Raw genomic sequence first — 57,671 nt, forward strand, 5'->3', positions numbered from 1 at the left:
CAGCGATAAACATATCGAAGTTATGATCCGTCAGATGCTGCGCAAAGTAGTTGTTGTAGACGGTGGAGATACAGAGTTAAGCGCTGGTGTCCAGATTTCCCTGATCCGTGCCAACAAGATCAACCGTGAAGCATTGTTGAGCGGTAAATCGCCAGCTAAGATCAAACCGGTATTACTGGGTATCTCTCGTGCTTCTGTTGAAACAGACTCCTTCTTGTCTGCCGCTTCTTTCCAGGAAACAACAAAAGTGTTGACTGATGCAGCAATCAAAGGAAAAGTTGACCATTTGATCGGTTTGAAAGAAAATGTCATCATTGGTAAGCTGATTCCTGCCGGTACAGGCTGTGAAGGCGATCGTCCAACAAACCATATCATTGCCGCAAAAGCAGCTGAGCTGAAAGCAATCCGTGAAGAGCGTAATCATCGTAACGATGATGATGAAGCATTCATGAATTATGCAGGTGAATCAAATGATTCTGCCTACGTACAGCCTTTAAGCAGTGATGCAATCAATGAAGCAGTGGCAGAGGATGATCTGTCTATTACGGAATTACAATAAAGCAAAAAGAGCACATGAAATAAATCATGCGCTCTTTTTTATGGAAGAAATTACAGGCTATTTAAGACATAGCTGGTGTATGTTTTTAATAGTAGTTATGTTATAATTATCATGCGATTATATCGTGTTTTATAAAGGGAAAAAAACAAAGGGAAGGAGACAGCTGTAAATGAAGAAAATAATCATTCTTTGTGTATGTACATTTGCATTAGTAGTAGGCTGCATCTATGGGAATACAATGATGGCAAACGAAGCTTCCTCAGCGGCTGTTGGAGCTACTTTACCAGAAGATCATATATTTACGACAATAGATGAAGATGGACGCTTGGTCGTTATGGATAAAGAAGAAATGGAAGAAGAAACGGCACAAGAACAAGCACATCTAAAGCAAGATGGACTGAGCATTGGCGGAATACAAGATCTAAAATATGGAATCGTTAATTTCCGTACAAAAAGTTCAGCATCACAAAACACGAACTACATAGATGCAAATACCGGAGAGAGCGGTTATACAAATGGCTATTATGCAGCTGATGCTGCTTATCTTGGTTATGAAAACGGGAAAGTAAAATTTATGCTGTCTGGTGTAGTGGGATTGGTCAATCCCAGTGAAGTGGAAATATTAGATGCTACAGAAGACTGGTATGTAAGTTTTTACCGTTGTGAACAAGGAATATTGAAACATTACATCAAAAACAGCATATATGGAAATAGTTATGCAAGTGCAATTACAGTCGGCGAGATCCAGCCGTATATGAAGAATAACGTATATTATTACAGTTATGACGGACATTATTTTTATACAGATTACCTTGATATGTTGGACGATTATCTCAATGATACCAGGAAAAATGCAATTAATGCAGATCAACCATATTATAACTACTATCAATTCGTATCAAACCGCTCAAAAACGAGCTTTACTGCATCGGATATCAATAATTATGTAAAATCATATTTAGGTGACCTTTATACAGCTTCATCTACGAAGATGTATGAAATGGGGAAATATTATATTCAATATCAAAATGAATATGGAGCAAATGCTTTATTAGTGTTTGGCGTTTCTGCAAATGAAAGCGCATTTGGTACAAGCAATATTGCGAAAAGCAAAAATAATTTATTCGGACACAATGCTGTAGATTCCGATCCAGGATTAGCCAATGGTTATAGCTCACCGCAAAACAGTATCATGGATCATACAAAATACTATGTCAATCTATGGTATTCCACACCGAAATATTCTACTTATCATGGTTCATTTTTAGGCGACAAAGGCAGCGGGATGCTCAGCTATGCTTCTGACCCATATTGGGGTGAAAAAGCTGCTCACTGGGCTTGGAATCTAGATATTAATACAAAAAATAAGACGGATGTCGGCAATGAGACATTGGTATTTAAAGATTATGGTGCAGTAAATGTGCGCAAAGAGCCATCCACTACATCTACAGTATTATATACGACACCAACAAATGGCAATATGTCATTCGTACTATTGGAAGAAGTGAAAGGAACGACTGTATCCGGTTCTAATGTATGGTATAAGATTCAACTGGATACGCCATTAAACAGCAGTCGAAGTGCAATTGATTATAGCGGCGATGGCTATGATTTTGAAAAGAGCTATGGTTATATCCATTCATCTTTATTATCTAAAACCATTTACAAGAGTGAATCAGGCGATACAGATACCCCTACAACCTCTTATAAAAAAGGTGATGTGAACAATGATGGTAAAATAAGTTCCATGGATTATGTATTAGTAAAAAATCATATCTTAAATATAAAAAAATTAAATGGTAGTGCAGCTACTGCCGCAGATGTGAATGGTGACAATAAAATTAGCTCTATGGATTATGTGTTAATTAAAAATGATATTTTAGGAATCTCAAAAATAAATTAGAGAGGAGAATACGGTCTTGTTAACTAAAATAAAAAAAGTATTTTTAACTTTTTTGGTCTTCATGATGATGTCGCCGTTTATCATCATGGCCAAAACCATTAAACCTGGCGAATCTTTTACTGTGACTGTTGGATGCGGTGCTATTGAGGGAGAAGTAAAAGCTAATGCAAGTAATGCATCTATTATATCAAGTGATAATTGGTGTGATCGTGGAAGAAGCATTAGTGCAACTGCGGTTGCTAATAATGTGGGTACCGCTTCTATATCCTTTTCTACAGTAGATGCAACTGATACAGATGCTATGGTAGATGCAAGTGGCATTTCATTAGGAGGCGGAAGTGTAACTGTTGCAAATCCTACAGTTACACAGAACGATACTTCCCGTCCACAGAGTACACCTTCTCAAACACAAACAAATACAGGAAATGATGATGCAGAAAAAAATGTTGAATCAACAAAATCAAGTGATGCTTCATTATCAACTTTAACTGTATCTGCAGGAACGTTATCACCAAAGTTTGCAGCGAATACGACAAAATATCAATTGAATCTACCATCAGATACTGAATCAATTAAGGTAGATGCAAAGGCAAATGATTCTGCAGCAAGTGTTTCAGGTACGGGAGAGAAAGAACTAAAACAGGGCGATAATACAATTCGCATTACTGTTACAGCTGAGAATGGGAATACACGTACCTATACGATTGACGCATATGTAGAGGAAAAACCTGAGGTGTATTTATCTTATCATGATCAACAATTAGGTGTAGTAAAAAACACAGATCGTGTTTCAAAGCCAAGTGATGCTTTTGAAGAAACCAAACTGGAAATTGATGGAAAAGAGGTTGTTGGATGGTCAAATAATATCATGAATGTGACAGTTCTCTATATGATAGATGAAGAAAGCGGAGAACAAAATTTTTACATTTATGATACAGAACATCAGAGTATCACAAGTATATTTAAACCAATTGTATTATTGGGAAATCAATTTTATATTGTAGACATAGATGAATCGTTGCAAACACGGGCGGATATGACTTATACAACGGTGACTGTAGATGAGAATGAATTGCCAGGATGGAAGTTTGATCAGTCTGGATTTGATAATTATTGCGTAATTTATGTAATGAATGAAAAAGGCGAGATGCAGTATTATCAGTATGAAGCAACACAGAATACGTTACAGTTGTATTCTAATGCGGCTCCGATCACAACAGAGACGTATCAAAAAAATCAGCAGGTAGAAAAAATAGCAATCATTGCAGCTGGTATTTTTGCGGTTACAACCATTGGTGCATTAATTGGTTGTGTCATGATACGACGTCGCAGCAATTTAAAACTTCGCCAGTGGATGAAGAGAGAAGAGTAAGAAAAAGAGGCTGTAACGAATAAGGAATAGCCAAAAATAAAAAATGCATCTGATCTCAAAAGAGAAAGGATGCATTTTTTTGGTATAATTTAGCTATGAAAAACATCGAAGTGTTAGAGCTAAATCATTCCTATCTGAGCAATAGGAATTATACCGCATTTCAGATGATTTTACCACTGGATTGTGAAAAAAAGATCGATTCTTCTGATCCGGTGTACAGTTTTCTTGAAGTGATGGAAGGAGTCAACTGGAACAAATATCTTAATCACCCTGCTCACAGAGGGCGTGAAGAATATAATCCCTTCAAGATGATCAAAGTCATCCTGTTTGCGTTCATGAATCATATTTATAGTCTAAGAGATATTGAAAAAAGCTGTAGAACAGACATCCGTTTCATGTTCTTGATGCAGGAGGAAACGCCAAGTCACATGGCATTTCATCGTTTCATCCAAAAGTATTTAAAATATGACATCCAATTCATTTTTAGAGATATATTTGAATCAATTGAGATATTAGATCCGTCAATTGATCATGATACGGTTTATATTGATGGAACCAAGCTTGAGGCCAATGCCAACAAGTTTACTTTCATCTGGAAAAAGACCGCAATCAAAACAAGAGATAAAATATTCACTCGATTAAACGAATGGGTCAAGAAACTGGGTGATCGTATTGAAGCATCTCAAAAAGAGGAGTGGACAATAAAAGACATAGAGAATATGGCTAACCAAATTTTTCATATCGTTGAACAAGAGGGAATCACTTTCATTTATGGAAAAGGTAAGCGAAAAAGCCAGATTCAGCGTTATTATGATGAATTGATGAAATACAAAGAAACACTGCAAAACTGTTTGGAAAGAATTGAACTATGCGGACCTGACAGAAACAGCTGTTCGAAAACAGACCACGATGCAACGATGATGCACATGAAAGAGGACCATTACATGAAGACAGGAATCTTCAAGGCAGGATACAATGCACAGATAGCAGTAAGCAGCGAATATATCCAATTGGCTTGTATCTATCAGGATAGAACCGATCAAAAGACATTTATCAAATTTCTTGAAACATTCAGAGCACTTTATAACAGGATGCCTAAAACAGTAGCAGCGGATGCAGGATATGGATCCTATGATAATTATTTCTTCTGTTTAGAAAATGATATGGAAGCCTATATCAAATATATGATGTATTCAAAAGAAAAAGAAACGAGCTACAAGAAAAAAACATTCATCAAATCAAACTGGAACAGAAATGGAAATGGAAGATATATCTGCCCGGCAGGACATGAATTTGGCTGTATCAATGAAACGGTTGATAAGAGAAGCAAATATTATCGAATCAATCAAACGCACAGTTGTGGCAAATGCACGGATTGCCCACTTAAATCTCAATGTACGAAAGCCAAGGGAGATCGAACGATAAGCGTGAATCCGATACTTGAGGAGTTTGAAAGAACAGCGAGAAAAAAACTAAATAGCGAAGAAGGAATCCATCATCGAGTGCAAAGATCCATACAAAGCGAAGGAGCATTTGGAGTGATAAAAGAAGATTATGCTTATGACAGATTACATAGGAGAAGCATCAAAAATGTAGAAATGGAGTTCCTGTTGGTGTGCGTAGGCTTTAATCTGATGAAATATCATAACAAAAAAATAAGAAAAAAAGCACAAGCATAAATAATGTTGATAGGTTTTCCACAATAGGTGTTTTCATAATGCCAAAAAATAGGGATAATTGGGAGAATTGAAACAATTTCAAAGTAAAGAAAAGAAAAAAGAGGTCGTAACCTCAATAGACAGATTCGTTTAATTATAATCTTCTATTTCGTTACGGCCTCTTTTTTTATCCTTTCACATTTTGAATGATTTCCAACATTGCTTCACGCAAATCTTCTCTTGCAAGAGCAAAATCAACTTGTGCCTGTAAAAAGCCTTTTTTATCGCCAACATCATAGCGTTTGCCTTCAAAATCATAAGCATATACATTTTCTGATGCAGTTAATCGATCGATAGCATCGGTTAATTGAATCTCATTTCCTTTACCAGGCGCTTGCGTTTCCAATAGTTCAAAGATCTTAGGAGTCAAAATATAGCGGCCAAGAATAGCAAAGTTGCTTGGCGCCATCTCTTTTTGTGGCTTTTCCACAAAACCTTTAACTAAGCTTAATCGATCATTTACCTTTTCTTTAGGATCTACGATTCCATATTTATGAACAACTTCATCTGCTACGCTTTGCACACCAACAACACTGCTTGCAGTCGTATTGTATATATCTACAAGCTGCTGCGTAGCGGTTTTACCACCCTGATTTACTACGATATCATCGCCTAATAAAATAGCAAAAGGCTCATCGCCGACAAAGGATTTTGCACACAGCACTGCATGTCCCAGACCGCGCGGATGTTTTTGACGAACACTATAAATGTTTGCCATTGTGGCGATATCTTGTACCATCTTTAAATGTTCTTCATCGCCAGATTCTTCTAACTTTTTTTCTAGTTCAAAACTAATATCAAAATGGTTTTCAATGCAGCTTTTATAACAATTGGTGATGATCAATATTTCTTCGATACCGCTTTGTACTGCTTCTTCTACGATATATTGAATGGTAGGTTTATCTACAATAGGCAGCATTTCCTTTGGAACTGCTTTTGTTGCAGGAAGAAAACGTGTACCGAATCCTGCTGCGGGGATGATTGCTTTTCTTATCTTATTCATTCTGTCCTCCATTAAAATCTCCTAAATATCTAAAAGAATTGAATACTGTTCTTATATCATTATACCAGAGAATAGACTGAAAGAAAATAAATAGAGGAAGTGTGTAATTTCTTCCTCTAATTAGTTTGAGTATCTGATGTATTTTCCACATGTTCTGTTTCCCCTTTTAGGGCATGGATCATCTGATCTTGAGATGCTTTAAGGTATTCTTTGCTTTTCTCCATATCTCCTTTATTTTCATATTGCGCAGATAACAAGTATTCTAACATTCCTTTATTAAAATCACTTGCTGTTTTTAGCTGTTCTTCCATTTCTTCGATATAAGAGTACTTTTTTAGTATAAAAATATCATACATCCGATGTGCTTCCTCTTTTTGGGTATCAGCATCCCATGTATCGATTTCCTCCAGCATGGCTTTCGCATGATCTTTGTCCTTTCTTTCGATATAGTAATTAAAAGCTTTTAAGACAAGATCTTTCCGTTGTTTCTTATTCACATGCATGGAAAGCATTTCTTCAAATAATTTTTGTGCTTCTGAGTAGTTTTTTTGAAATAGGTATCCGTTCAATGTCATGTAAAGACGATTGTATTTTGGATACAGATATTTTGTTAGCATGGAATTGATCGTTTTATAATACGCATCAAAATCATTCGTAGCTAAATAGTAACGTAATTTTTTAAAGATCGTTCTTTTTTCAAATTCCAAGAATAAGACGAATATAATAAAAATGACAACTAAAACAATAGTAAATGTTTGTGTATCCATAAGGAACCCCCCCATAAAGAATTGAATGCTCTTATATTATAATATGAAATATGCAATTTTTAAATAATATGTGCATTTATAGGCTTCATACGGCAAAATGAAATAAATTTACAGAAAAAATAACAAATAAAATTTCATTTTCATGAAATAATATTGAAAATTTGTTCTAAATCGTCTATAATACTTCCAAAGCAGTGAAGAGAAGTAGTATAGAATATTTTCTATTTTAGAGAGATGGCGGTAGGTGAAAGCCTGAAAAGAAAAATCTAGAACGTGTCTTGGAGCTTTGATGTCGAAATGAAAATGAGGCAATCAACGTGGTTCGCGTTATGAACGAGGTGTCATCCATAAGGTTGGATGGAAGTAAGGTGGTACCGCGCATGTCGTCCTTAATTGGATGACTTTTTTTTATTTAGGAGGAAAGAAAATGAAGAAAACGTACAAAAAAATCGTATTAGCGTATTCTGGTGGATTGGATACTTCTGTATTGATTCCCTGGCTCAAAGAAAATTATCAATGTGAGGTAATCGCAGTCAGCGGTAATGTGGGACAGGGTACAGAATTAGATGGTTTAGAGGAAAAAGCGTTAAAGACAGGAGCATCTAAGTTATATATTGAAGATCTGACAAAAGAATTTGTAGAAGATTATATCATACCAACGATGCAGGCAGGAGCTGCATATGAACACTATTTGTTAGGAACAAGCTTTGCCCGCCCGTTGATTGCCAAACGAATCGTTGAAATAGCAAAAAAAGAAGGCGCAGATGCAATCTGTCATGGCTGTACTGGCAAGGGGAATGACCAGGTACGTTTTGAATTAGCCATTCAGGCATTTGCTCCGGAAATCGATATCATCGCACCATGGCGTTTTTGGGAGTTAAACTCTCGTGAAAAAGAAATCGCATATGCCAAAGCACATCAGATTCCTTTAAAGATCACTGCTGAAACCAATTATTCGAAGGATAAGAATTTATGGCATTTATCACATGAAGGACTGGATCTAGAAGATCCGGCAAATGAGGCGCCAATTGAAAAAGAAGGATTCTTAGAAATGGGCGTATCTCCTATGCAGGCACCAGACAAACCGACGAATGTATCTATTCATTTTGAAAAAGGAGTACCGACCATGGTCGATGGTGTTGCCATGGACTGTGTGTCTATCATAGAAAAATTGAATGAATTAGGCGGTGCGAATGGATGCGGTTTATTGGATGTGGTTGAAAATCGATTGGTGGGCATGAAATCACGCGGCGTTTATGAAACACCAGGCGGAACGATATTGTATAAAGCACATGAAAAATTAGAGGAAATTACATTAGATAAAGAAACACAGCACTATAAGACACAAGTTGCTTTAAAATTTGGCGAGCTGGTTTATAATGGCCAATGGTATACGCCGTTACGTAAAGCATTAAGTGCTTTTGTTAAGAGCACACAGGAAGCTGTAACAGGTGATGTAACGTTAAAGTTATATAAAGGAAATATCTGGCCGGTATCTGTCACTTCTCCATTCTCTTTGTATTCTGCCGGCATGGCAACGTTTGATGAAGATGATTGCTATGATCAATCCGATTCAGCAGGATTCATCCACTTATATGGATTGCCTTTGAAAGTACGTGCTATAAAAGCGAAGGAAGAACCAGATCTTCCAGATGTGGAGTAGCGTATGGCAAAATTGTGGACCGGGCGGTTTTCTAAAGAGACAGATCAAAGCCTGGATCAATTGAATGCTTCTCTTCCATTTGATCGCCGTTTGTATCATGAAGATATTGCAGGATCGATGGCACATGCGAGAATGTTGGCAAAGCAAGGGATCATTTCTGATCAAGACGGAGAGAAAATTGTAAGTGGACTGCAAACGATATTAGAAGATATTGAAAAGGGTGTTCTCAAAATAGAAGGAGCTGAAGATATTCACAGCTTCGTTGAACAAGTGTTGACCTCGCGTATCGGGGATGCTGGGAAACGCCTGCATACCGCAAGATCCAGAAATGATCAAGTAGCATTGGATCTTCGTATGTATGTAAAAGAAAAAATCGATCAGATATATGAGCTGACGATAGAAATGATGCAGGCATTATGTGAAAGAGCACAACAGCATGTATATACGGTTATGCCGGGATATACACATTTGCAGCGTGCACAGCCTGTTACGTTGGCGCATGTATGGATGGCATATGCCAATATGCTGCGCAGAGACTGTAGACGACTCAAAAATACCAAGATGCTGATGGATGAAATGCCGTTAGGTTCCGGTGCTTTGGCTGCGACAACCTATCCGATCGATCGCCAGTATGTTTGTGATCTGTTAGGTTTTGCAAAGCTGACAGAAAATTCGATGGATGGGGTCTCGGATCGTGATTATTGTATGGAATTTGCAAATGACTGTGCAATATTGATGGTACATTTATCCAGAATGTGTGAGGAAATCATCCTGTGGTGCAGCTGGGAATTTCGGTTTGTTGAGCTGGATGATGCATTCTCTACGGGTTCCAGTATCATGCCGCAGAAAAAAAATCCGGATGTCTGTGAATTGATTCGCGGCAAAAGCGGACGTGTGTTCGGTGATCTGATGACGTTGCTAAGCATGCAAAAAGGATTGAGCCTTGCTTACAATAAAGATATGCAGGAAGACAAGGAAGCGGTTTTTGATGTAGTTGATACTTTGCTTCACAGCTTGCAAGTATTGATTCCGATGTTTCAAACAATGAAGATCCATGAAGAAAATATGAAACAAGCTGCGCTGGGTGGATTTATCAATGCAACGGACTGTGCAGATTATCTAACAAAAAAAGGAGTACCGTTTCGGGATGCCTATAAATGTATTGGCGAACTTGTTGCTTGGTGCATCAAACAGGGTTGTACATTGCAAGATGTAGAGCTGTCTCAGCTCCAACAATTTCATCCGTTATTTGCGGAAGATGTCTATCATGCTATTGATCTGCAGACATGTGTCGAGCAACGAAATGTACCTGGCGGACCTGCACCAGAGGCAGTGAAACAGCAAATTGCATCGATCAAGCAATTCATTCGAAATGAGGGGAAAGCATGAAACCAAAAATTTTCATTGATGGCCAAGCTGGAACAACCGGTTTAGAAATTTATCAGCGTTTAGCTGTTCGTGATGATATTCAGCTGATTACGATCGAGGAAACAAAGCGAAAAGACAAGCAGGCGCGAAAAGAATGTATGAATGCAGCGGATCTGGTATTTCTTTGTTTGCCTGATGCAGCCGCAATCGAAGCAATGTCTTTGATAGAAAACCCGCATACCAAAGTAATTGATGCATCTACAGCGCATCGTTGTGATGATGAGTGGGCGTATGGATTTGCAGAACTGGGAGAAGATTATCAAAAGCGAATAGAAAACAATCGCTGGGTAGCAAATCCCGGTTGCCATGCGACAGGTTTCATATCGATCGTGTATCCATTGCGCAGGCTTGGCCTGCTGAAAAAAACAGATGTTTTGCAATGTTTTTCCCTGACGGGGTATTCCGGCGGTGGAAAACAAATGATTGCACAATATGAAGAACACAAGGATGCATTATTAGAAGCACCGCAGCTGTATTCTTTAAAGTTGATGCATAAGCATCTGCCGGAGATGAAAAAGATATGCGATCTGCAATATGCACCATTATTTTGTCCAATTGTGGATGATTATTATCGCGGAATGGCAACAAGTGTCATGTTGCCGGCTGCTGCGCAAACGATACATGCTGCGTTGTCTTCTTTCTACAAAGAGGGGATGGTCAACGTACAGCCATTTCAAGAGGCAAAAAATATCAGTGCAAAATCAATGGCAGGAAGGGATGATCTGCTGTTGATCGTCAATGGGAACAATGAGCAAAGCATCGTGACTGCCGTATTTGACAATTTAGGAAAAGGAGCATGCGGAGCAGCCATACAGAATATGAATAGGATGCTGGGATTAGATTTGTTTGCAGGATTGATAAAGGGGGGATAAAAGATGAAAATGATTCATGGAGGAGTGTGTGCACCAAAAGGGTTTGTTGCCGGTGCAATTCATAGCGGGATACGCAAGGCAAAAGATAAGGATGATCTGGCATTGATCGTTTCTTCTGTACCTTGTCAATGTGCGGCAGTTTATACGAAAAATCAAGTGAAAGCAGATCCTTTATTGCTTACTAAGGAGCATTTAAAAGATCATTGTGCAAAAGCAATCATCGTAAATTCAGGAAACGCAAATGCCTGTGCGATCAATGGATATCAGAATGCGGTCCGTCAGGCACAAGCCGCTGCGGATCATTTACAAATAAAACCAGAAGAAGTACTGGTTGCTTCTACTGGTGTGATCGGAGTGGAACTGCCTATTGAATGTATTGAGAAGAGTGTTGCTAATATAGAATTGTCACAAGAGAATAACGATCGTTGTGCAAAAGCAATTCTGACGACGGACACGAAAGAGAAGATCGTAACGGTTGCTTTTGAGGTTGATGGAATAGAATGCAAAATGGGCGGAATTGCAAAAGGCTCAGGCATGATTCACCCTAATATGGGAACCATGTTGGCTTTCATTACGACTGATTGTGCGATCGATGGGGAGTTGTTGCAGCAGATCTTACAGCGGCAGACAAAAGTAACATTCAATCGTGTCAGTGTAGATGGAGATACATCAACGAATGATATGTGCATCGTCATGGCGAATGGACAAGCAAATAATGTATGTATCAAACAGGAAGGTAAACAAAGCGAGATTTTTGAAGAAGCATTGCATTATGTGATGGAAGAACTTGCAAAGAAAATTGCAGCAGATGGAGAAGGAGCACAGCATTTGATGACCTGTCAGGTATCCGGGGCAAAAGATGAAACAACGGACGAAACCTTAGCAATGTCCATCTGTTCATCTTCATTAGTGAAAGCGGCCATGTTTGGTGCTGATGCAAACTGGGGAAGAGTTCTTTGTGCCATGGGCTATGCAGGAATATCTTTTGATCCTTCATTGGTAAGTATTGCATTTGCATCAAAAGCAGGAAAGATCACTGTTTGCGAGAAAGGAAAAGGGCTCGTATTTGATGAAGATCTTGCTAAAAACATATTATTGGAATCAGATATCACCATTTTGGCTGATCTTCATCAAGGAAATGCACAAGCAACTTGCTGGGGATGCGATCTGACGTATGATTATGTGAAGATCAATGGAGATTATCGAACATGAAAGAAATGGATGCTAAAGTAAAAGCGCAGATCCTAGTAGAAGCCTTGCCATATATACAACAATATGTCGGAGAAATCATCGTTATCAAATACGGTGGGAATGCGATGATCAATGAACCTTTAAAAGAAGCAGTTATCAAAGATATCGTATTGTTAAATTTAATCGGCATTCGTGTTGTTCTGGTACATGGAGGCGGACCGGAAATCAGTGAGATGCTGGAAAAAGTGGGGAAAGAAAGCGTATTTGTAAATGGATTGCGTTGTACAGATGATGAGACCATGGATATCGTACAGATGGTCTTATGTGGGAAAGTAAACAAAAATCTTGTTTCCATGCTGCAGAAAGCGGGCGGAAAAGGAATCGGACTGGCTGGTGTAGACGGCAATTTGTTTCAGGCAATTCAACGAGATCAAGAACATGGAAATGTCGGGAATATTACACAAGTGGATCCTGCCATTGTGTTGGACGTATTGGAAAAAGGTTATATTCCGGTCGTATCAAGTATTGCAGCAGGGAAAGATCAATTAATGAATTATAATATCAATGCAGATATTGCGGCGGAAAAACTGGCTATTGCCCTGCATGCAAAAAAATTTATTTTATTGACAGATGTGAAGGGATTGATGCGCGATCCTCAAGATGAAAATTCTTTGATACGGGAGATACAAGTTTCGCAAGTGCCTAGACTGATCAAAGAGGGCATGATCTCAGGCGGCATGATCCCAAAAGTACAATGTTGTGTAGAAGCAATCCGGCAAGGAGTAGGAAGCGTAAATATTCAAGACGGCCGTATTCCCCACTCGATCCTGATCGAAATATTAAGTGATGAAGGCATCGGCACTGTCTTTTATTAAGGGAGGAATCAAAAATGCATTTGAAAGAAATCGAAGCATTGGAAAAACAATATGTTTTGCAGACATATGGACGTAATGATATCGCTCTGGTCAGCGGTAAAGGAGCACGTCTCTATGATAGTGAAGGGAAGGAATATATCGATCTAACTTCCGGCATTGGAGTCAATTGTTTAGGATATCAACATCCGCAGTTAACAGATGCCATCTGTGATCAGGTGCAGCATTTGATGCATTGTTCAAATTTATTTTACAGTGAACCAATGACACTTGTTGCAAAAGAATTAGTAGAGTCTACGGGAATGTCACGTGTTTTCTTTTCCAATTCCGGGGCAGAAGCAAATGAAGGAATGATCAAAGCTGCAAGAAAATATTCATTTGATCACTATGGAAAAGACCGTTATAAAATTGTTACATTGCGACAGTCTTTTCATGGCCGAACGATGACAACTTTGATGGCGACAGGACAAGATAAGTTTCATCAGTATTTTTATCCATTTCCAGAAGGCTTTGATTATGGACAGCCAAATGATTTTGATGAATGGAAGACTCATATCGATGAACATGTTTGCGCTGTTATCATGGAAATGATACAGGGAGAAGGCGGTGTCGTTCCACTTGACCCATCTTTTGTTCAACAAGTGAGCGCTTATTGCAAAGAGAGAGATATTCTCGTTTGTGTGGATGAAGTACAAACGGGCATTGGGCGAACCGGTACGTTATTCTGTTATGAGCAGTATGGTATTCAGCCAGATATTGTGAGCATGGCAAAAGGTCTGGGCGGAGGAATTCCAATCGGAGCCATCTTGTTTAGTGAGAAGTGTGCAGATACATTGCAAGTTGGTCAGCACGGTTCTACTTTCGGCGGAAATTTACTGGCATGCCGCAGTGCACAAACCGTTTTGTCTATTGTCAATCAACCGTCCTTTTTAAAGGATGTAAAAGAAAAAGGAGAGTATTTTAGAGAACAGTTGCGCTCTCTTCATTCTTTGGCGATTCATGATGTGCGCGGATTGGGTTTGATGATCGGTGTCGGTGTTGATCCAGATAAACGAAGTGATTATGTCAAGCAGCTGCAGGAAAAAGGGGTGCTGTTATTGACTGCCGGGCAGGATACGCTTCGTATATTACCGCCGCTGATCATAACAAAAGAAGAAATTGATCAAGCAATAGCTTGTATGAAGGAGGTCTTGCAATGAAACATTTGCTGAAAATGTTGGATCTGTCAAAAGAAGAAATTCTGTCCATATTGAATCTGGCTGATCAATTAAAATATGAAAAAAAACACGGGATCGAACATGCCGTTTTAAAAGGAAAATCAATTGGTTTGATCTTTCAAAAATCAAGTACGCGCACAAGGGTCTCATTTGAAACAGGTGCTTATCAATTGGGAATGCAGTCTTTGTTTCTTTCCAGCAGAGATCTGCAAATTGGCAGAGGGGAACCTATCCAGGATACAGCACGAGTCTTGTCTCGTTATTTAGATTGCATCATGATCCGTACCTTTGATCAAAAAGAAGTAGAAGATTTGGCAGCATTTGGTTCGATTCCTGTTATCAACGGCCTGACGGATTTCAGCCACCCTTGTCAGGTGCTTGCAGACCTGATGACAATACGCGAAAAATACAGTGTATTGGAAGGCTTGAAGATGTGCTATATCGGTGATGGGTACAACATGGCAAATTCACTGATTGTTGGCGGTTTAAAAACAGGCATGCAGGTCAGTGTTGCGACACCTCAAGGTTATGAACCGGATCCTCAGGTGATGGATTTTGCAAAACAGCATGATTGCTTTCAGTTTACACATGAGCCATCTGCTGCAATAAAAGATGCAGATGTCGTGATCACGGATACTTGGGCAAGCATGGGGGTAGAAGACGAAAAGGAAGTACGTCAGAAAGTGTTTGCTCCTTATCAAGTCAATAAAGAACTGATGCAGTTGGCAAAGCCGCATGCTATGGTGCAGCATTGTTTGCCTGCATATCGTGGACAAGAAATCACAGAAGAAATATTCGAAGCACATGCGGATGAAATTTTTGAGGAGGCAGAAAATCGTTTGCATGCACAAAAAGCAGTAATGGTGAAATTGTTGCAGAAATAAAAAGAAGATGGCGTTCATCTTCTTTTTGATTGCATCGAAAGCTAATTACTGCTGCTGCTTGGGAAGAACGGGCGTAGTGCATCTGCTAGATTATGAATATTGCGCGTTTGAATATACACTTTTCCATTTCCTTTAAATTCATTGACCAGACCTTCACCAGAAGTAAAGCCAAATGTACCGGAAGCCACACGAATAGAATAATCAAGTGAAGCATCCCAGGCGACGACATGTTCATTATCGATCGTAATTGGAGAAGATGGCGTGACATCCAGCTCGAGGATATCTCCAAAGCAGGCAATCAATACATCACCATCTCCTTGAGTTTCCATGACAAACAATCCGCCAGTTCCTCCAAAAAAAGCTTTGCCTATCTCTTGACGTTTCATTACATATTCTACAGAATGATCGCATGCCAAGAAAGCTCCTGTGTTCAATCGATATTGTTGTCCGTTCGTTACATGCAGGCAAACGATCTTTCCCGGCACGGCAGGTGCGATCCCTAATTTTGCATCCGCTCCTGCACCGGTTGCTTCTGTGATAAAGAAACTCTCGCCGCTGGTAATCGATCTGCCGATTGCACTGAACATGCCGCTGATTCCTTTTTTGCTGGTGTTCATCTTGCCTTCCAGTGTTACATTGGACATGTAAGCCATGCAGCCTCGTTCAATGCGTACGACTTCTCCCTGGTCTAATGCAATCTGAATAAGCGGGCAATCTGTATCGCCGATTATTTGATATTTCATCATTGATCCCTCCTGTTACTTTCATCATAACAAAAGGAAAAGAGTCATGCAAACTTTCTATTTTTGCAGTATAGTATATATAATTAAAGCCGGAGGTGGAAATATGAGAAGCATCAAACCGGGAAGAGGTCCTTCTTTTCAAAATGGAATAGGCAATCTATTCGCCATCGCTTTTGGTATCTTATGGACATTGTTGGCTACCAATAGTGGGGCTCCGATCTTCTTTTCATTATTTGGGGTCCTTTTTATCGCGATGGCAGCCGTCAATGCTATTTATCATTTTCGCAATGCTACAAAAAAAGAAAGAGATTCATTGTTTGATATTACAGACGAAATGGATCCTGCTCATACAGAAATGCCTTCATCTTGGACAAATGCGCAGGAAGTCTTTCACTATTGTCCTTATTGTGGGACAAAGTTGATGGAGGGAAGTTCGTATTGTCAAAATTGCGGCAGAAGGCTCAATCAGGATCATTGATCAGCAATAGGCTGCTTGCTTAATGAGACAAAAGCTTCGATTCCTTTTAAGAGAATGTGTTCGTCGAAGTCAAAATGATCATTGTGCAAAGGAATGTTCGTTCCAGTTCCTAAGAAGAAGAAAACACCGGGTATGCGTTGCAGATACCAGGAAAAATCTTCTGTGATCAATTGGGGTTCTTTTAATAAAAGCAGATCGGGGAGAACCGCAGCTGCTTGATCGACCAGCTTTTTATCATTGATAAGGGCAGGATAGCCTTCGCTATAAGAAAAAGAAAATGTTGCTGGTGCATATTTTTCAGCAATTTTTTCTAATTGAGATCGCATATAAGCAAAGGTCTCGTCCGTACAGGCACGTATCGTACCTTCCAGGCGTGTATGGTCGCTGACTACATTACGAATGGTACCAGACTGAAAAACACCAAAACGCAATAATCGATACTCGCTCGGCGATATTTTCTCTTCCATTTCGTATAGATCACACAAATAGCGGCATGCTATTTCTAAAGCGTCACAGCCTTCCTGATATTTTGCTGCATGGGCGCTTTTTCCTTGAATATCAATATTGATCTCGCTGGAACGCGCCATCATTGATTTTTTTCTGGTTGCAATGCTGCCGGCGGCTAATTCGGGCCAAAGATGCATTCCATAGATACAACAGACATGATATTTTTCTAATATTCCTGCTTCTACCAATAACCTTGCACCGCCAGGATTTTCTTCTCCGGGCTGAAAGATCAGCAACACATTATGGTCAAGTGTATGGAAATACGTAGCTAAATGATGAGCAAATCCTAATAAAATAGTCATATGTCCGTCATGTCCGCATGCGTGCATGATTCCCTTGTGTTTGCTTTGATAAGACACATTTGTTTTTTCTTCTACCGGAAGAGCATCCATATCGCTGCGAAAAGCAACAGTCTTTTCACAATCATTATTGAAGAAAGCAAGGATCGCACTGTGCATCGGAAATTCTAATTGACAGGGCAGCTGTTTTAATTCATTGGTCAAATATGCCATGGTCTGCGGCAGATCTAATTCTAATTCCGGGATTTCATGTAAATCTCTTCGGATTTTCTGTATTTTTTCAAACATGATTAACACCTCTTTTTTGTATTATTGTAGCTAAAAAGATGGATCGATACAATGAAAAATATTACACAAGTTGTAAAATATGAAAAAATAGTTGAAAATAATTGAAAACATTGTATAATAAAGTCAAATATTGATAGAGGCGCAAAGAAGATGAAAAAACAATAAGCCGGCAGGCGTTTGAATTGTTTTGGAGGCGACTTTGCCGAACTGTTCTTGCAGGCATGCAAGAATGGTGGGCTGTTATAGAACATATAGCAGACTGTCTACGAATGTAGGAGTGCTATCTTAAGATGAAAACCAATACGGCCGATAAGATTGCACTTGTCGACCGTTTTTTAGGAGGATCGCAAAATGGAAGATATGTTGCAGATACAAGGTGTCACTGTAAAAGAATTGGCAGATACATATGGAACACCGTTATACATATATGATCAAAATGCATTGGAAGAAAAAATGGAAGAATATGTTCGATATTTCCAAAGCAGTGCATTTGAAACAGAAGTGTTATATGCATCAAAGGCATTTTGCATACAGGAAGTCGTGCGTCTGGCAAAGAAACATCATTTGAGTCTGGATGTCGTTTCCGGTGGAGAATTATACACTGCTTTACAGGCAGGGTTTGATCCGCAAAAAATTCATTTTCATGGAAATAATAAATCTATGCAGGAAATTCAAGAAGCTTTGCAGGCAAAAGTGGGAACTTTGATCGTCGATAATGTCATGGAAGGAGAATATCTTTGTTCCATCATGAAGGATCAAGCATATGATGTACATGTATTGATTCGGGTAAATCCAGGTGTAGAGGCACATACACATGAATATATCGTCACAGCACATGATGACAGCAAATTTGGTATTTCCATTCATGAGAAAGAGCAGCTGGCACAGCTGATTGCTTTATTTCAAAAAACAGATCATATCCTATTTGATGGCTTTCATGCACATATCGGTTCTCAGATCTTTGAGCCGCAGGCGTTTGAAACAGAAGTGGAAGTAATGGGTCAATTTCTTTGGGACATGCAGCAGACCTATGGAATAGAAACAAAATGTTTAGATGTAGGCGGTGGATTTGCTGTTCATTATACATCAGATGATGCACCAATTCCGATACCGACCGTTGCACAAACGATCTTGCGTGCCTGTGAAAAACAAAAAACAAAATATCATTTGCCGTTAGAAAAAATATTGATCGAACCAGGAAGGAGCATCGTTGCAGAAGCCGGCATGACATTGTATACTGTTGGTTTTCAAAAACAAACACCGCATCGACATTATGTTTTTGTGGATGGAGGTATGAGCGACAATATACGGCCTGCTTTGTATCAGGCAAAATATCGATGTGCGATTGCCAATCGAATGAATGAGCAAAAAAAGATCCCTACCTGTGTGGCCGGCAAGTGTTGCGAGTCGGGTGATGTATTGATCGAAGAAGCGGATCTGCCGGAAACAAAACCGGGAGATTTGTTGATTGTCTATACGACAGGAGCATATGGATTCAGCATGGCAAGCGAATACAATCGTTTATGCCGGCCGGCAGTGGTCTTCGTTAAAGATGGAAAAAGCCACTGTGTAGTAAAACGTGAGACTTATCAAGATTTATTGAGAGGAGAGTGTACGTTTGAATGAAAATTCCAGTTGCAAAATATCATGGATGCGGCAATGATTTTGTAATTGCACGCTATCAGGATGTAAAAGACATAGATCTTGAAGAACTGGCAATCAAAGCGTGCGACCGTCATACAGGCATCGGTGCAGACGGGATGATCATTGTTCAAGAAGATCCTTTAGAGATGATCTTTTATAATCAAGATGGAAGCCGTGCACCGATGTGCGGGAATGGCATCCGCTGTTTCAGTGCTTATTGTACAGATGAAAAAATTGTAGAAAAAGATAAGTTTACAGTCAGCACCTTAGCAGGAAATCAGGAAGTTGAAATAATCGATCATCAGCCGTTTTTTGTTCGAATCGATATGGGGACAGCGAAAGATGATCTGAACCTCATTGGCATACAGCAGCCGATTTGGGGAAAGGAAATACCATTATCTCCACAGGAAAAGATCAAGATCTACAGTTTATTCATGGGGACGATCCATACGGTGGTCTTTGTCGAACAGCAATCCATCGACATGGAGCGAGTAGGAAAGATGATTTGTGAACATCCTTACTTTCAGTATCAAACAAATGTAAACTTTGTTACGATCTTAAATGAACAAGAAATGCGCATGCGTACTTATGAAAGAGGTTGTGGAATGACTTTGGCATGTGGAACAGGAGCGTGTGCTTCTTTGGTCTGTGCAAATCGATTAAATAAAATGGGGAACCATGCAAAAGTGCTTCTGCCAAAGGGAGAACTTTTGTTGTCAATAGAAACAAATGGTCATGTGATGATGAGCGGACCAGCAATCCGTATCATGAAAGGAGAGTATGAATATGAAGCCAATTAAAGGAAGTATCGTAGCGTTGATCACACCGTTTCATGAAGATGGGAGCGTGAACTTTGAAAAATTAAAAGAACTGTTAGATTGGCACATTGCTCATTCAACAGATGGAATTCTTGTTCTGGGAACTACTGGAGAAAGCAGCACGATGACGCATGAGGAAGATGATGCTGTTGCTCAGCTGACGATTGATTATGTCAATCACTGTGTTCCGGTCATCGTTGGTGCAGGCAGTAACTGTACACAGACTGCTGTAGAAAAAGCAAAGCGTTATGCTGATATGGGAGCAGATGCATTGTTGATGATCTCTCCATATTATAACAAAGCAAACAAAAATGGTATGATCCAGCACTTTGTGCAGGTTGCTGATCAAGTCAGTGCACCGATCATTCTGTATAATGTTCCTGGCAGAACAGGTTGCAGCATCAGTGAGGATGTAGTTGCACAGCTCAGCAAACATCCAAATATCTGTGGTATCAAGGAAGCCAGCGGCAGTATTTCTTTTGCAGCGCGTATCGCGCGTTATGTAAATGATGATTTTGCCATGTACAGCGGCAATGATGATATGATTACCAGTATGTTATCGTTAGGAGCCAGCGGCGTGATCAGCGTGCTTGCGAATGTCGTTCCTGAACAGACACATGAGATTGTGGCCAGCTGGCATAGAGGAGACGTGGTTGCCAGCAAAGAAGGACAATTAAAATATCTGGATTTGATTGAGGCGTTGTTCTGTGAAGTGAACCCGATCCCGGTCAAAGCTGCTATGAATTTAATGGGAATGCAGGTAGGAGGATATCGCTATCCGCTTTGTGAAATGATGCCGGAAGATCATGCACATTTGAAAGAAGTAATGGAGAAGTATGGTTTATGCGAATCTTGATTGTAGGAACAGGAAGGATGGGTACTTTGTTTCGGCAAAGTGCCCAAGAACATCAGCATGAAGTAGTTGGATTTGTTGAACGAGCAGATGCATCTTCTTTTGAAGGAATCGAATGCGATGCAATTATTGATTTTTCACATCCGAATAATATTGCAGGTATTTGTACATATCTCAATGAGCATCCCAGCATCTTGATTTGCGGTACCACAGGCTTAACAGAAAAGGAAACCAAGATGTTGAAAGAAACTTCTAAGTGTTGTCCAATTTTTTATTCAGCAAACTATTCTTATGGCGTAGCAATTTTACGACGTTTGGTAGAAATTGCAACTCCATTGTTAGAGGAAGATTTTGATATGGAGATCGTAGAAACGCATCACAATCAAAAACAGGATGCGCCAAGTGGAACGGCAGCGATGCTGTTAGAAGCAATGGATCCTAAGCATGCGTATAAACGAGTATATCAACGTGAAGGATTTGTTGGAAAACGCGGAAAAGAGATTGGCGTTCATTCTCTTCGCGGGGGAACGATTGCAGGAGAACATACAGTCTTCTATTTTGGACAAGATGAAACGTTGAAATTGACACATACCGCAACGAGCCGCCAGATTTTTGTAAATGGGGCATGGAAAGCATTGCGTTATATGGAAAAGAAACCAAATGGATACTATACGATGAATGAATTGATTGGAGAGATTATATGAATGCACAAGAAATTATCAATTTTATACATGATGCAGAAAAAAAGACACCTGTAAAAGTGTATTATCAGGCAAAAGAAGAAATTGAATTTCCTCACTGCCATCAGTTTGGACAGGTCGTTTTTGGCGATTGGAAAGATATTGAACCTGTATTGGAAGCAAATAAAGAACAAATGATCGATGTGATCGTGGAAAATGACTGCCGCAACAGCGCTGTTCCTTTGTTGGATATGAAAGCAGTTCATGCCCGCATAGAGCCGGGGGCTATCATTCGCGATCAAGTAGAAATCGGAGATAATGCGGTGATCATGATGGGGGCCATCATCAATATCGGTGCCGTGATTGGAGAAGGAACAATGATCGATATGGGTGCTGTCTTAGGAGGAAGAGCGACAGTTGGAAAGAATTGCCATATTGGTGCCGGTGCCGTTCTTGCCGGTGTTGTTGAGCCGGCCAGTGCAACGCCGGTAGTTATTGAAGATGATGTGCTTGTCGGTGCGAATGCCGTGGTCATTGAAGGCGTGCATGTAGGAAAAGGTGCAGTTGTAGCAGCTGGTGCAGTGGTCATTGAAGATGTTCCGGCTAATACGGTTGTAGCCGGCACCCCTGCCCGTGTGATCAAAGCAAAAGATGAGAAAGCAACACAGAAGACAGCTCTGATCGCAGCTTTAAGATCCTTAGAATAGACGTCAAGAAAAGGGATATTGTAATTATTTCCTGGGAAAATATAAAAAAATCTTGATATCAAGACAAATCTCATGTATTATATTCACAGACAGTTATGCTTGTATATCAGCCGAGATATGGTCGGCAAGTTTCTACCCCGCTGCCGTAAATAGTGGGACTACAAGTAAACGTACACTCTTTCATGGGACGTGTGTTTGCTTGTGCGGCATACGTCTTTTATATTTTTATAGGAGGGTTTACTTATGGTCTTAAGTAGATGCGCTATATTAATATCAAATTTTGATTGTTTTTATCATGCATGTTTTACATTGTAGACATGCATTTTATTTTTGAGGAGGAGAAAAAATGAGCGAGAAAAAACAACCACAAGTTTGCATCGTTATGGGATCTACATCCGATCTGCCAACGATGGAAGCAGCCATTGACATGTTGAAAGAATTTGAGATTCCTTATGTCGTACGTGTACTGAGTGCCCATCGTACACCGAATGAAACGTTAAAACTAGCAGAAGAAGCAAAGGAAAATGGGATTCGTGTATTTATTGCCGGGGCTGGTGGTGCCGCTCATTTAGCTGGCGTGATCGCTAGTTCCACACCATTGCCGGTGATCGGTGTTCCGATGCAGACAAGTGCATTGGGGGGATTGGATTCATTGTTATCCATCGTTCAGATGCCAGGAGGTATTCCGGTCGCAACAACAGCAATTGGAAAAGCAGGTGCGAAAAATGCGGCAATCTTAGCTGCACAAATGATCGGATTGGCCGATCCGGATATGATGAGAAAAGTAGAAGAATTTAAAAAAGCACAGGCTGAAAAAGTCTTGGCAAACTCATACTTAGATCTTTAAAAAGAAAGGAGAACGAAAAGCAGGGCTTTTCGAAAGAAGCAAATGGATACTCGCATTTTTGTAAAGAAAAGAGAAGCATATCGTGTAGAAGCAGATTCTTTATATCATGATCTAAAGACGAACCTTAATCTTTCCACATTGCAGGGGGTTGTTCTTTACAATACGTATGATGTTTTTCATGCAGATGCACGAGATATTGAATTATTGAAGAAAAAAGTATTGTCAGAAGTTGTGACTGATGATGTGTATGATCAGGTTGATTTGGAAGGCAAGACGTATATTGCTTATGAATGTTTACCTGGTCAATATGATCAGCGTGCAGACAGCGCACAACAATGTTTGATGTTATTAAATAATAAAAGCGATGTCATCATCAAAAGCGGTCATATTGTGATATTAGAGGGTACACTGAATAATGAACAGATCGATGCAGTGAAACATTATTTGATCAATCCGGTAGAAATGTGTGAAAAGGATTTGAGCATCTTGGTCAATGAAGAAGATGTTACGATCGAACCGGTGCCGACGATTCACGGATTTATCAATTATGATGAGGCACAGTTGCAGGCACTTCGTGAAAAAGAAGGTTTGGCAATGACATTAGCTGATATCCAGCATGTACAGCGCTATTTCAAAGAAGAAGAAAAACGCGATTTGACAATGACAGAACTGAAAGTACTGGATACTTACTGGTCAGATCATTGCCGTCATACAACGTTTGAGACGATCCTGCAAAATGTAAAAATTGAAGCAGGTGCCTTGCAAGAAACGATTCAAAAAGCATATGATACCTATTTACAGTTGCGTGAAGAAGTTCATGGCAATCGTAAAGTCATGACATTGATGGATATTGCGACCATTGGCGGTAAAGCATTGCGCAAGCGAGGAAAACTAGAGGATCTGGAAGTGAGCGATGAGATCAATGCTTGTTCTATTGAAATCAAAGTAGATGTAGATGGTGAAGAACAAGATTGGCTGTTGATGTTCAAAAATGAGACACACAACCATCCAACAGAGATCGAACCATTTGGTGGTGCAAGTACATGTATCGGCGGTGCGATTCGTGATCCGCTTTCTGGCCGTAGTTATGTTTATCAGGCAATGCGCATCACAGGTGCAGGAGATATAACGAAAGATCTGAGCGAGACATTAGAACACAAGCTGCCGCAAAGCCGCATTTCCAAAGGTGCTGCACAAGGATACTCCTCTTATGGAAACCAGATTGGTTTAGCTACGACCTATGTCAAAGAGATCTTTGATGAAGGCTATGTAGCAAAACGTATGGAAGTAGGTGCCGTTGTCGGAGCAGCGCCTAAGGCAAATGTAAAAAGAGAAAAACCACAGCCAGGCGATATCGTCGTTTTGATTGGAGGCGCAACAGGCCGTGATGGTGTCGGCGGTGCAACGGGTTCTTCAAAAGAACATAATGACACATCACTGACAAAGTGCTCTTCGGAGGTTCAAAAAGGAAATGCACCGATCGAACGTAAATTGCAGCGCTTGTTCCGCAATCCGAAAGCAACGAAACTGATCAAGAAGGCCAATGATTTTGGCGCCGGAGGTGTCAGCGTTGCTGTTGGGGAACTGGCAGACGGGCTGCGCATCGATCTGGATCAAGTGCCTGTAAAATATGCGGGACTCAGCGGAACGGAGCTGGCCATTTCTGAATCGCAGGAACGTATGGCTGTCTTGATCGAAGCGAAAGATTTTGAAGAATTTAAACAATATGCCTATGAAGAAAATTTAGATGCATGTATCGTTGCGCAGGTGAGTGAAGAACCGCGTTTGGTCATGACATTCCAGGGGAAAGAAATTGTCAATATGTCGCGTGCCTTCTTGGATACAAACGGCGTACGAGGTGTACAAGATGTATGCATCAGCGAAGGTGAAGTAGAAAAAGATCCGTTTGTTCTGCAAACATCGACGATCTTAGATAACTTGCGTAAAGAAAATGTAGCCAGTCAAATTGGATTAGCGGAAATGTTTGATGCTTCTATTGGCAAATCTACGGTATTGATGCCATTTGGCGGAAAGTACCAGTTAACAGAAACAGAAGGTTCTGTTCAAAAATTACCAGTCTTCGGCTTTACCAATACTTGCTCGATCATGACGCATGGCTTCCATCCAGAAATTGCTCGTTTCTCGCCTTATTTAGGAGCTAGCTATTCTGTTGTCGAGGCTTTGGCCCGTGTAACTGCATTAGGCGGCGATTATCGTACATGCCGCTTAAGCAATCAGGAATATTTTGAACGTTTGCATGAAGATCCTAAAAAATGGGGAAAACCAATGCAGGCTTTGTTAGGCTTGGTTGAAGCGCAATTGGCTTTTGAAACACCGTCGATTGGCGGAAAGGATTCTATGTCCGGTACTTTTAATAACATTCATGTACCGCCGACCATGATCACTTTTGCGGTAACAACTGAAAAAACACAAAATATCATCTCTCCTGAATTTAAAAAAGCCGGTAATTATATTTATGTGATCCGTCATCATGCTAATCCGGACCATACTCCAAATTATGATGAATTAAAGACAAATTTCGACAAAGTTCGTCAGGCAATTCGAAATGGCAGCATCGTTTCTGCCGCAACAGTGAAGTTTGGCGGAATCGCAGAAGCTGTGTGCAAAATGGCATTTGGCAATAAGATCGGCGCTGCGATCAAGAGCGATCATTCGCTGTATGATTTAGAGATCGGCAGCATTGTAGTAGAAGCAAAAGAAACGATCTTGGATGATGCATTTGAATTATTAGGCATCACGACACAGGAAGCACAGCTTGTCTTTAATGAAGAACAGGCATCCATTGAAGAGGCGATCCATGCATGGTGTGAGCGCTATGATGCGATTTATCCAATGGCAGTGGATCAAGATGGAACAAAGATCGAAACGCCGCTATATGAAACAAAAGAACAGCTGCAGCCGAAACAGTATTATGAACATCCTAAAGTCATCATTCCAGTATTCCCGGGACAGAATTGTGAGTACGATACAGCACAGCAATTTATTCGCGCGGGAGCAGAAGTAGAAACATATGTATTCAATAACCTGAATGTAGAAAGCATTGAGAGAAGCTTGAAAGAGCTGAGTGAAAAAATAGCTTCTGCTCAGATCTTGATGGTCGTGGGCGGATTCTCTAGCGGTGATGAACCGGATGGCAGCGGCAAATTTATTGCAAATGTATTGAGCAATCCGCAAGTAAATGCGGCAGTTCAAACATTATTGGCAAATGATGGATTGATCTTAGGTATCTGCAATGGCTTCCAGGCGCTGATCAAATCGGGATTGTTGCCGTATGGTGATATCACAAAATTAAATAGTGATTCTCCTACCTTGTTCCGTAATAATATCAATCGCCATGTTTCGCACATTGCGAAAACGCGCATTGCGTCGAATAAATCTCCATGGTTATCCAGTTTTGTTCCTGGGGAATGTCACAGTATTGCTATGAGCCATGGAGAGGGTAAGTTTGTCGTTAGTGAAGAAGTCGCAAAACAATTATTTGCGAACGGACAGGTGGCGACGCAATATGTCGATCAAGACGGTGATCCAACAATGAATGGTGTCTACAACATCAATGGTTCTACTTATGCAATCGAAGGAATTACTTCTCTCGATGGTCGTATCTTAGGAAAAATGGGTCACAGCGAACGCTATGAAGAAGGATTGTTTAAAAATATCGATGGAAATAAAGAGCAGAATATCTTTGTAAATGGTGTAAATTATTTCCGTCAGAAGAAAAAATAAGGAGGTTCACGATGAGTGATAAATATAGAGAAGCCGGCGTTGATCTAGAAGCGGGTTACGAATCTGTCCGCCGAATCAAGAGTCATGTGGCGCGTACGAAAACAATGGGTGCGATCGATTCGATCGGGGCTTTCGGTGGTATGTTCGATCTTTCAAAATATGGTCTGAAAGAACCGGTGCTGGTGAGCGGAACAGACGGCGTTGGAACTAAATTGATGATAGCTTTTGATGCAAATAAACATGATACGATCGGTATTGATGCCGTCGCAATGTGCGTCAATGATGTTCTGGTACAAGGCGCTGCACCGATCTTCTTCCTCGACTATATTGCCGTAGGAAAAAATCACCCGGAAGTGATCGAACAGATCGTAAAAGGTGTCGCAGATGGCTGTGTCCAGGCGGAATGTGCACTGATTGGCGGTGAAACAGCAGAAATGCCGGATATGTATGATATACATCATTATGATATTGCTGGTTTTTGCGTAGGTGCCGTAGATAAGTGCAACTTGCTGGACGGACAAAAAATTGAAGCCGGAAATGTTTTGATCGGTTTGCCGAGCTCCGGCTGTCATTCCAATGGTTTTTCGCTGATTCGAAAAGTTCTGTTGAAAGATGCGGGTTTGGATCTGCATCAGACATATCCAGAATTCAATGGAAAAACATTAGGTGAAGAATTGTTGACACCAACAAAAATTTATGTCAAAGCAATCAAACATTTGTTAGGAAAAGTAGATATCAAAGGAATGAGCCATATTACCGGCGGGGGTTTCTACGAGAACGTTCCTCGTATGTTGAAAGAAGGACAGGGTGTCACAATTGATCTAAATAGTTATCCTTCTAAACCGATCTTTGATCTGATTGCAAAAACAGGAAATATCGAAAAGAAAGAAATGTGCAATGTATTTAACATGGGCATCGGTTTCATCTTGGCAGTAGATCAAGCGGATGTAAAAAAAGTACAGGAATTATTAGCTGAAGTGAATGAGCCATCTTATGTCATTGGAGAAGTGACTGCTTCAGGAAGTGTGGATCTGAAATGGTAAAGATCGCAATCTTCGCTTCCGGAAGCGGAACTAATTTTGAAAATCTTGTTCATTGCATGCAGGAAGGGAGTCTATCCAATTGTACGTGTGAATTATTGGTCGTAGATAAGGCAAATGCAAAAGCATTGGAGCGTGCAGAGCGATTGCACGTAGAGGCAATTTATGTAAATCCAAAAGAATATCCTGATAAACAAGCGTATGAACAAGAAATACGCCGGCATTTAGAAGAGAAGGGCGTAGAGCTGATTGTATTAGCTGGATACATGCGTTTTATTGGAGAAGAGCTGTTGAATCATTATCCAAGACGAATCATCAACATTCATCCGGCATATTTGCCGAACTTTCCAGGAGCGCATGGAATACAAGATGCATATGAAGCAAAGGCTGCTTATACAGGAGTGACGGTTCATTATGTAGATGAAGGAATTGATACAGGTGAAATCATAATGCAAGAAAAGATCATGATCGATCCTGCATGGACTTTAAGCGAGTTAGAATCACATGTGCATGCCTTGGAATATATTCTGTTTCCTAAGGCGGTCGCTAAGATATGTGAACAAATAGAGGAGGAGAGAGCATGAAAAGAGCATTGATCAGTGTTTCTGACAAGAGCGGACTGGTTGCATTCGCAAAAGGATTAAAGGATCTGGGATATGAGATCATTTCAACAGGCGGTACACGTAAGGCATTAGAGGTTGCCGGTATCGAAACTATCTCCATTTCTGATGTTACTGGTTTTCCAGAAATCATGGATGGACGTGTAAAGACACTGCATCCAAAAGTACATGGTGCTTTACTGGGCGTTCGCGACAATGAAAGTCATATGGCGCAATTGAAAGAATTGGGCATTGACTTGATTGATCTGGTTTGTGTCAATTTATATCCATTCAAGGAAACTGTTCATAAACCAGGGGTAACACATGAAGAAGTCATTGAGAATATCGATATCGGCGGACCAAGCATGTTGCGCAGTGCATCAAAAAACTATGCATCCATTCCGGTACTTTGCGATCCAAAGGATTATGAAAAAGTATTAAAAGAATTACAAGAAAATGGTGAAACAAGTTTAGATACACGGGAGCATCTGGCTGCTAAAGTATTCCGTCATACAGCACGTTATGATGCGATGATCGCTGAATATCTGACGGCACGTACAGGAGAGAAATATCCAGAAAGCTTTACAATTACATATGATAAAGTGCAGGATCTTCGTTATGGAGAAAACCCACATCAAAGTGCGGCATTTTATAAAAATATGCATCCGCAATACTCTTTAGCAAATGCAACGCAACTGCATGGAAAAGAATTATCTTATAACAACATCCAAGATGGAAATGCAGCTATTGAAATCTTAAAAGATTTTGAAGGACAGCCGGCTGCTGTTGGTGTTAAACATATGAATCCATGCGGAATTGGTATTGGCAAGACAATTGAAGAAGCATGGGATAAGGCATACGAAGCAGATCCTGTATCGATTTTTGGCGGTATCGTTGCTTTGAATGCGCCTGTGAATATGGCCATTGCAGAAAAACTGTCCAAGATCTTTTTGGAAATCATCATTGCACCGGATTTTGCACAGGATGCTTTTGAACTGTTGTCAAAGAAGAAAAATATCCGTTTGATGAAACTCGATACATCTTTGGAACCAGATGCAAAATACAAAGTAACAAATGTATTAGATGGACTGCTGGTACAAGATATGGATACAAAACAGATCACAGCAGAGGATCTGCGTTGTGTGACAAACCGCAAACCGACACAGGAAGAAATCGAACAGCTGTTATTTGCTTGGAAAGTGGTCAAACATGTAAAATCCAATGCGATCGTCTTAGTAAAAGACAACATGACAATTGGTGTTGGCGCAGGACAGATGAACCGTGTAGGTGCAGCGAAGATCGCAATCGAACAGGCTGGCGAAAAGGCAAAAGGCTCAGTTATGTCCTCTGATGCCTTCTTCCCAATGCCGGATACAGTAGAAGAGGCAGTCAAAGCAGGAGTTACAGCTATCATTCAGCCGGGAGGGTCTATTAAGGATCAGCTGTCTATTGATGTCTGCAACGAATATGGTATTGCCATGGTCTATACAGGGGTACGCCACTTTAAACATTAATAGAAATGTATTATAATAATATGCAGAAATAGAGGGGATCGATGAAATCTCCTCTTTCGCTTTTTGCACTTCGCATTTATAATAGTATGGGAAAAGTTAGGTGATTACATGATCGATGTGATAGTCATTGGCGGAGGACATGCTGGAATTGAAGCAGCTCTTGCTTGTGCGAGAATGAAAAAAGAAACAGTGTTATTTACACTGCATATCAATATGATTGCGACAATGCCTTGCAATCCGAGCGTTGGTGGTCCTGCTAAAGGAATCGTGGTGCGGGAGATCGATGCCCTTGGCGGTGAAATGGGACGTGCAGCGGATGCAACAGCTTTGCAGTTTAAGATGTTAAATACGACAAAAGGCCCTGGTGTACAGAGCTTGCGTGTACAAAGCGATAAGATCGCATATAAAAAATATATGCAGGATGTTGTGCTGCACCAAGAACATTTAACGGTACGAGAAGCTTGTGTAGAACGTATCGTTGCGGAAAATGGAATGATCAAAGGTGTACTATTGCAAGACGGCAGCATGGTCGAATCAAAGATCGTGATTGTTACAAGCGGTACCTTCATGGCTTCTTCCATCTTGGTTGGCCATACGTCTACACCAGGAGGCCCGGATGGAGAACCGACTACACCTCATTTGTCACAAAGTTTACGTGATTTAGGGCTGCGCACATTTCGCTTAAAAACAGGAACCCCTGCTCGTATCTTGACAAGTTCTATTGATTTCTCAAAGGCGGAAGTGCAGCCAGGTACGAATGAATTTGTTTGTTTCAGTGAAGATACGACGTATATTCCACCTTTTGAAGAACAAGAGGTTTGTTACTTGACATATACGACGCCCAAAACGCATGAGATCATTCAAAAGAATTTACAGGAATCTGCCATGTATTCCGGATTGGTCAAAGGAGTCGGTCCACGTTATTGCCCAAGCATTGAAGATAAATTAGTGCGATTTGCGGATAAACCGCGGCATCAGATTTTTTTGGAACCGGAAAGCCGTTCATTAGATACGACATATATACAAGGATTTTCTACTTCTATGCCGCACGATGTACAAGAGCAGATGTTAAGAAGTCTGCCGGGACTGGAAAATTGCGTGATCAAAAAATATGCATATGCCATTGAATATGATGCAATCGATCCTTTGCAATGCAAACCAAGCCTTGAGAATAAAGTTATCGAAAACTTATTCACAGCCGGGCAGGTCAATGGAACCAGCGGTTATGAAGAAGCTGCAGCTCAAGGATTGATGGCCGGTATCAATGCCTCGCTGAAGTTGGAGGGAAAAGAACCGCTTGTATTGCATCGCGATGAAGCTTATATAGGCGTCATGATCGATGATCTGGTGACAAAAGGAACAAAAGAACCTTATCGTTTATTGACATCTCGCGCAGAATACCGCTTATTGTTACGCCATGATAATGCAGATGTACGCTTGACACAATATGGATATGATATTGGTCTGATTCCAGAACCTCGCTATCAAAATTTTTTGCAGAAGGAGCAAGCCGTACGCCAAGGTATGGAAGAGCTGAAAGAAATCCGCTTTACGCCGAAATCAGAGGTAAATGCATATCTGGAGCAGATTGGATATGAACCGCTCAAAGAGGGAATCAGTGCTTTTGAGTTGTTGCGCCGACCGAAAGTAACGTTACAAGGATTGTATCCTTATACGAACATAGATATGGTTGAAAAAGTACAAAGACAAATTGAAATTGAAATCAAATATGAGGGATACATTGCGAAAGCAAGACGTGATGCCCGTCATTTGCATGCCATGGACAAGATGCGCATTCCAAAGAATTTAGATTATGCTACAATGGAACATTTATCATTGGAGGCAAGACAAAAATTAGCACAAATTCAACCTGAAACATTGGGACAAGCTTCTCGTATCTCTGGAGTCAATCCAGCAGATATAGCTGTTTTGGCAATGGTGATCCAAGAAAAAAAAGAATAAATAACATGGAGATGATTTTCACTTATCATCTCTTTTTTTAGAATAAATTGTTGAAAAAAAGCATAATGATGTAAAATAATACATGTTTTAAGTTAAATATTCTACATTTATTATAAAAACCAACTTTATTTATATTTTTTAGTAAAATATTTGTACATTTTAACAGTTACGTTCTTTTTTATGAAAGCGCTTGTGAATGTAACCGGTGTCATGCATAATCAAAGAGCATGTGTTTTATGGAATTTATTACCAAATGCTGTTCATATATAATTCGAAATATGTTGGTAAAAAATTCTACCCTGTCATGCCTAGTAGGAGGAAAAAATGGAAAAGACTAGACAACAACATGCTTGGACCCGTATGTTTTCATTCGCCTTAGCCTTGTTAATGACGGTAAGCGCCGTAATGGGAACTGCATTGCCAAGCAAAGCGGCAGAGTTGCCAGAGTATGAAATTTATCCGCATCCGCAAACGATAGAATATGGGGATGCATCTTATATCATTCAAAAAGAAGTAAATATCGTGTATGAGAATACGATCGATAAAGAAACCAAAGCGCGATTAGAAGAAACTTTGGCGTTAAAAGGAAACATCAACAGCAGTGTTTCAGAACAATTGGACAAAAATAAAACAAATATCTTGGTTGGTATTTATGGTTCTAATGGCTATGTTGATCAATATGTCAAAAACCATAGTAAAATTAACACACCCGATTTATTCAAAAAAACGGATGCCTATCTGTTGAGTAATCAAGATGGTGTCATAACGATCCTGGGAAAAGACAGTGATGCTTGTTTTTATGGTCTGACAACTTTTTATCATGTACTAAAACAATTAGACAGCTACACTATTCGTAACTTTCATATCGAAGATTGGGCAGATGTTGTCAGCCGCGGATTCATTGAAGGTTATTACGGTAATCCCTGGTCAACCAATGATCGTATCAATTTAATGAAATGGGCGGGTTATTATAAGTTGAATTCCTATATTTATGCGCCTAAAAATGATCCAAAACATAATGAACAATGGCGTCAGATGTATTCAGAGGATGAATTGAAAAAAATGATCATTCCGTTATCTGAAGCTGGACAAAAATCGAAATGCCGATTTGTATATGCTTTGCATCCGTTCATGTATAATCCAATTAAATTTGGCAGTGATGAACAATATGAAAAAGATCTGCAGATAGTAAAAGATAAATTTACGCAGGTCATTGAGAAAGGCGGTGTTCGTCAAATTGCAATCTTGGCAGATGATGCAAATAATGTTGGTGGTCAAAATTATGTTCGATTCTTAAAGGATATGGTCAATTGGTTGGAAACCATGAAAGAAAAATATCCAGATCTGAAAATGACTCTTCCGTTTTGTACACAAGAATACATGTACGGCGGTCAGGATTACTATCGCGATTTCCCGCAGAATGTGCAGATCGTCATGACGGGTGGAAAAATTTGGGGAGAAGTAAGCGATGGTTTTACAAATTCATTTGCTAAAAAAACAGGAAGAGGTCCTTATTTATGGATCAATTGGCCTTGCAGTGATAATTCTAAGAAACATTTGATCATGGGCGGATATGATACTTTCCTGCATCCAAATGTAAATCCAGAAAATATACAGGGAATTGTATTAAATCCGATGCAGCAGTCGGAACCAAGCAAAGTGGCTATCTTTGGAAATGCATGTTATGCATGGAATATCTGGAAAGACAAAGCCACTGCAAACAAGGCATGGGAAGATTCTTTTAAATACGTTGATCATAATTCCGCAATTGAAAACGAAGCATCAGCTGCTTTACGTGAACTGTCCAAACATATGATCAATCAAAATATGGATGATCGAGTAACTAAATTGCAGGAATCAGTGGAACTGGCTGAAAAGATCAATACATTTAAAGATAAGCTGAATAATGGAACATTGCAGATAGAAGATATTTCAAAAATGATGCAAGAGTTTGAAACATTGCAAAATGCAGCCGAAGTTTACCGTGCACAAGCGGACGACGAGAATCTGCGAGATCAGATCAAGTATTGGCTGGATTGCTGGAAAGACACCAATACAGCAGCAATCGCATATCTAAATGGCATCAAAGCAGTTTTAGAAGAAGATACAACTTCTGTCTATCAATACAGCAATGAAGCAAAAACAGCTTGGAATGCTTCCAAGAATCATCCTTTCCTGTATGTAAATCATAATGAGTATGCTGAAGTAGGTGTACAGCATATTGTGCCTTTCATCAATACGATGGATACCTATCTTTCCAAAAAAGTACAGGAGATTTCTGATCCAACGATCATTACAAGTACTTATATCAGTAATGCATTTACAAGACCATCTTCAGGTTCAACTGAAGCAATTTTCGACGGTAAGGATCAAACCTCTGTCCAATTCAAAGAACCTAATTATCCAAAAGCGAATGATTATTTTGGCGTAAAATACAATCGTGCTATCGATGTCAAGACCATTCGTGTGGTGATGGGTGAAGGAAAAAATCATTTGCAATATAGCAAACTGCAGTATCTGCCAAAAGATACAGATGAAAAGAATGGCTGGAAAGATGTCAACAACAAAACATACACTTTCGGAAATGGATCCTCTGCAGTGATCGAAGAACAAGATCTGAATTTAAAAGATGTAGCAGCACTTCGTCTGGTTGCAACAAAAGCAAATGAATTTGACAGCTGGGTTTCGATTGCCTCTTTTGATGTAAATAAAAAAGAGAATAAACAAGAGCAGTACGATGTAAGCAGTGTTTCGATCGAAAATGCGAATGCTGTACAGAATACAGATACGGCAAAGGTAACCGACAATAATGAGAAAACAGAACTCTGGCTAAAAGGAACTGGAGATTTCATACCTGCAGATGCAGCCGTCGTATTGGATTTAGGGAAAAATCAAGAGATTGGTGCAGTATCTGTTGTGCAGGATGTGAATCGGGCAAATGGCACAGATATCTTAGATAAAGCAGTTGTTGAGGTAAAACAGGATGGGAGTGCTGAATGGAAAGAGTTTGCCGCGCTGAAAAAAGCAAATAAACAAACGGTAGCCGGTATTGCGACAGCGCGGTACGTGCGTGTTCGTAATTTGGAAAGGAAGGATGTCTGGTGGAGACTTGGTGAGATTGCCGTATATCCAACAAATAAAAATGCTCCATTAACGTTAAGTGCTAAAGCTGTCAATACACAGATCGGAAAGAATGGAGCAGTCAATGATAACAGCAAAAATAACAAATATGATTATATTGTTGATGGAAATGAAAGTACGTTAGCCTGGCTTGCTGGAAATGGAAATACGGATATTTATGCTAATCAAGGTGTACAAATTGACTTCAATAAAGAAACTGCATTAAAAGAAATTGCTATTTTGCAAGGAAGCGGAGATCGTGTGTCTTCGTTGAAAATCGAGTATGCGGAAGCTGGACAATGGAAAGAATTGACCACGGTCAGCGATGCAGGAACTAGAGTCAAAGTGGATGGCAAAGGTACAATGACGAATGCAATTCGTTTGTTGAATACGGAGGCTGATACAAATCATTGGTGGCAGTTGTATGAAGTAAAGATCAAAGAACAAGCACAAAGAGATGCCCAAAACGTATTCTCCAATGTACAAAAACATAATTTTGATGCGGCAATCGAAGAGGAGCAGGCTGATCTTTCCACTGGAAATATCACATTGAAACCAAACGAATATATTGGCATTGATTTAAAAGAAATTAAGAAAATAGCGTCAGTCGAAAAAGAATTGACTGGAAATGGAATTGTCTTAGAATGGTCAAATAATGGAAAGATTTGGGAAAATGATAAAACGATCAATGGAAAAACTGCTCGCTATGTCCGTTTGCGCAATTCTTCACAAGTTTCTGTTGATACCAATGTGAAAAAGTTCATCGTCCATTTGGAATCTATTGGAGAAATTGGAGAACTGATCTCTTCTGATATTTCAATTATCAAAGATTGGGGAGACAGCAGAAATAACGGAAAAGCATTTGACAATGATATCAATACACAAACCAAGTTTGGCGGCTCTCCAAAAAAAGGAAATACGATCGTATATAGCTTTGGACGTGAAATCGATGTAAGATCTTTACGTATTTATACATCAGACGGTACGACGGACTATATCAGAGATGCAAAAGTACAGCTTTCAATGAATGGACTGAAATGGGAAGATGCTTTTGAAATCGGTGACGGTGTAAAAGATACAAGCGAACAGGCAAATAAAAATATGGTATCATCCGGTACAGGCAATGTCGATACAAATTATCCAAATATCCGATATTATGGAAAAGATGACATCAATCAAAAAGCAAAATTTATGCGTCTATTGATTACTGCAGATTATCCGAACCGTGCACTGATCATCAATGAAGTCATGATCAATGGAGGTGAATATATCTCTCCTGAATCGAACATGGCTTTCATGGGAACGATGGAAGAACGAGGACATATTCCTAGCAAGATGCTGGATGGCAACTTTACATCTACTTATCTTCCTTCAGCAAAAAACGGTTCTATGACTTACCAGATTTCTGATGGATCTGCTGTTCGCAGTATTCGAATCATTCAAAATGGGAATCCGAGCAATGCCCTGGTAAAGGCAACTGCCTATAATGAAAAAACAGGAAAAGAAGAAGTCATGACACTCGGTCATCTAACACAGGCATTAAATGAGTTCAAGATCGGTGATGGACTTGTCTTGTTGAGTATTGAGATTTCGTGGGGTGAGCAGCTTCCAGAAATCGCTGAAATATTGTTGTTAGAGAAAGAGGCATCTTTGGCAGAAAAATCTGCATTGAATGATTTGCTCATGGCTAGACCGGCAGAGTATGATCAATGGACTTCCGCATCGAAACAAAAATATGATGGTTTGGTAAAAGTGGCAGAAGTTCTAAAAGAAGATGCAGCAGTGTCACAACTGACAGTAGATAACATGATGGAAAGTTTGAAGAAGGCTCGCTCGCAGGCAAAAATGAAAGCAGCTCCAGCCGATATTGAAAATTTGATGGAAGCGGTGAAGAATCAGCTGCCTCAAGATGTTTATACAACAAATACATATGCATCCTATGCAAATTGTCTGAAGAAAATCGAGCTTGCATTAAAAGATAAGGAGAATCTTTCACAGGATGAGGCAAACCAATTATTAGAAAAAATCAAACAGGCGAAATCATCACTTGCATACTCTATCCGCAACAGAGAGTTAGCAGAGTTGGAGTTATATTCCTTTGCATTGTTAGAACCAAACAATTATACTGTGGCATCTTATCAAAAATTAGCAGAAGCGAAGAAATTGACAGAAGAAAAAATTGCGGCAGATAAAGATGCTGCATCTATTCAGGACCGCATCGATCCTGCTACGTTCCTGCAGCTTAGAGAGACCTATAAAAAAGATATGGAAGATCTGGTCGATACAACCGCTTTACGTACAGAAGTGGAAACAAAAGTTGATGATTCGTTATATACACCGGAAAGTGTTGCGGCATATACTGCTGTGTTAGAAGAAAGCAGATCTTTATTCCAAAATGGAACAAAAGAGGAGATTGCAAAAGCAATTGCTCAATTGCAGGAGAAACGTGAACAATTGGTTCTTTTGACAGACATCCAATTACATGAATTATTACAGAAGGCACAAGCATTGGAGAAAGAAAAATATACGTCAGAATCTTATGATGCATTGATGCATGTCGTGGATGAAGCAAAGAAACCAGGAATGAATCAAGAAGAGTATATCGCCAAATTGGATACAGCGATGAAAGCATTAGTGAATGTCGAGGCTTTAAAGACAAAAGCAGATGAAACCAGAAAGCTGGATCCAAAACAATATACGGTTGCTTCTTATCAAACAGTAGAAGCCTTGCTGAAACAAGCTGACATGCTTTTACGATCCGGCCAGCCGCAGGAGATACTAGAATGGATCGATTCTATGAATGTCTCTATTCAAAAACTGGAATTACGTTCCCAAGATCTAGAAAAATATCGTGCTGATATTGTATGGAAAGAACAAGGAAATTACACAGATGGCTCTTACCAGCTATACAAAGATGCTTATTCCGCTCTTATGCAGGCAGATCCAGCAAATACGAGTGTGAAACTGTTTGAACAATTAAAAAGTGATTTTGAAAATGCTGAGCTTGCTTTAACGATCAATGATCAAAGCAAAACCGTAAATAAGCAGAAACTGTATGAACAATTAAAACTCTTTGACGGTTATCAATCAAAAGCATATACCGATCAAAGTTGGGCTGTATTTAAAAAAGCATATGATCATGCTTCCAATGTTTATATGGATGTAAATGCTGCACAGACAGAAGTTGATCTGGCAACGCTGGCTTTAGAAAAAGCAGGCAATGCATTGCAAAATAGAGAGACGGGACAGCAGGCAGATCACGAGCAGGAACAAACAAAGTTGCCTATGGTAAACACTGCTGCAGCGACTTTACCGGTTGGGGCAGCGGCAGGAGTTTTCCTGTTCTCGCTTCTTGGAGTAGTTGCATTAAATAAAAGAAAACAACATCACAAATAATCGTGAAAAAAGGTGCGTTTCATAGATACGCGCCTTTTCTTTCCAGCGAAGGAATTGTCTCCTTTTTTTGTTTGTTTTATAATGAAAAAAAGAATGGTGGTGGTGCTTTGAAACGAATGGAAGTTGTATGCGGGATCTTGATACGCAACAAAAAGGTGTTCATTGCAAAGCGTAAGAGCATACATGCGAATGGAATATGGGAATTTCCTGGCGGCAAGATCGAACAGGGAGAGAGTGCGGAAACTGCAATTATACGCGAGTTGCAGGAAGAACTCCATATTCATGCACAAGTGGTCCAATATGTTTGTGATACGATAGATCATCAGGAGGGATGGGAAATTCATGTACGGGCATATATTTGTTCTAGTGAAGAAGAACCAAACCAGCTGGATGTGCATAGTGAAGGAAGATGGGTCGATTATCGAGAAGTATATGATTACGCGTTTCAAAAAGCTGATCGAACGATCCTGGATCATTTGCAGGAGGTGCTGTCATGTTAGAAAAAACTTCTGAAGTGAAAGTAATGCGCGATCCGATACACGGCTATATACATGTTCATTATCAAGTGATATGGGACTGCATCAACGCAAGAGAATTTCAGCGATTGCGCCGGATCCATCAATTAGGCGGGGATTTTCAAGTGTACCATACAGCAGAACATACGCGTTTTTCACATTCCTTAGGCGTATATGAAATTGTTCGCAGAATGGTAGAAGAAATTGAAGAATTAGCAAATAGATTAACTGAATATGAAAAGTGTGCTGCTATGTTGGCAGGTCTGCTGCATGATTTAGGACATGGCCCCTTTTCACATGCATTTGAGGCTGTCAGCCAATGCCGTCATGAACGTTATACACAAAAAATACTGTTGGAAGATACAGAGATCCACTCCATATTAGCAAAAGTAGATCCATGCCTGCCTGGAGAGGTTGCTGATATCATTGGCTATCGTCATAAAAATGATCTTTTGAATCAGTTGGTCAGCGGGCAGCTGGATGCAGACCGCATGGACTATTTGCTGAGAGATGCCTATTTCACAGGTACTAGCTACGGCACTTTCGATATGGAACGCATTTTGCGTACCATTCGCATCCATGGAAAATATCTAGCAGTAAAAGAAAGCGGGATCCACAGTGTAGAAGATTATATCATGGCACGTTATCATATGTATTGGCAAGTATATCTGCATCCTGTCGCAAGAAGCTATGAAATCATTATTGCATTGCTGTTTGCACGAATGAAAGATGTATGGAATCAAGATCCTTCGTTTTTTGCAGGATTGGAAATGTTTGTTCCTTTCTTAACAGAAGAAGAGGTCTCTGTAGAAGACTACTATCGTTTGGATGAATCAGCAGCTTTATATGGCTTCTCTTTGCTGGAACAGAAAACCGATCCTATTATGCGGGATCTGGCAGGACGTGTCTTAAATCGGCGTTTATTTGATTATGTACAGGACAGCGATGAGAAGTTTGCACAAATTCAAGAATCAGCAAAAGAAAAAGGCTATGATCCTGCATATTATGTTCATCGCGATCATGTTATTCAGAAACCGTACTCGCCTTATAAAGGAAGGCAGGATGCTCATGTGATCTGGATCGTAGATGAACATGGCCAGTTGCACGAACTTTCAGAAACAAGTGCGATCGTAAATGCATTGGTGGATGCAAAAGTAAAAGAACAGCAACTGATATATTACCCGCCGGAACTATATTTAAAATAGCAGTATGATCTAAAACAGAGCTTGCTGTTACTGCTGTCTAAGGGTGCTTCTGAATGTGATCTTAAAAAATATATTATAATGATGCAATCATAAAAAAAGAAGTTTTGCCAATTTGGAAAACTTCTTTTGCTTTTATTCGATCTTGTTCGATAGAAACGAAAATCGCTATTGTTTAATATTTCATCTTGTTAATCAGTCAACGTGAATGAATACAGGTCCTGATCCGCAGTATGCACTATATACAACAGTTCCGTTTCCATGCCATCCGCCATGCACTGCCTGTCCATTTCCAATATAAACGGCAATATGTGCCATTCCTAAACCGCCATCTGCATAGTAAATCAGATCGCCTGGTTGCGGATCGCTTGTAATCGTTCCTAGAGACATGTATTCAGCAGGCCAGCCGTGGAAATAAATACCATTGGCTGCTAAGGCATTTGTCACCAGCATTGTACAATCTTGTGTAGTGCCTACTTGAGCGAGAGCAGCTTCAGCAATGCTAGAGCCTAAAGCACTTTTTGCTTCTTTTGCTACACCGTCTTCACTGAATACATATTCGACACCGTCGATTTCTTGCTTAGTATCTTTTAAGATTTTACCATATTTGTTGCGATAGTAAGCATTTCCGTCTTCGTCATAGTCCCATCCGGTATACAAAACACCATATTCATCTAAATAATATGTATCATTGCCTATTTTTGTTTTTCCGCTAGCCATGATTCCATCATCATCGAAATAATGTTTCTTTCCGTTGATGGTTTTCCATCCGGTCACTTTTTGTCCGTTTTCATCAACATATACATAGGTATCTTCTTTGATTTCTACATATTGTCCAGTAGTCACATATCCATGATCGTCGTACAGGACGTCATCTTGCCAGCCTTTCAATAAACGGCCATCTTCTTGGAAGAAATAATTTTCTTCATCGATTTTTTGTTCGCCAGTGACCATCTTTCCGTTTCCGTCAAAATAGTATGTGTTTTCATCGATTGTTTGCCATCCAAGCAACATTTCGCCTTCATCGTTGAAGTAATATGTTCCTTCGTCAATTTTCAACCAACCGATTGCTTGTTCGTGTGTAGATTCGAGAATGTAATATCTGTCGCTACCTTCACCATGCCATCCCGGCTGTGCTTCATAGGCATATACAGCAGAAACAACAGGCACACATGTTGCGACACATAGTGCGAATGCTATTTTCTTGCTGTGTTTTTCCAAGAAATTCATCCGATTCACCTCATTTTCCGATAAATGAAGTATAACATTCTTGAAAGATTCATGCAAATTTTTGTGTTAAAAAGTGCAAAGGTACCATTAAAATGTGCAAAAACAGCCATCATTTTAGTCACTTTGTTCACGATTCGTGAACAATATATAAATAAGTATTTTTATTCATCTTTTATATACCAGTATGTGCTGCCATAAGAGGAGGATTCTCCATTGATCGGATTGACCTTTTTCTCTACAATATTTTCTGTTGGCGAGTACCAGGGACCTTCTCGATCATTGTATAAATAATGAAAGGTTTTTTGAAATATTTTTTTTGCATGTGATTGGTCTTCAGTATTTAATGTACGATTATCATCATACCCGCTCCATATGACTAATGTATATTGCGGATTGTAGCTGGCTACTAACGAATCCCAATCACTGGTCCCCGATTTTACTGCTGTCTGCACTTGGGGAACGGAACCAAGCATAGACGGGTAGGAGTATGTCTTGTTTTTTTGATCATATGTAGCAGTCAGCAATTGTGAAAGAACCAGGGTTTCATCGCGATACAGTAATTGCTTCATGGCAAATTCATCTTGATATAAAGTCGCTTCATTGCTTCTGATTTCTTTGATCAGCTGCGGTTTGTCATAAAGACCTTCAGAAGCAAAGGTATTGTAGATTGATCCTAATTCCAAAACACTTAAGTTCACCGTACCTAAAGCCAACGAAGCATTTGCAGAGGTTTGAATGCCAAATTGCGAGAGCGCTTCTTGCAAGACTTCTTCTCCTAAAAATAAATGTGTTTTTACTGCATAAATATTATCAGAAATACCTATTGCATTGATCATGGAGATTTCTTGGTAAGGATATTGATCGCCATAATTGCTTGGGGCATAAGTCTCGCCATTGGATAGTTGAAAAGTGGTTGGTTGAGACAGAAAGGTGGTGGAGGGAGTGAATCCGTTACATAAGGCACAATAGTATAACAACGGTTTGATCGTAGAAGCAATTTGCCGTTTGGAATAAATGGCCCGATTATATTGCGATGTCGTATAACTGCTGCCGCCGGCTAAAGCAGTTACATGATTGGTATAGGGGGCAAACATGACGGCACTGACCTGCATTTCATTTTCGTCACCCATTTCCTCTTGAATGCTCTGATATAAAGATTGACTGGCTTCAGGATCAAAGTAAGTCATTACTTGCAGATCTTTTGCTGTGAGATTCATGTTTTCAATTTCTTGCAATACAGTATCAATGTAGTATGAACGAATATCATCCATATTTTCATCTTGGGTATGATCGATCAATACGAAATCATTTTTGATTGCTTCCTTATATTCGTTTTCATTAATGATGTGATTGTCTTTGAGAACTTCTAAGATCGTATGTTGACGCTGTATCGCATTTTCATAATTTAAATAAGGGGAAAATGCACCAGGCCCATTGACGACACCTACTAACATTGCCAATTCTCCGGCATCAAGTTCTTCCAATTCTTTTCCAAAATAATAATGTGCTGCTTGTTTGATGCCGACGACACCATGACCAAAATATAAGGTGTTTAAATATCCTTCCAGTATATTTTCTTTGCTGTAGTGCATTTCTAACCGTATAGAGTAGAAGAATTCTTCTATTTTCCGTTGGAGGGTCTGCTCATTGGTCAAGAAAAGATTTTTAGCAAACTGCTGTGTGATCGTAGAACCGCCTTGCAGTACATTGTCAGTAAATAGATTATTTTGCATTGCTTTCACCACGCGTATAGGGTCAAAACCGACATGAGAATAAAAACGTTTGTCTTCTACAGCAATAAAGGCATCCTGCACTTGTTGCGGAACATCTTGTAAAGCAATCCATTCGCTGCTTTCGCCAAAGTTGCTTTCGTAAAGGATATCGCCATTGCAGTCATATAATGTAATATGCTGTCCTCGACCGTAAAGGTCGATAGGGGCACAAAATGCATACGTATAAAAAAGAAGGAAAAGTGAAATCAATATAAAAAATAGCCACATCAAATAGTGAATCAGTTTTTTCATCATTTTCTCCTCCCTCTATATTCTTCATTTCTAGTCTTTGCATATTGCTGTATTTTAAACATAAATATTTGTTTCTATTTCTGTTGCAATAGTGCGGATAAGAAAAAAATAAGACTGTGATAAAATTTTAGATAAAATAAGTCTTGCGTATTGAGATGTTTCTGATTATAATGCTCATGATGTGAAGTGGTGATGAAGCATGAAAAAAAAGATTTGCCTTGTACAGAGACACTGTGAAAGTAATGAAATTTTGCTTCATTATGAGGGAGAAGCGCAGATTGAAGAGCAGGAAAGAAAACTGAGCATTATCGTAAAATCAGAAGAACCACGATATGAATTAAAAATCCACGCTTATGCCGATGCGATGATCTTACATCATCATACGATGCATGATACGAAATTATCTTTGCGAAAAGGACATCAAACAAATGCGCATATAGAAAATGAGATGGGATCACTCACATTGCAAATACTAACAAAACAATATGAAAAAAGAACCGATTCTGTTTATGTGCAATATGTCATCTTAGACCAGGATCAGGTGTGCGATACATTTGAATTACAAATTGAAATGGGAGGAGGAATGAAATGAATCAAATAGAAAGCGGATTGAAACAGGCGATGAGCAAAGCTGCTAAACAGGCATTTGATTTGGATTTCAATGAAGATCAGGTGATCATCGAAATACCAAAGGATAAAAGTCATGGGGATTATGCATGCAATAGTGCGATGCAGCTGACAAGATTGTTGCATCGAAATCCGAGAGAGATTGCACAGGAATTAATGGCTCATTTTGATATGGAAGAAGCAGGTGTTGCTTCTTATGCAATTGCAGGACCTGGATTTATTAATTTTACAATGCGAAATGATTCTTTGACGAATGTTATCTCCAAAGTACTAGATGAAAAGGATCACTATGGTAAGAATGACAGTGGAGCGCATATGCGGGTCAATCTGGAATACGTATCTGCCAATCCAACTGGTAATTTGCATCTAGGACATGCACGCGGTGCAGCTTGGGGTGACAGTGTGGCGCGTTTGATGAAAGCCAGCGGCTATGATGTTACCAGAGAATATTATGTAAATGATGCAGGAAATCAGATCATTAATTTAGGAATGTCATTACAAGCACGCTATCGCGAGTATCTGGGGCTGCCTTTTGATTTGCCGCAAGATGGTTATCATGGAGAAGATGTTAAAGAGATTGCCATTGCCCTTGCAAAAGAATTTGGCGATCGTTATGCAGAAGAAAATGAGGAAAATTTAAAATTCTTCAAGCAAAAAGGAATTGCATTTGAATTAGCAAAGATTCGCAAAGATCTTGATTATTATCGGGTCAGCTTTGATGTGTGGAGCAGCGAACAGGCTATTCGTGATGCGGGAAAAGTAGAGGATGCATTGAAAGTCTTGGAAGAGAAAGGGCTCACTTATGAAAAAGAAGGTGCTCTTTGGTTTGCAACAATACAATTTGGAGACGACAAGGATCGTGTTTTAAGAAAAACGGACGGTTCTTATACATACCTGGTACCGGATATTGCATATCATAAAGACAAGATGGATCGTGGCTATGAGCAGCTGGTTGATTTTTTCGGAGCAGATCATCATGGATATGTTCCTCGTTTGAAAGCCAGTATTGCGGCTCTAGGCAATGATCCGGACAAGCTGTCTGTAGATATCATTCAAATGGTGCGTTTGGTAGAAAACGGACAAGAAGTAAAGATGAGCAAGCGTTTAGGCAATGCAGTTACGATTCGCGAACTCTGTGATGAAGTGGGTGTGGATGCGGCTCGTTACTTCTTCGTACAGCGTGCATTGGATACACATCTGGATTTCGACTTAGGATTGGCTCGCAGTGAGAGCAATGATAATCCGGTATACTATGCACAATATGCGCATGCTCGTATGTGCTCGATCTTGCGTCAGGCAACAGATTTGCCGCAGGCAAACAGTTACGAACGTTTGACGAATGAAAAAGAAGTAGATTTGATGAAATATATCAATGAATTTACGAGCGTGGTCAGTGAAGCAGCAAAATTGCGGGCACCGAACAAAGTATGTAATTATATTCAAAAACTAGCACAAAAGTTTCACAGCTTCTATAATGCTTGCAAGGTATTGGATGACAGTGATGTAGAATTGAGTGCACAGCGGCTGGCTTTGGTACAGGCAGCAAAAATCACATTATGTAACGCCTTGAATTTAATCGGTGTAGAGGCATTAGAAAAGATGTAGGAGGATTTAAGATGAAAAAATCGATGGTTGATGTCGCTTTTGATTTAATGACAAGAAAGAAAAAACCGGTCGTTTTTTTGAAACTGTGGCAGGAAGTGAGCGAAATCATGGGATTTACAGTTGCCCAGGAGGAAGACAATATCGCACAATTCTATAGCGATCTTTCGCTGGATGATCGTTTTGTCAATGTATCCGAAAATAAATGGGATCTGCGTTCACGTCATACATATGACGAGAGCGTGGTTGATCCAAGTGCAATCATGATCGATGAAGAGAGTGATGAAGGATATGACGATGAGGTAGAAGAGAAAGAAGAAAATGATTAAGAAGAAAGGATGTTCTGGCAGACAAGACCAAACATCCTTTTCTTTCATTGGGAAAAACAGCAGATTTCTTTGCTTTTTTATTTTGGTATACTTAACAAATGCGGGAAAATGAAGTATTATAATAAGTGTGAAATAACATACGAAGGAGGAAATAAAGCTATGTTAGTATCCGCAACTGAAATGATTAACAAGGCTCATGAAGGGCATTATGCAATCGGTGCGTTCAACATCAACAACTTGGAATGGACAAAGTCTATCTTAGCAGCTGCTGAAGAGGCTAAATCACCAGTTATGTTAGGAGTATCTGAAGGTGCTGCTAAATATATGTGTGGTTTCAAAACAGTTGTTGCAATGGTTAAAGAAATCCATGACAGCATGGGAATTACTGTTCCAGTAGCATTACATTTGGACCATGGTACTTATGAAGGAGCTAAAGCTTGTATCGAAGCAGGATTTACTTCTGTAATGTTCGATGGTTCTCATTATGATTTTGCTGAGAACTTGGAAAAATCAAAAGAAATGATCGCTTTAGCACATTCAAAAGGAATTTCTATCGAATGTGAAGTTGGCGGCATCGGCGGAGAAGAAGACGGTGTCATTTCTGCAGGTGAATTGGCAGATCCACAAGAATGCAAGACAATTGCTGAATTAGGCGTTGATTTCTTGGCTGCAGGTATCGGTAATATCCATGGAAAATATCCAGCAAACTGGAAAGGTTTGAGCTTTGATCGTTTGGGAGAAATCCAAGCAGTTACAAATGGTAAACCATTAGTATTGCATGGCGGTTCTGGTATCCCAGCTGATCAGATTGCTAAAGCTATTTCTCTTGGTGTTTCTAAGATCAACGTAAATACAGAGTTGCAGCTGGAATTTGCAGCAGCTACTCGTAAATACATTGAAGAAGGAAAAGACCAGGAAGGTAAAGGATATGATCCTCGTAAACTGTTGAAACCAGGTGCTGATGCAATCAAAGCAAAAGTTATTGCTATGATGAATCAATTTGGTTCTGCAGGAAAAGCTGAATAATTCAATGGTTGATAAAAAGGATTGCACGTCATGTGTGATCCTTTTTTTCTGTAAATCAGATGAATCTTGTTCTCTTTGTATCTATTGATGCGAAAAAAACCTCTAGAAAATCTAGAGGCGCTTGACGAGGCATAGCATGAAGAAACGAATCTTAAAAAGTGTTTTCTATTTTTTTGATTTCATTCATCAAAGTTGTCAATGTAGGAACAGGAATATGATACTTCTTTGCCAAAGGAACGATCGTACCGGAGAATAATGGGAGCTCAGTTTTTCGATGGGCCAAGATGTCCTGTGCCATGCTTGGCATGTTTTCTGGAGAAAGATCATTTACTAACTGGATCCATTGTTGGATATCTTCCATGTGAAGCTGAATACCGATTGCTTGTGCTACACTATGGACCTCTTTCATTGCAGAGATAAATTCTTCCTGGTGTGGACCATGATCTTGACATTCTCCATAGCCGCACTGATAACGGGCACATACTTGATTGATTCCGCAGTTTAACATTAATTTGTTCCATTGTTCCCGCAGGATATCTTTGCAGACACGGCAGGGAATATGCATAGAATCGAAAAATTGTTTCAATGCTTTGACCGTCTCAGACTGCTGCTCATTTTCTGCGCCCAATAAGATCTCGCCAATATGGTCATAATGCATTTCATTTTTTAAATAAGTTGCATCCATCCCTTGAACGATACAGCGAATCACTTGGTCATAATGATATTGTTCACGACAAATATCTTCGCTGCTGATACCATTCAAGCATGATAATAAAATGGTATCTTTATTGACAAAGGGCCGAATTTGTTGCAATGCATCATGTAAACCGGCAAATTTTGTGGTAATCATGATCAGATCAAGCGGTTCCCCATCTACCTGATAAGAAAAATCTGCTTTTTTCTCATTGATGAAGAAAGGTGTCTGCTCATAGCGTTGCTTTCTTTTCTCATCAACGATAAAACACATGGTTTGTAAATGATGATTTTGCAATAGAGAGCCATATAGGGAACCAATGGCCCCTCTACCAATGATACCGACATTTGTTATTTTTTTCATAGCAGGTCTCCTTTAAATGAATGTATATACAATATATTCTATCACATGACAAAAGACCTGCAAAGAGAGCCTCTGTATGCAGGTCCTTAGAAGGATCTTCTGTACATCTTTTGACGATCTGGCTGTATGTTGTAATGGTTGTAAGGAAAAGAAAAGAATCAAGTCAAAAGTGCATGCAGGATATGTACAGAAATAAGAACAAATGTAATTACTGATAAAGTGCGGTGGATCTTTTTCCAGGGACTGCTTTTTTTCTTTTGAAGAGGAAAAGCAAGCACAATTAACAGTAATAGCAGCATCCAAGCCAATTTTCCGCTCATGGAAACAGGAGAGGGTGTGGCTAAGATACCATGCAGGAATGCACAGATACAACATAGAATGGCTAATGATACATGTTGTATTCGTGACAGATTTCGAAACGGAAGATGTTGAAGAAAGTATGTAGATTTGATGAATGCACTCATACAGAGCAAGAAACATAAAACTGCCATAACAGCAAAGAATGTATGCAACAAATGAAACCCTCCGTTCGTAGTTAGCTTTAGCTAACTGATTACATTATAACAAAGTTCTATCAAAAGTAAAGAAAAAAATGTGAAAAAAGTTAGTCTAAACTTACGTAAAATAAAAAGCCGTGAAGAACGGCTTAATATTTATGATAGAGTGAGGATTTGCTTTGATACTGATCTTCACATGTAAGATACATATTTAGCTTGCGGAACACACCGCTGTCTACTTCAGAAAGAATAACAGAGCTGTGCACATCGCATCCTTTCAGTTTAGGAAGCTGCTGCAAGGCTAAATGTGATAACGGATTGGTTGTTGCTGAAATGGACAAGGCAATCAAAACTTCATCTGTATGCAGTCGAGGATTGTGATTTCCCAGTGCATCCACTTTTAAATGCTGAATCGGTTCGATGATGCTTGGAGAAATCAAAGGGATATTGTCATCGATCTTGGCTAATGTTTTTAAAGCGTTCAATAGAGCCGCACTGCTTGCACCTAACAAATCAGTGGTTCTGCCGGTAACGATCGTATCACCAAGGTCAATTGCGACCGCAGGCCCCTCTGTTTCTTCTGCGCGTTTGTTTGCCGCTGCGATACATGGACGAACTTCCTCTGTGATATTTGCCTGTGATAAGATCAACTGAATCTTTTCAATGATCTTTTCTGAGGATCTGCCGCGTTTTAGATCCAGTTTTGCTTGGTAATAACGGCGAATGATCTCATTGTTGCTTGCCGCACAGGCAGCATCATCGTCAATGATGCAATTTCCAGCCATGTTTACGCCCATATCTGTCGGTGATTGATATGGACTTGATCCGTAAATAGAAGTGAACATTGCTTTCAAAACAGGGAATATTTCAACATCCCGGTTATAGTTGACTGTTGTTTTGCCGTATGCTTCTAAATGGAAAGGATCGATCATGTTAATGTCATTGAGATCAGCAGTAGCTGCTTCATAGGCAAGATTTACAGGATGTTTTAAAGGAAGATTCCAAATTGGAAAGGTCTCGAATTTAGCATATCCAGCTTGAATGCCGCGTTTGTGTTCATGGTATAGCTGAGACAGGCAGGTAGCCATTTTACCGGAACCTGGACCTGGGGCAGTAACGACTACCAACGGTTTAGTTGTTTCAATGTAATCATTGATTCCAAAACCTTGCTCAGAGATGATCTTCTTTACATCATTAGGATATCCTTCAATGGCGTAATGCAGGTAAACCGGCACACCAACACGTTGTAAACGTTGACGGAAAGCTTCTGCTCTTGCCTGCTTATCATATCTTGTCAAGACAACACTGCCAACATAAAGACCTACAGAGCGGAACGAATCGATCAGGCGAAGTACTTCATCATCATAAGTGATCCCAAGATCATGCCGCAATTTATTTTTTTCGATATCGCTGGCACAGATCGCAATCACGATCTCCACATGTTCTTTTAACTGTAATAACATCTTTAATTTGCTGTCTGGCAAAAATCCCGGCAAAACACGAGAAGCGTGTGTATCATCGAACAGTTTTCCGCCAAATTCTAAATAAAGTTTATTATCGAATGAACGAATCCGTTCCATGATATGTTGTGACTGCATCTTTAGATAGGCATCGTTGTCAAATGCAATTTTCCTCATAAAATTCCTCCCTATTTTCCTCGAATACTTACGCTATTATATCAAAAAATAATTGGTTATACTACGAAAAAGTAAAAAATATGACAAATGTGTTTTTTTGCCATTTTTAATACATTGTGATTGATTCCTGCATCCATCTGTGACGAAGTTTTTGGAAATTTTCGTACAGTATAGCACTCTTTTGTAAAATGATTTATAATAGTAAATATCAATCTGTATTGATGAAAAAACGGAAGGAGTGTCTTCGGGACATGGAAGAAGTTATTAAGATTGAAGGAGGCCACCGATTAAATGGTACGGTTCGGATCAGCGGGTCAAAAAATGCAACGGTTGCTTTGATTCCGGCTGCAGTTTTGGCATATGGACCTGTAACGATCTGCGGTGTGCCGGATATTTCAGATGTTCGCTCTTTATCCGTCTTATTGAAAGAACTAGGTGTGGAAGTAACGAAGAAACAAAATGATATTATCATCATTGATCCTACGAAAATGGAGAATCGACCGCTGGTAGGAGAATCTGTTTCTAAATTAAGAGCATCCTATTATTTTATGGGAGCATTGCTTGGTAAATATGGTCGTGTAGAGATGAAAATGCCGGGAGGCTGCTATTTAGGTCCCCGTCCAATCGACCTGCACTTAAAAGGATTTGAGGCCTTAGGCGCTAATGTTCAATATGAAAAAGGATCTTATATTATAGAAGCAAAAGAATTAATTGGAAATAAGATCTTTTTGGATATTTCCAGTGTGGGTGCGACGATCAATATCATGATGGCTGCTGTTTATGCAAAAGGCCGTACAACGATCGAAAATGCTGCAAAAGAGCCGGAGATCATTGATATCGCGACTATGTTAAATAAGATGGGCGCACGTATTCGAGGTATGGGAACAAGTGTAATTACCATTGACGGCGTCGATAAGTTAATGGGCTGTTTCCATGAAATCATACCGGATCGCATTGAAGCGGCAACCTATGTTGTATTAGCTGCTGCTGCAGCCGATGAAATGGTGGTTGAAAACATCATTCCGCAGCATTTGGATGCTTTGCTGATGAAATTAGATGAAATCGGCATCGATCTGGAAATTGATGTGGACCGTGTCATCGTTCATGGAATGAAAGATGAACTAAAAGGCACGGCTATCAAGACAAAACCGTATCCAGGGTTTGCGACCGATATCCAGCAGCCGTTAACTACGTTATTGACGCAAGCACACGGGCAATCGATCATTACGGAAACGATCTATCCGGAGCGGTTTAAACATTGCGGCGAACTGAAAAAAATGGGAGCGCATATTGATGTGATGGTACCAAGCTGTTTTATCAATGGACCAGTGAAGTTGAGCGGAACAGAAGTTGTTGCAACGGATCTGCGGTGCGGTGCTGCATTGGTGGTTGCAGGTTTGATCGCAGACGGTATTACGGAAATTCATGATATTTATCATATTGACCGGGGTTATGAAAATCTAGACGGCAAGTTAAGTGAACTTGGCGCAAAAATATGGCGTGAAACCATAGAGTAACAAAAAGAGGCTGTAACGAAATAGAAGATTTTAATTAAACGAATCTGTCTATTGAGGTTACGACCTCTTTTTTCTTTTCTTTACTTTGAAATTGTTTCAATTCTCCCAATTATCCCTGTTTTTTGGCATTATGAAAACACCTATTGTGGAAAACCCATCAACATTATTTATGCTTGTGCTTTTTTTCTTGTTTTTTTGTTATGATATTTCATCAGATTAAAGCCTACGCACACCAACAGGAACTCCATTTCTACATTTTTGATGCTTCTCCTATGTAATCTGTCATAAGCATAATCTTCTTTTATCACTCCAAATGCTCCTTCGCTTTGTATGGATCTTTGCACTCGATGATGGATTCCTTCTTCGCTATTTAGTTTTTTTCTCGCTGTTCTTTCAAACTCCTCAAGTATCGGATTCACGCTTATCGTTCGATCTCCCTTGGCTTTCGTACATTGAGATTTGAGTGGGCAATCCGTGCATTTGCCACAACTGTGCGTTTGATTGATTCGATAATATTTGCTTCTCTTATCAACCGTTTCATTGATACAGCTAAATTCATGTCCTGCCGGGCAGATATATCTTCCATTTCCATTTCTGTTCCAGTTTGATTTGATGAATGTTTTTTTCTTGTAGCTCGTTTCTTTTTCTTTTGAATACATCGTATATTTGATATAGGCTTCCATATCATTTTCTAAACAGAAGAAATAATTATCATAGGATCCATATCCTGCATCCGCTACTACTGTTTTAGGCATCCTGTTATAAAGTGCTCTGAATGTTTCAAGAAATTTGATAAATGTCTTTTGATCGGTTCTATCCTGATAGATACAAGCCAATTGGATATATTCGCTGCTTACTGCTATCTGTGCATTGTATCCTGCCTTGAAGATTCCTGTCTTCATGTAATGGTCCTCTTTCATGTGCATCATCGTTGCATCGTGGTCTGTTTTCGAACAGCTGTTTCTGTCAGGTCCGCATAGTTCAATTCTTTCCAAACAGTTTTGCAGTGTTTCTTTGTATTTCATCAATTCATCATAATAACGCTGAATCTGGCTTTTTCGCTTACCTTTTCCATAAATGAAAGTGATTCCCTCTTGTTCAACGATATGAAAAATTTGGTTAGCCATATTCTCTATGTCTTTTATTGTCCACTCCTCTTTTTGAGATGCTTCAATACGATCACCCAGTTTCTTGACCCATTCGTTTAATCGAGTGAATATTTTATCTCTTGTTTTGATTGCGGTCTTTTTCCAGATGAAAGTAAACTTGTTGGCATTGGCCTCAAGCTTGGTTCCATCAATATAAACCGTATCATGATCAATTGACGGATCTAATATCTCAATTGATTCAAATATATCTCTAAAAATGAATTGGATGTCATATTTTAAATACTTTTGGATGAAACGATGAAATGCCATGTGACTTGGCGTTTCCTCCTGCATCAAGAACATGAAACGGATGTCTGTTCTACAGCTTTTTTCAATATCTCTTAGACTATAAATATGATTCATGAACGCAAACAGGATGACTTTGATCATCTTGAAGGGATTATATTCTTCACGCCCTCTGTGAGCAGGGTGATTAAGATATTTGTTCCAGTTGACTCCTTCCATCACTTCAAGAAAACTGTACACCGGATCAGAAGAATCGATCTTTTTTTCACAATCCAGTGGTAAAATCATCTGAAATGCGGTATAATTCCTATTGCTCAAATAGGAATGATTTAGCTCTAACACTTCGATGTTTTTCATAGCTAAATTATACCAAAAAATGCATCCTTTCTCTTTCGAGATTAGATGCATTTTTTATTTTTGGCTATTCCTTATTCGTTACAGCCTCTTTTTTTCTTTGAGAGATAAGGGCGAAAAGCACTTTTTTTTAGTAAATAATGATTTATAATAGGAATAGATAGGAGGATGAGAGTATGATCAAATTTGCTTTATTGGAAAATGAACGTACAGCAAAAGATATCATCTATGCTTTAGGTCAGCTGCTTTTCGATCGCGAATGGCTTTTTCGATGTTATTTAAAAGCAAGTGAACTTGCCGTGGCACAACAGAAAGAGCACTTTGATGTTGTCATCCTCAATGAAAAATTCGCCAATGCCCGTATTGAAAGCGTCTTTGTAAAACCTTTTGAAGATCGTATCATCATTTATGTGGATCATGGATCTTTCAATGCTGTCGAGGATGAGCGCCACCAGACATTTTCGATTTCTGCTGATAAAATATATGAAGATCTATCGGCTATTTCAGAGAAAATGTTTCATCGCTTAGCCGGCAAGGAAGAATATGTTTTCTCTTATAATAAAGTAAGGGTCATTTTGAATATCAATGATATTTATTATTTATCAAAGGAAGAGAAACTTGTTTGTTTTCATACACGCCGGGGATTGTTTAGTGAACGTGCCAGCATGAATGATATGGAAAATAAGTTTGCACCTTATGGTTTTCAAAGAATCCACGCATCTTTTTTAGTGAATATGCATCATGTTTTCGGGGTTGACGGAGATATGGTCCTTATGGATCAACAAGACCGCCTTCCTCTTTCGCGTTCCAACCGGCAGCGTTTTTTGGGGATAGTGGAACGTAATGAATATTAAAGTTTCAGCAAATTTTACCAGATAGTTGTGCAAATTTGCCGAATGACTTTTCTTGAAATAGGATTTGCATATAATGAAAGTAGAAAGAAAAGCAAGAGAGCGGTGGGAAGATGACAATATAAGAAGCCGGAATCTAAATCATCCGGCATAATCAGAACTATGGTGTAGGATACATCAAAAGAAATGCCTGTGAAAACGGGAAACAAAGATCCGGATGAGAGATTTCATGAAGGTTCTTCCTGATCATACAAACATATTGAATGAATGATTGTATACAAGATGCAGCATGCATAGATAACGAAACGTTCATGAAAGAAATCAAATAACTGGTTCCAATCGGAAATAACAAGAAAGGAAAAATGTTATAGGATGATGGAAACCAAAAAAAGTGAATAATGCAATGATAAAGGCGATGTGATGAGACATCGCCTTTATGGTTTAATATGTTTCAAAAAAAGTACGGATCTGTTTTTTATCTTTCGAGATCGAAAGAGCTAACATTAGCAGTATCCTGGCTTTTTGCGGAGAAAGTGTATAAGAAGGAATGGTGTCTTGATAAGGATCAAATGCGGAAGAATCAAAAACGATGCCTTGTAAGACACGGCTGGATCGAACGATTATCTTTGATTCTGAGAGAAAGTGTATCTGCTCTTTCCATGCGCTGCTGTAATTGCCGCTTCCGCTGCCGGCAATGACCAAACCTTCACAATTGTCAGACAGGGTAGAAAGCAGATGACTGTCTGCTCCGCAGTGATAATAAGCAATCGCAACCTTGGGGAGGGAATGTATCTCGTGTTGAGAAAAAATAGAATGCGCAGTATGAGGTTTATCGGTTTTGCTTAGAAAATATACATGATCGTCTCGCATATAGCCTAAACAGCCGAAATCGCCAATCTCAAAAGCATCTGTTTTATAGCTGTTGATCTTTTGGATGTCCCGGCCTGAATAGATCGTATCGGAAAATAAAGCAAGAACGCCGGCTCCTTTTGCTTCTTCGCTTGTAGCTAATGCAATTGCCTGATATAGATTCATGGGACCGTCCGCACTGGTTGCAGTTGCCGGGCGCATGGAACCTGTGATCACGACTGGTTTTTGATGGGCAATGGTTAGATTTAGGAAAAAAGCTGTTTCTTCCAAAGTGTCTGTTCCATGTGTAACAACGATACCGTCAACACTTGGATCAGCACCGTATAAATTGATGAGATCACGCAGCCGGCACCATTTTTCTTCATCCATATCATTGCTGTCTACATTGCACATCTGTATAGTGGTTAGATTTGCAAGCTCAGAAATCGCAGGGACGCTTTGTACGATTTCGTTAACATCGATTCTGCCTGCCTGATAATCGGCCGCTTTTCCTGCTTCTCCGCTGCCCGCGATGGTCCCTCCGGTCGCGATGATAATGATATTTTTTTTCATAGAATCTCCTTTCTTTGCGAGATTTTCCATTTTATCGACAGTTTATTCCAATGTGCTTTCTGATCATTTTCTTTTTGCTATAATAAAGATGAACAAAAAGAGATACCAAAAAATAAGAGAGCGGTGAGAACATGACAATAGAAAGCCGATGTGTGAAGAACCATCGATGATCGCTAAATTAACGATTGACATCTGCTGGTGAATTATTTTCATCAAAGTTCCATGTAATCCATAAGGAAATTGCCTGACCATTCGTACGCATGGAATGGGGAACAGCAGGTTGTCTATATTGAGCGAAAACACGAAGTGTGTCATAATAGAGAACAAAAGGGAACAGAGAATCTGTTCTCTTTTTTATCCGCATTGTTTTTTACAATGCGCATTTTCAGTATAGCATAGGTATATCATTTTTTTTTGTAAAATGTAAATTTGGAAATAAGGAAATTTTATGTATCAGTAAAACTAGCGAAAGTTACTATTTTGATTGATTCGGAAGTTTGCTATAATATACCTACTGGGGGAATCATATGGGTTCATTTACAAAAACGACCTTTTTAGAAAAATTAAAGGAACAGGGAGTTGTTCTTACACAGAGACAACAGCAACAATTTGCAGCATATGCAAAACTGTTGGCACAATGGAATGAAAAGATGAATTTAACTGCAATAGTGGAAGAAAATGCGGTTTATGAGAAACATTTTTATGATTCCGTCTTGCCATTTTTACATACAAATGCGACTTCTTTGTGTGATGTTGGTGCTGGTGCAGGTTTCCCAAGCATCCCAGTTAAGATTTTATATCCAGATCTAGAGATAACGATATTAGAACCTTTAGCAAAACGCATTCGTTTTTTAGAAGCATTATGCAGTGAACTGCAATTGACGAATGTGCATTGTTTGCATGTGCGTGCAGAGGAATATGCTGCTGCTCACCGGGAATGTTTTGATATCGTATCTGCAAGGGCAGTAGCTTCATTGCCGGTTCTCAGCGAGCTGTGTCTGCCATTGGTGCGTGTAGGCGGACAGTTTATCGCTATGAAAGGCCCTGGCGCAAAAGAGGAAGTGCTTGCTGCCAAACATGCAATCGAAACATTGGGAGCTCGATTGGAAAAACAAGAAGAAACACTATTGAGTGATGGTGCTGTACGTATCAATGTGTTTTATTATAAAGAAAAAACAACGAATAAAAAATATCCAAGGAATTATGGACAGATCAAGAAGCACCCATTGTAGGAGATGAAAGAATGAGAGAAAGCAAAACGATTTCCATCGATGAGATCCGACCAAATCCATATCAGCCTCGTATTGATTTTGATGATGAAGCATTGATGGAATTATCACAATCTATCAGGGAAAATGGCCTGATTCATCCGATCACTGTAAGAAAAGAAAAAGACGGTTATGAAATAGTAGCTGGAGAAAGAAGATATCGAGCCATGAAAATTGCCGGAATGATTGAAATTCCGGTTGTTGTGATTGATGCAGATGAAGTACAAATGGCAGAAATGGCGTTGGTAGAAAATATTCAGCGTGAAAATTTAAGTGCGATTGAAGAAGCAAAAGCGTATGTGCAGATCATGAAGACAAGCGGTATCAATCAATCGCAATTGGCGTTAAAAGTAGGGAAAAGCCAAAGTTCAATTGCGAATAAAATTCGCTTGCTGCAATTGGATGAAGAAGTGCAAAAAGCGGTGACATCA

General features: G+C 39.6%; 43 protein-coding genes, 1 pseudogene, 2 riboswitches and 1 other annotated feature (1 of these 47 running past the window's edge). Of the genes and pseudogenes, 34 read left to right on the forward strand and 10 right to left on the reverse strand.

Annotated features, from left to right (window positions below):
- The 4 genes and pseudogenes from BQ9859_RS05760 to BQ9859_RS05775 all read left to right on the forward strand — a co-directional run.
- Positions 1 to 559, forward strand: a pseudogene (locus BQ9859_RS05760) (DNA-directed RNA polymerase subunit beta'); the annotation flags it as partial.
- A 169-nt stretch (positions 560 to 728) separates the two neighbouring features.
- A complete protein-coding gene (locus BQ9859_RS05765) occupies positions 729 to 2,462 on the forward strand; it encodes a dockerin type I domain-containing protein (RefSeq protein ID WP_075877298.1) in 1,734 nt (577 codons plus the stop codon).
- Positions 2,463 to 2,478: 16 nt separating this feature from the next.
- Positions 2,479 to 3,834, forward strand: a complete 1,356-nt coding sequence (locus tag BQ9859_RS05770; RefSeq protein WP_075877299.1) for a cadherin-like beta sandwich domain-containing protein — start codon at positions 2,479 to 2,481, stop codon at positions 3,832 to 3,834.
- Positions 3,835 to 3,929: 95 nt separating this feature from the next.
- On the forward strand, positions 3,930 to 5,513 hold the full coding sequence (locus BQ9859_RS05775; RefSeq protein WP_075877300.1) for an IS1182 family transposase: 1,584 nt from the start codon (positions 3,930 to 3,932) through the stop codon (positions 5,511 to 5,513).
- 166 nt (positions 5,514 to 5,679) lie between these two features.
- Here the strand turns inward: BQ9859_RS05775 and galU are convergent, their stop codons facing one another.
- Both galU and BQ9859_RS05785 read right to left on the reverse strand, forming a co-directional pair.
- The gene (gene galU / locus BQ9859_RS05780) at positions 5,680 to 6,555 is read right to left on the reverse strand and encodes a UTP--glucose-1-phosphate uridylyltransferase GalU (RefSeq protein WP_075877423.1); all 876 of its coding nucleotides are present in this window, start codon (positions 6,553 to 6,555) and stop codon (positions 5,680 to 5,682) included.
- Positions 6,556 to 6,671: 116 nt separating this feature from the next.
- Positions 6,672 to 7,322, reverse strand: coding sequence for a hypothetical protein (locus tag BQ9859_RS05785; RefSeq protein ID WP_075877301.1), 651 nt, complete (start codon positions 7,320 to 7,322; stop codon positions 6,672 to 6,674).
- 185 nt (positions 7,323 to 7,507) lie between these two features.
- Positions 7,508 to 7,716, forward strand: a binding site (T-box leader).
- Between the two features lie 33 nt (positions 7,717 to 7,749).
- Between BQ9859_RS05785 and BQ9859_RS05790 the strand changes: the two genes are divergently transcribed.
- From BQ9859_RS05790 to argF, 7 genes are read left to right on the forward strand one after another with little or no spacing between them, the layout of a single operon-like run.
- Positions 7,750 to 8,985, forward strand: a complete 1,236-nt coding sequence (locus tag BQ9859_RS05790; protein WP_075877302.1) for an argininosuccinate synthase — start codon at positions 7,750 to 7,752, stop codon at positions 8,983 to 8,985.
- Positions 8,986 to 8,988: 3 nt separating this feature from the next.
- Entirely contained in the window at positions 8,989 to 10,374 is a 1,386-nt protein-coding gene (gene argH / locus BQ9859_RS05795; RefSeq protein WP_075877303.1) for an argininosuccinate lyase, read from the forward strand.
- Entirely contained in the window at positions 10,371 to 11,285 is a 915-nt protein-coding gene (argC, locus tag BQ9859_RS05800; protein WP_075877304.1) for an N-acetyl-gamma-glutamyl-phosphate reductase, read from the forward strand. The genes argH and argC overlap by 4 nt, the downstream gene beginning before the upstream one ends.
- A gap of 3 nt (positions 11,286 to 11,288) precedes the next feature.
- On the forward strand, positions 11,289 to 12,497 hold the full coding sequence (gene argJ, locus BQ9859_RS05805; RefSeq protein ID WP_075877305.1) for a bifunctional glutamate N-acetyltransferase/amino-acid acetyltransferase ArgJ: 1,209 nt from the start codon (positions 11,289 to 11,291) through the stop codon (positions 12,495 to 12,497).
- The gene (gene argB, locus BQ9859_RS05810) at positions 12,494 to 13,351 is read left to right on the forward strand and encodes an acetylglutamate kinase (protein WP_075877306.1); all 858 of its coding nucleotides are present in this window, start codon (positions 12,494 to 12,496) and stop codon (positions 13,349 to 13,351) included. The genes argJ and argB overlap by 4 nt, the downstream gene beginning before the upstream one ends.
- Positions 13,352 to 13,365: 14 nt before the next feature.
- Positions 13,366 to 14,547 carry an aspartate aminotransferase family protein gene (locus BQ9859_RS05815; RefSeq protein WP_075877307.1) on the forward strand — a complete coding sequence of 394 codons (1,182 nt, stop codon included), beginning with the start codon at positions 13,366 to 13,368 and terminating at the stop codon, positions 14,545 to 14,547.
- Positions 14,544 to 15,449 (forward strand): ornithine carbamoyltransferase, encoded by a 906-nt coding sequence (argF, locus tag BQ9859_RS05820; RefSeq protein ID WP_075877308.1) that lies wholly within the window; start codon positions 14,544 to 14,546, stop codon positions 15,447 to 15,449. The genes BQ9859_RS05815 and argF overlap by 4 nt, the downstream gene beginning before the upstream one ends.
- A gap of 41 nt (positions 15,450 to 15,490) precedes the next feature.
- Here the strand turns inward: argF and BQ9859_RS05825 are convergent, their stop codons facing one another.
- Positions 15,491 to 16,192 (reverse strand): TIGR00266 family protein, encoded by a 702-nt coding sequence (locus BQ9859_RS05825; RefSeq protein WP_075877309.1) that lies wholly within the window; start codon positions 16,190 to 16,192, stop codon positions 15,491 to 15,493.
- A 103-nt stretch (positions 16,193 to 16,295) separates the two neighbouring features.
- Between BQ9859_RS05825 and BQ9859_RS05830 the strand changes: the two genes are divergently transcribed.
- On the forward strand, positions 16,296 to 16,670 hold the full coding sequence (locus BQ9859_RS05830) for a zinc ribbon domain-containing protein (RefSeq protein ID WP_075877310.1): 375 nt from the start codon (positions 16,296 to 16,298) through the stop codon (positions 16,668 to 16,670).
- Here the strand turns inward: BQ9859_RS05830 and BQ9859_RS05835 are convergent.
- Positions 16,664 to 17,764, reverse strand: coding sequence for a M20 metallopeptidase family protein (locus BQ9859_RS05835; RefSeq protein ID WP_075877311.1), 1,101 nt, complete (start codon positions 17,762 to 17,764; stop codon positions 16,664 to 16,666). The genes BQ9859_RS05830 and BQ9859_RS05835 overlap by 7 nt on opposite strands.
- Positions 17,765 to 17,890: 126 nt before the next feature.
- Positions 17,891 to 18,055: riboswitch (Lysine riboswitch) on the forward strand.
- A 60-nt stretch (positions 18,056 to 18,115) separates the two neighbouring features.
- Between BQ9859_RS05835 and lysA the strand changes: the two genes are divergently transcribed.
- The 14 genes from lysA to BQ9859_RS05905 all read left to right on the forward strand — a co-directional run bounded on the left by lysA (position 18,116) and on the right by BQ9859_RS05905 (position 40,408).
- The gene (lysA, locus tag BQ9859_RS05840; RefSeq protein ID WP_075877312.1) at positions 18,116 to 19,390 is read left to right on the forward strand and encodes a diaminopimelate decarboxylase; all 1,275 of its coding nucleotides are present in this window, start codon (positions 18,116 to 18,118) and stop codon (positions 19,388 to 19,390) included.
- Positions 19,387 to 20,208, forward strand: a complete 822-nt coding sequence (gene dapF / locus BQ9859_RS05845; protein ID WP_083662704.1) for a diaminopimelate epimerase — start codon at positions 19,387 to 19,389, stop codon at positions 20,206 to 20,208. The genes lysA and dapF overlap by 4 nt, the downstream gene beginning before the upstream one ends.
- Positions 20,195 to 21,082, forward strand: coding sequence for a 4-hydroxy-tetrahydrodipicolinate synthase (dapA, locus tag BQ9859_RS05850; protein ID WP_075877313.1), 888 nt, complete (start codon positions 20,195 to 20,197; stop codon positions 21,080 to 21,082). Before dapF ends, dapA begins: the two co-directional genes overlap by 14 nt.
- Positions 21,070 to 21,783: a 4-hydroxy-tetrahydrodipicolinate reductase gene (dapB, locus tag BQ9859_RS05855; protein ID WP_075877314.1), complete on the forward strand. Its 714-nt coding sequence runs from the start codon at positions 21,070 to 21,072 to the stop codon at positions 21,781 to 21,783. Before dapA ends, dapB begins: the two co-directional genes overlap by 13 nt.
- Entirely contained in the window at positions 21,780 to 22,466 is a 687-nt protein-coding gene (dapD, locus tag BQ9859_RS05860) for a 2,3,4,5-tetrahydropyridine-2,6-dicarboxylate N-acetyltransferase (RefSeq protein ID WP_075877315.1), read from the forward strand. Before dapB ends, dapD begins: the two co-directional genes overlap by 4 nt.
- 79 nt (positions 22,467 to 22,545) lie before the next feature.
- Positions 22,546 to 22,647, forward strand: a riboswitch (purine riboswitch).
- Positions 22,648 to 22,812: 165 nt separating this feature from the next.
- The gene (gene purE / locus BQ9859_RS05865; protein ID WP_075877316.1) at positions 22,813 to 23,313 is read left to right on the forward strand and encodes a 5-(carboxyamino)imidazole ribonucleotide mutase; all 501 of its coding nucleotides are present in this window, start codon (positions 22,813 to 22,815) and stop codon (positions 23,311 to 23,313) included.
- A gap of 42 nt (positions 23,314 to 23,355) precedes the next feature.
- Positions 23,356 to 27,057, forward strand: a complete 3,702-nt coding sequence (locus BQ9859_RS05870; protein WP_075877317.1) for a phosphoribosylformylglycinamidine synthase — start codon at positions 23,356 to 23,358, stop codon at positions 27,055 to 27,057.
- A gap of 11 nt (positions 27,058 to 27,068) precedes the next feature.
- Positions 27,069 to 28,100 carry a phosphoribosylformylglycinamidine cyclo-ligase gene (purM, locus tag BQ9859_RS05875; protein ID WP_075877318.1) on the forward strand — a complete coding sequence of 344 codons (1,032 nt, stop codon included), beginning with the start codon at positions 27,069 to 27,071 and terminating at the stop codon, positions 28,098 to 28,100.
- Positions 28,094 to 28,681: a phosphoribosylglycinamide formyltransferase gene (purN, locus tag BQ9859_RS05880; RefSeq protein ID WP_075877319.1), complete on the forward strand. Its 588-nt coding sequence runs from the start codon at positions 28,094 to 28,096 to the stop codon at positions 28,679 to 28,681. The genes purM and purN overlap by 7 nt, the downstream gene beginning before the upstream one ends.
- A complete protein-coding gene (purH, locus tag BQ9859_RS05885) occupies positions 28,678 to 30,210 on the forward strand; it encodes a bifunctional phosphoribosylaminoimidazolecarboxamide formyltransferase/IMP cyclohydrolase (RefSeq protein ID WP_075877320.1) in 1,533 nt (510 codons plus the stop codon). Before purN ends, purH begins: the two co-directional genes overlap by 4 nt.
- A 108-nt stretch (positions 30,211 to 30,318) precedes the next feature.
- The gene (mnmG, locus tag BQ9859_RS05890) at positions 30,319 to 32,172 is read left to right on the forward strand and encodes a tRNA uridine-5-carboxymethylaminomethyl(34) synthesis enzyme MnmG (protein ID WP_075877321.1); all 1,854 of its coding nucleotides are present in this window, start codon (positions 30,319 to 30,321) and stop codon (positions 32,170 to 32,172) included.
- Positions 32,173 to 32,496: 324 nt separating this feature from the next.
- Positions 32,497 to 38,688 (forward strand): beta-N-acetylglucosaminidase domain-containing protein, encoded by a 6,192-nt coding sequence (locus BQ9859_RS05895; protein ID WP_075877322.1) that lies wholly within the window; start codon positions 32,497 to 32,499, stop codon positions 38,686 to 38,688.
- 116 nt (positions 38,689 to 38,804) lie between these two features.
- A complete protein-coding gene (locus tag BQ9859_RS05900) occupies positions 38,805 to 39,188 on the forward strand; it encodes a (deoxy)nucleoside triphosphate pyrophosphohydrolase (RefSeq protein ID WP_075877425.1) in 384 nt (127 codons plus the stop codon).
- Positions 39,182 to 40,408 carry an HD domain-containing protein gene (locus tag BQ9859_RS05905; RefSeq protein ID WP_075877323.1) on the forward strand — a complete coding sequence of 409 codons (1,227 nt, stop codon included), beginning with the start codon at positions 39,182 to 39,184 and terminating at the stop codon, positions 40,406 to 40,408. Before BQ9859_RS05900 ends, BQ9859_RS05905 begins: the two co-directional genes overlap by 7 nt.
- Before the next feature lie 192 nt (positions 40,409 to 40,600).
- Here the strand turns inward: BQ9859_RS05905 and BQ9859_RS05910 are convergent, their stop codons facing one another.
- Complete coding sequence (locus BQ9859_RS05910) at positions 40,601 to 41,635, reverse strand: NlpC/P60 family protein (protein ID WP_075877324.1); 1,035 nt, start codon at positions 41,633 to 41,635, stop codon at positions 40,601 to 40,603.
- A gap of 161 nt (positions 41,636 to 41,796) precedes the next feature.
- Complete coding sequence (locus BQ9859_RS05915) at positions 41,797 to 43,659, reverse strand: transglycosylase domain-containing protein (RefSeq protein WP_075877325.1); 1,863 nt, start codon at positions 43,657 to 43,659, stop codon at positions 41,797 to 41,799.
- 199 nt (positions 43,660 to 43,858) lie between these two features.
- Between BQ9859_RS05915 and BQ9859_RS05920 the strand changes: the two genes are divergently transcribed.
- The 4 genes from BQ9859_RS05920 (at position 43,859) to fba (ending at position 47,243) form a co-directional block, all read left to right on the forward strand.
- A complete protein-coding gene (locus BQ9859_RS05920; RefSeq protein WP_075877326.1) occupies positions 43,859 to 44,251 on the forward strand; it encodes a DUF1934 family protein in 393 nt (130 codons plus the stop codon).
- The gene (gene argS, locus BQ9859_RS05925; protein ID WP_075877327.1) at positions 44,248 to 45,891 is read left to right on the forward strand and encodes an arginine--tRNA ligase; all 1,644 of its coding nucleotides are present in this window, start codon (positions 44,248 to 44,250) and stop codon (positions 45,889 to 45,891) included. The genes BQ9859_RS05920 and argS overlap by 4 nt, the downstream gene beginning before the upstream one ends.
- Before the next feature lie 11 nt (positions 45,892 to 45,902).
- Complete coding sequence (rpoE, locus tag BQ9859_RS05930; protein ID WP_075877328.1) at positions 45,903 to 46,217, forward strand: DNA-directed RNA polymerase subunit delta; 315 nt, start codon at positions 45,903 to 45,905, stop codon at positions 46,215 to 46,217.
- Between the two features lie 159 nt (positions 46,218 to 46,376).
- Positions 46,377 to 47,243 carry a class II fructose-1,6-bisphosphate aldolase gene (fba, locus tag BQ9859_RS05935; protein ID WP_075877329.1) on the forward strand — a complete coding sequence of 289 codons (867 nt, stop codon included), beginning with the start codon at positions 46,377 to 46,379 and terminating at the stop codon, positions 47,241 to 47,243.
- A gap of 151 nt (positions 47,244 to 47,394) precedes the next feature.
- Here fba and BQ9859_RS05940 read toward each other — a convergent pair whose 3' ends face one another.
- Together BQ9859_RS05940 and BQ9859_RS05950 are read right to left on the reverse strand one after the other, a co-directional pair.
- Positions 47,395 to 48,300 (reverse strand): ketopantoate reductase family protein, encoded by a 906-nt coding sequence (locus tag BQ9859_RS05940; protein ID WP_075877330.1) that lies wholly within the window; start codon positions 48,298 to 48,300, stop codon positions 47,395 to 47,397.
- A 646-nt stretch (positions 48,301 to 48,946) separates the two neighbouring features.
- A complete protein-coding gene (locus tag BQ9859_RS05950) occupies positions 48,947 to 50,434 on the reverse strand; it encodes a DUF1846 domain-containing protein (RefSeq protein WP_075877332.1) in 1,488 nt (495 codons plus the stop codon).
- A gap of 251 nt (positions 50,435 to 50,685) precedes the next feature.
- Between BQ9859_RS05950 and BQ9859_RS05955 the strand changes: the two genes are divergently transcribed.
- Positions 50,686 to 51,951: a UDP-N-acetylglucosamine 1-carboxyvinyltransferase gene (locus BQ9859_RS05955; RefSeq protein WP_075877333.1), complete on the forward strand. Its 1,266-nt coding sequence runs from the start codon at positions 50,686 to 50,688 to the stop codon at positions 51,949 to 51,951.
- Between the two features lie 167 nt (positions 51,952 to 52,118).
- Here the strand turns inward: BQ9859_RS05955 and BQ9859_RS05960 are convergent, their stop codons facing one another.
- Positions 52,119 to 53,702: an IS1182 family transposase gene (locus tag BQ9859_RS05960; protein WP_075877334.1), complete on the reverse strand. Its 1,584-nt coding sequence runs from the start codon at positions 53,700 to 53,702 to the stop codon at positions 52,119 to 52,121.
- A gap of 173 nt (positions 53,703 to 53,875) precedes the next feature.
- On the opposite strand from BQ9859_RS05960, the gene BQ9859_RS05965 reads away from it, so the two are divergent.
- On the forward strand, positions 53,876 to 54,553 hold the full coding sequence (locus BQ9859_RS05965) for a LytR/AlgR family response regulator transcription factor (protein ID WP_075877335.1): 678 nt from the start codon (positions 53,876 to 53,878) through the stop codon (positions 54,551 to 54,553).
- Between the two features lie 438 nt (positions 54,554 to 54,991).
- Here the strand turns inward: BQ9859_RS05965 and BQ9859_RS05970 are convergent, their stop codons facing one another.
- The gene (locus BQ9859_RS05970) at positions 54,992 to 55,972 is read right to left on the reverse strand and encodes an asparaginase (protein ID WP_143404386.1); all 981 of its coding nucleotides are present in this window, start codon (positions 55,970 to 55,972) and stop codon (positions 54,992 to 54,994) included.
- A gap of 527 nt (positions 55,973 to 56,499) precedes the next feature.
- Between BQ9859_RS05970 and rsmG the strand changes: the two genes are divergently transcribed.
- Positions 56,500 to 57,204, forward strand: a complete 705-nt coding sequence (gene rsmG, locus BQ9859_RS05975; RefSeq protein WP_075877337.1) for a 16S rRNA (guanine(527)-N(7))-methyltransferase RsmG — start codon at positions 56,500 to 56,502, stop codon at positions 57,202 to 57,204.
- Between the two features lie 11 nt (positions 57,205 to 57,215).
- A protein-coding gene (locus tag BQ9859_RS05980; RefSeq protein WP_075877338.1) for a ParB/RepB/Spo0J family partition protein crosses the window boundary here: on the forward strand, positions 57,216 to 57,671 show its 5' portion. 309 nt of this gene lie beyond the right edge of the window; the window shows 456 of its 765 coding nt (coding positions 1–456); it begins with the start codon at positions 57,216 to 57,218; its stop codon lies off the right edge, out of view.

The organism is Merdibacter massiliensis, assembly GCF_900155395.1.
Taxonomy (GTDB): domain Bacteria; phylum Bacillota_I; class Bacilli_A; order Erysipelotrichales; family Erysipelotrichaceae; genus Merdibacter; species Merdibacter massiliensis.

Coding starts and splice junctions, on each gene's coding strand:
- BQ9859_RS05955 (WP_075877333.1), top strand. CDS start 50,686: ATGGAAGAAGTTATTAAGATTGAAGGAGGCCACCGATTAAATGGTACG.
- BQ9859_RS05835 (WP_075877311.1), bottom strand. CDS start 17,764: ATGTTTGAAAAAATACAGAAAATCCGAAGAGATTTACATGAAATCCCG.
- BQ9859_RS05765 (WP_075877298.1), top strand. CDS start 729: ATGAAGAAAATAATCATTCTTTGTGTATGTACATTTGCATTAGTAGTA.
- fba (WP_075877329.1), top strand. CDS start 46,377: ATGTTAGTATCCGCAACTGAAATGATTAACAAGGCTCATGAAGGGCAT.
- BQ9859_RS05940 (WP_075877330.1), bottom strand. CDS start 48,300: ATGAAAAAAATAACAAATGTCGGTATCATTGGTAGAGGGGCCATTGGT.
- argC (WP_075877304.1), top strand. CDS start 10,371: ATGAAACCAAAAATTTTCATTGATGGCCAAGCTGGAACAACCGGTTTA.
- argJ (WP_075877305.1), top strand. CDS start 11,289: ATGAAAATGATTCATGGAGGAGTGTGTGCACCAAAAGGGTTTGTTGCC.
- BQ9859_RS05920 (WP_075877326.1), top strand. CDS start 43,859: ATGAAAAAAAAGATTTGCCTTGTACAGAGACACTGTGAAAGTAATGAA.
- argS (WP_075877327.1), top strand. CDS start 44,248: ATGAATCAAATAGAAAGCGGATTGAAACAGGCGATGAGCAAAGCTGCT.
- dapA (WP_075877313.1), top strand. CDS start 20,195: ATGAAGCCAATTAAAGGAAGTATCGTAGCGTTGATCACACCGTTTCAT.
- purN (WP_075877319.1), top strand. CDS start 28,094: ATGGTAAAGATCGCAATCTTCGCTTCCGGAAGCGGAACTAATTTTGAA.
- BQ9859_RS05790 (WP_075877302.1), top strand. CDS start 7,750: ATGAAGAAAACGTACAAAAAAATCGTATTAGCGTATTCTGGTGGATTG.
- dapF (WP_083662704.1), top strand. CDS start 19,387: ATGAAAATTCCAGTTGCAAAATATCATGGATGCGGCAATGATTTTGTA.
- BQ9859_RS05965 (WP_075877335.1), top strand. CDS start 53,876: ATGATCAAATTTGCTTTATTGGAAAATGAACGTACAGCAAAAGATATC.
- dapB (WP_075877314.1), top strand. CDS start 21,070: ATGCGAATCTTGATTGTAGGAACAGGAAGGATGGGTACTTTGTTTCGG.
- rpoE (WP_075877328.1), top strand. CDS start 45,903: ATGAAAAAATCGATGGTTGATGTCGCTTTTGATTTAATGACAAGAAAG.
- BQ9859_RS05900 (WP_075877425.1), top strand. CDS start 38,805: ATGGAAGTTGTATGCGGGATCTTGATACGCAACAAAAAGGTGTTCATT.
- BQ9859_RS05815 (WP_075877307.1), top strand. CDS start 13,366: ATGCATTTGAAAGAAATCGAAGCATTGGAAAAACAATATGTTTTGCAG.
- BQ9859_RS05910 (WP_075877324.1), bottom strand. CDS start 41,635: ATGAATTTCTTGGAAAAACACAGCAAGAAAATAGCATTCGCACTATGT.
- argB (WP_075877306.1), top strand. CDS start 12,494: ATGAAAGAAATGGATGCTAAAGTAAAAGCGCAGATCCTAGTAGAAGCC.
- BQ9859_RS05915 (WP_075877325.1), bottom strand. CDS start 43,659: ATGAAAAAACTGATTCACTATTTGATGTGGCTATTTTTTATATTGATT.
- lysA (WP_075877312.1), top strand. CDS start 18,116: ATGGAAGATATGTTGCAGATACAAGGTGTCACTGTAAAAGAATTGGCA.
- galU (WP_075877423.1), bottom strand. CDS start 6,555: ATGAATAAGATAAGAAAAGCAATCATCCCCGCAGCAGGATTCGGTACA.
- BQ9859_RS05895 (WP_075877322.1), top strand. CDS start 32,497: ATGGAAAAGACTAGACAACAACATGCTTGGACCCGTATGTTTTCATTC.
- BQ9859_RS05775 (WP_075877300.1), top strand. CDS start 3,930: ATGAAAAACATCGAAGTGTTAGAGCTAAATCATTCCTATCTGAGCAAT.
- BQ9859_RS05950 (WP_075877332.1), bottom strand. CDS start 50,434: ATGAGGAAAATTGCATTTGACAACGATGCCTATCTAAAGATGCAGTCA.
- purH (WP_075877320.1), top strand. CDS start 28,678: ATGAAAAGAGCATTGATCAGTGTTTCTGACAAGAGCGGACTGGTTGCA.
- BQ9859_RS05970 (WP_143404386.1), bottom strand. CDS start 55,972: ATGAAAAAAAATATCATTATCATCGCGACCGGAGGGACCATCGCGGGC.
- rsmG (WP_075877337.1), top strand. CDS start 56,500: ATGGGTTCATTTACAAAAACGACCTTTTTAGAAAAATTAAAGGAACAG.
- mnmG (WP_075877321.1), top strand. CDS start 30,319: ATGATCGATGTGATAGTCATTGGCGGAGGACATGCTGGAATTGAAGCA.
- BQ9859_RS05960 (WP_075877334.1), bottom strand. CDS start 53,702: ATGAAAAACATCGAAGTGTTAGAGCTAAATCATTCCTATTTGAGCAAT.
- BQ9859_RS05785 (WP_075877301.1), bottom strand. CDS start 7,322: ATGGATACACAAACATTTACTATTGTTTTAGTTGTCATTTTTATTATA.
- argF (WP_075877308.1), top strand. CDS start 14,544: ATGAAACATTTGCTGAAAATGTTGGATCTGTCAAAAGAAGAAATTCTG.
- BQ9859_RS05830 (WP_075877310.1), top strand. CDS start 16,296: ATGAGAAGCATCAAACCGGGAAGAGGTCCTTCTTTTCAAAATGGAATA.
- purE (WP_075877316.1), top strand. CDS start 22,813: ATGAGCGAGAAAAAACAACCACAAGTTTGCATCGTTATGGGATCTACA.
- purM (WP_075877318.1), top strand. CDS start 27,069: ATGAGTGATAAATATAGAGAAGCCGGCGTTGATCTAGAAGCGGGTTAC.
- BQ9859_RS05905 (WP_075877323.1), top strand. CDS start 39,182: ATGTTAGAAAAAACTTCTGAAGTGAAAGTAATGCGCGATCCGATACAC.
- BQ9859_RS05825 (WP_075877309.1), bottom strand. CDS start 16,192: ATGAAATATCAAATAATCGGCGATACAGATTGCCCGCTTATTCAGATT.
- dapD (WP_075877315.1), top strand. CDS start 21,780: ATGAATGCACAAGAAATTATCAATTTTATACATGATGCAGAAAAAAAG.
- BQ9859_RS05870 (WP_075877317.1), top strand. CDS start 23,356: ATGGATACTCGCATTTTTGTAAAGAAAAGAGAAGCATATCGTGTAGAA.
- argH (WP_075877303.1), top strand. CDS start 8,989: ATGGCAAAATTGTGGACCGGGCGGTTTTCTAAAGAGACAGATCAAAGC.